Here is a 57,671-nt window from a genome sequence, read left to right as displayed (position 1 = left end):
TAAGCATTTCCGGTATGCACGAAGAGATTGCAGAGACGCCTGCAGTTGAAAGGGACGAGGCAGAAGCGATCGAAGTTGTGACTCCGGGCAGCTATTACTTCAGAAACGAGAAGCATTATATTGTATATGATGAGGCTGTGGAAGGGTCTTCTGAAATGATCAGAAACCGGATCAAGATCACAGGAACTGGATGCGTGGAGATCGTAAAGAGCGGATTGTCAGATTCTCACATGATCTTTGAAAAGAATAAAAAGAACTCGACGTATTACCGGACACCGTATGGACAGATGCTGCTTGATGTGAATACCAGAGAGCTGGAGATTCAGGTGACAGAGGATGAAATTGATGTACGGATCGAGTATGAACTGGATGTAAATCATGAGCCTATGGCGGACTGCAGGATCAAAATGAATATCATGTCCCGCAGCAATGGAAGTTTTTCCGTGTTAGGATGAGTGAATGGCACGGAAAGGATAAGGACAGATGATAACAAAACTGATAGAAATTGTTTATTCATTTTTATGGGGAGACCTGATTCAGATCCCATTACCGGGAGGCAGCAGTGTGGGAATTTCACTGCTTATTATTCTTCTGATCCCGATGGGAATTTATTTTACAGTAAGAACCCGGTTTCTCCCGATCCGGCTTTTCCCTGATATGGTGCGTGCATTGGTGGGGACAAAAGCGAAAAAAGATGCGGACGGTAAAAGTGAAAAAAAGGAAAAGAAAGAAAAGGGCAGCTTGTCCACATTTCAGACGCTGATCGTTTCAACGGCAACGAGAGTCGGGATGGGGAATCTGGTCGGAGTGGTTGCAGCAATTTCAGCAGGTGGTGCCGGAGCTGTATTCTGGATGTGGGTCACGGCACTGATTGGTTCATCGACAGCATTCATTGAGGCAACGCTCGCCCAGCTTTATAAGGAAAAAGATCCCCTGTATGGTGGATACCGGGGTGGTCCGGCTTATTATATGCATCGTTATATGGAGCGGAGGCAGAAAAAGAAAAAGCGTTATTCCCTGATCGCAGTATTATTTGCGATATCGGGACTGATCTGCTGGTGCGGCATCAGTCAGGTGATCAGCAATTCAGTGACTTCTTCTTTAGAAAATGCATTCTCTGTTCCGCCCCTTTATACAACCATCGTGCTTGTAGCACTTGCGGCAGTGATCGTATTGCGGAAGAACGCAACTGTGAAAGTACTGGATCTTTTAGTACCGGTTATGGCGGTATGCTATTTCGTTCTGACGATCGTGATCATTTTCAGGAATATCGGAAGCCTTCCTCAGGTTTTTGAGAGGATCTTTCAGGAGGCGTTCGGGTTCCGGCAGATTGCGGCAGGAGGGTTTGGTGCAGTACTGATGAATGGAATCAAGAGAGGGCTTTTCTCAAATGAAGCAGGATCGGGTTCTGCTCCCTGTGCGGCAGCGGCAGCAGAATGTGAAAATCCGGTTCAGGCAGGACTGGTTCAGGCGTTGGGAGTCTTTATTGATACGATTGTCATCTGTAGCTGTACAGCGATGATCATGCTTCTTGTACCGGAAGACTTGGTGGCGGGACTGTCGGGAATGGAACTTTTGCAGACTGCCATGCGGTATCATCTCGGTGAATTTGGAGTGATTTTTATAGCTGCGACCCTGTTCATGTTCAGCTTTTCAACATTCCTTGGAATCCTCTTTTATGCAAGAAGTAATGTGGCTTATTTGTTCGGGGATAACTGGCTGTCACAGACGGCTTATAAGGTTATGGCACTGGTGATGCTTTTTGCAGGAGGTCTTGCGGCCTATACAGTTGTATGGGATCTTGGTGATGTCGGGATCGGTTTGATGACGATCTTCAATACAGCAATCCTGTATCTCCTTGGCGGAGAAGCGTTAAAGGAGCTTCGGGAGTACGAGGCAGGAAAAGCGTGTAAAAAGAAAAGTTTGGAAGAGTGATCACGGAGGAGTGATCCGGGGAATAGAGAAGATCGGAAAATAAAGAAATTTGGAAATAGGATGAAAAGAATAAAAAAGTTCCGCTCCTGTCTGACTGGCAGGAGCGGAACTTTTTACTTTCAGTTCTTTTCTTTTTTGAATCTTGAGAAAAGTCCTTTTTTCTTTTTCTTTGCAACCTCAGGAATACCACCGCGAACGCTCTTGATTCCTGTGATGTAAATACCACTGAGAACTACCTTGGCTTCCTTCTTTACCGGAAGAACCTCAAATACTTTTTCCTCGCACATCAGTGTCATGATCTTTGGTCCGATCTTGGCTTTGACGATCGGGACTCTGGTACGTCTTAAGTACTTTGGAGTATTCTCAACAACAGCCGCCGGAAGTCCGGCCTCTTTCAGCTTCAACCTCTTTTTATCAATAACGAGCATACTGACGGTCTGTGCAACTGCATCCATCTGCTCTTTTTGCTCTGCCTGCTTTTTCTCTGCTTTCTTACCGAAGAAATATAATCCTACGCATATTCCAATGAGGACTACGAGGACTACGAGAAAGATTATCATTCCTGTACTCAAAATAAAACCCTCCTAAAACGCGGTATTTCCGCTTGATATGTATAAAATATTGTAACATTCTTTAAAAGGAAGTGCAAGTAAAATTCAATTAGGGGTTACTTTTCACCGGAAAAACGAGTATACTGTTTATTGTGACGCATTTTACCCTGCAGACTGGAAAAGTAAGCAGGGGAGTAACTCATTTATTATTTTACGTTTCAGAGAAAAGGAGTAAGAACTGAATGCTTGAAATGCTTGGAACTGGTATATCGACAATGCTTCATTTTATAATGGACAATATTGTCATTATCAATATCATTCTTTCCCTGATTATTGTATTTTTTGAGCGAAGGTCACCACAGGCTGTGTGGACATGGCTGCTGCTGTTGTATTTTATACCGATTGTTGGATTTATCCTGTATCTGGTCATTGGTCAGGATTTCCACAAGAGCAGGATGTTCAAGGCAAAGGAGATTGAGGGAGAAGTCAAATATGCAGTCCGGCGGCAGGAAGAGACGATCTACAAAAAGCAGCTAAAGCTGGCAAATCCGGAACTTGACCGGTTCAGGGATCTGATGTTGTATAATCTGGAGGCCGGAAGTGCTGTGCTTACGGATAATAATGATATCCGTATTTATACAGATGGAAAAGAGAAATTCCGGGCCTTGATCCATGAGATGAAGCAGGCAAAAAAGTACATTCATATGCAGTATTATATTATACGGAGCGATGAGCTGTGGCAGGAGATTGAACCGGTACTGATCCAAAAGGCAAAAGAAGGCGTGGAGGTCAGAGTCTTATTTGACAGTATGGGCTGCAGAACAATGCATAAAAAAGACTGGAACCGGCTGAAGGCGGGCGGTGTACAGATCGCAGAGTTTTTCCCGGCGTTGCTTGGAAAGCTGCAGCTTCGTATGAATTACCGAAACCACAGGAAGATCGTAGTCATAGACGGACGGATCGGATTTGTCGGTGGATTCAATGTAGGCCGTGAATATCTGGGTCTGGATGAGAAGTTTGGCTACTGGCGGGATACGCATCTGTGTATTGAGGGAGCGGCAGTTACGTCACTGGCGGTGCGATTTGTGCTGGACTGGAATTATGCGGCAAAGGAAAACCTCTTTTTAAGAGATTCTCTTTTTGAGATCCCGCAGTATGTACGCGGAGGGCATGACCCGGTGCAGATCATTTCCAGTGGACCGGACTCCCAGTCGAAGGAGATCCATGATAATTATCTCCGGCTGATCCACCATGCAAAGGATCATGTCTATATACAGACACCGTATTTTATTCCGGATGATTCTATTTTAGATGCCCTGAAGATTGCAAGCCAGTCGGGGATTGATGTGCGGATCATGATTCCGTGTAAGCCGGATCATCCATTTGTATACTGGGCAACTTATTCTTACATAGGTGAGATGGTGGCTGCCGGAGCAAAATGCTATGTCTATGATAACGGATTTCTTCATGCGAAGACTTTGTCGGTGGATGGACTGGTGGCGTGCGTTGGGACTGCCAATATGGATATCCGCAGTTTTGCACTGAATTTCGAGGTGAATGCGACGATCTACAGTGAGCGGACAGTCGGAAGGCTGGAGGCAGCATTTGAAAATGATATTACAAAATGTAAGCAGGTTACAAGGAAAGTTTATGATGAACGGAGTTTGCTCATCCGTGCAAAAGAGCAGTTTTCAAGGTTGTTATCCCCACTTTTGTAAGTGGTAAGGGTAATCATAGAATAATTTATACAAGGAGAAGAAAAATGAAAAAAGGATTGATGGTTGCACTTGCTGCAATCGCAGTAACAGTATCCGTTGCCGGTTGCGGTGGGGATGGAAAGCTGTCAAATGATTATGTGACAGTAAACCAGTACAAGGGACTGGAAATAGCAAAAGTGGAGAAGAAAGAAGTCAGTGATGATGATGTGGAACAGACGATCCAGAGCCGTCTTCTTTCTTCAGGAAAAACGGATGGTCTGACAAAGGACGGTGCGGCAGAGGACGGAGACTGGGTAAATATTGATTATTCAGGTTCTGTTGACGGTACAGCTTTTGATGGCGGAACATCCACAGGATATGACCTCCAGCTTGGTTCGGGTACATTTCTTGCTGCGACAGATGACTACAAAGGATTTGAGGAACAGATCGTAGGACATAAGGCAGGAGAAGAATTTGATATCCAGGTACAGTTCCCGGATCCGTATCAGAACAATACAGACCTGTCCGGTAAACCGGCAGATTTCCACATTGTCCTGAATAAGGTTTATGCTCCGGCAGAACTGACAGATGAGTGGGTAGCATCAAACGATGATTCCTATACAACAGTTGATGAGCTTAGAAAAGGTCTGAAGGAGACGATGCAGGAGTACTATGACAGTCAGTATGATTCCCAGGTGAAATCCGAGATTGAGGACAAGCTGCTGGAAACTTCAGAAGTGAAGAAGTACCCGGATGGTGCAGTGGATGATAAAGTTTCTCAGATCAAAGAGAGTTATGAGACGACAGTTAAAAATTACTACGGAATGGAACTCAGCGATTTCATTACGAGTTACCTGAAGACAACAGAGGATGACTTTAATACGAAGATTGAAGAGCAGGCGAAGAAAACGGTTCAGTTAGAGCAGGCACTCAGACTGATCGCCAAGAAAGAGAAGCTGGAGCTTTCTGATAAAGATTATGAGAAAGAAATGAAAACCTATGCTAAAAATGCAGGTGCAGATGATGTGGATTCTTATAAAGAGCAGGTAGGTGAGGATAACCTTAAGACGATGATCTTATGCGATAAAGTGTTGGATTTCCTCGTAGATAACTGCAAGCAGACAAAAGATGCATCCACATCAACAGGTACATCTTCAACAGGTACATCATCTACAGATGATAAATAAGAAATGAGAAATTGGAGGGGTCGATATGAAGCTTGAAAATGAATTTCTCCTTGTGGAGATCGCTGCACAGGGGGCAGAGGTAACAAGAATTTTTAACAAAAAAGATGAGACAGATGTACTGTGGGAAGGAAATCCGGTCTTCTGGTGTCGCCATTCTCCACTGCTTTTCCCGTATGTAGGAAAGACTTATCAGAATAAGTTGTGGATCGATGGAAAGCAGTATGATACAGAAAAGCATGGATTTGCACGTACAAGTTTATTTGATTGTGTGGCGGAAAGCGAAAATTCAGTAACTTATATGCTGAAGGATTCCGAGGAGACAAAGAAAATGTTTCCTTACGCATTTGAACTGTATGTGACGTATACGCTGGAAGAGAACAGACTGAATGTAAAATGGGAAGTAAAGAATCCGGCAGATAAGACGATGTATTTCTGCATCGGGGGACATCCGGCGATCCGTTTTGCGAAACCGGAAGAGAAGAAGACAGATTATGTCCTGAAATTCCCGGGAAAGAAGACGCTGGAGTACATCGGGGTGATCGAATCTGAGGCGGCAGCAGACCCGGATACAATTTATAAGATGGAGCTTGAAAATGAATGTTATCCGTTGACGGAAGAGCTTCTTGCCAATGATGCACTGATTTTTGATCATGAACAGTTTGATGAAGTGTGGGTATGTCATAAGGATGGAAGCCCCTATGTGGGAATGAAATATCAGGGCATCCCGAGTATGGGAATCTGGTCTATGCCGAATGCCCCGTTCGTATGCATGGAGCCATGGATGGGACGGTGTGATAACGTTGGTTTTAACAAGGATATCTCAGAGAAACCATTTATCAATCATGTAGATGCGGGAGAGACTTTTGTGAATGGATATGAGCTGATCGTAGCAGTAAATCATAAAGGATGAGCGTATATGGCTGATAAACATATACAAGAGATAAGCATGCCTGAGTGATAAATATACCGAAAAAAGCGGCCGAACAGTGAAGAATGCTTTTAGATCTTCCGTTCAGCCGCTTCTTTTTATTCTCTTTTTATTATCGTTTTATTCCCGTTTTTTCGGTCTTTTTTACTTCTTTTCTTTCTTTTCCTTCATCTGCTTGATGACTTTCAGTCTTGTAAATTCTTCACGTTCTTTTTCTTCCAGTGCATTGGAAATTGTATAGACCAGATTTTCATACATCGGGATCGTAATATTTTGCAGTGCATTGGCACGCTTCTGCGTCTTTTTAATATTACTTGCCAGCCGGTAAGCGGCATTTTCGATCATGGAAAGCCGGATCGTCAGTTCTTTTACTTTCCGGAAGGCCTCACGGGCCTTGTCGATGGATTCCCTGGTTGTGCTGAAAGAATAAGTCGGCTGCCCGGGATCGGGAACATATTTCACATGAGGAATTTCAGTTCCCATGATACTGCGTGTCTGGATCGTGATGGAATTTTCGATCGGAACCGTATAGGCGAGAAGCTCGACTGTGCTGATTCCGTTCTCGATATTGGCACGCTGAAGGCATTGATAAGCATACATGAAAGTCGAATCAATGTCCTCCTGGATCGTCCGGGCCTCTTCGATCAGATCCATCAGTTCCCGGATGAGGATATTTCTTTTTTTATCCATCAGGTCGTATCCCTGACGGGCCAGGGACAGTGAATTTTTGGCAAGCATCAGGTTTCCCTTGGTGGGGAAGGTACGAGGATCCATAAATTTCCCTCCTTTCAGATCCATTTACAGAGTATTTCTGAATAAAGGTTCCGGTCTATTCTTCCGGTGCAGGTTTGTAGTATTTGTCGAGGATCTTTGTATCTACACGATCCAGTTCCTCTCTTGGAAGTTTTCCTAACAGTTCCCAGCCGAGATCCAGTGTCTCTTCCATACTGCGGTTTTCATCCGGCCGCTGTCCGATATAACGCTCTTCAAATTCTTTTCCGAATGCAAGATACTTTTTATCAATCGGAGAGAGTTCATCTTCACCGATAACAGAAGCGAGGTTTCTTGCATCTCCTACTTTGGCGTAGGCGGAGAAAAGCTGATTGGCAAGATCCTGGTGGTCTTCTCGTGTATAGCCTGCTCCGATTCCGTCCTTCATCAGACGGGAAAGGGAAGGAAGGATATTAATCGGCGGATAAATGGACTGTCCGTGTAACGGGCGGTCAAGTACAATCTGTCCTTCTGTAATATAACCGGTCAGATCCGGGATCGGATGTGTGATATCATCATTTGGCATGGTGAGGATCGGCAGTTGAGTCACAGAGCCATCTACACCGCGGACGATTCCTGCACGTTCGTAGATCGTGGCGAGTTCACTGTAGAGGTATCCCGGAAATCCCTTTCGGCTTGGAATCTCTCCTTTGGAGGAGGAAACCTCACGCATCGCTTCGGCAAAAGAAGTCATATCCGTCAGGATGACAAGAATGTGCATATGCCGTTCAAAAGCCAGATATTCCGCGACAGTCAGGGCAACCTTCGGAGTGATGAGTCGTTCTACGACCGGATCATTTGCAAGGTTCAGGAACATGGCAACATGGTCGGCAACACCGCTTTCTTCAAAAGTATTCCGGAAGAAATCAGCGACATCATGCTTGACGCCCATAGCGGCAAATACAATAGCAAACTGTTCATCGGAATCATCCCCCAGAGAGGCCTGCTTTACGATCTGTGCCGCAAGCTGGTCATGCGGGAGTCCGTTTCCTGAGAAAATCGGAAGTTTCTGTCCGCGGATCAGTGTGGTCAGTCCGTCGATGGCGGAGATACCGGTGTGGATATAGTTCCGGGGGTATTCCCTGCGGATCGGGTTCAGCGGAAGACCGTTGACATCCCGTTTCAGGTTTGAGACCAGTGGTCCGAGATCATCAATGGGCTGTCCGATTCCGTTGAACGTACGACCGAGCATATCCGGTGAAAGTGCAATCTCCATCGGGTGTCCGGTCAGTTTGGTATGCGTATTTTTCAAAGACATATTTTCAGAGCCTTCAAAGACCTGGATGACTGCTTTATCTTCGTAGACCTCTACAATACGTCCAAGCTTGCGTTCTTCTCCGTTTACGACAAATTCTACGATCTCATCATAAAAAGCATCCTGTACGCCCTCCAGTGCGATCAGAGGGCCGTTGATACTGCTTAATCCTAAATATTCTATTGACATTTCTGCTGTCCCTCCTTATGCATTCTTTTCAATGACACGCTGATAAAAGGCATCAATGTCGCGATGGTACTGGGCAAAAAGCTCCAGCCGGTCATTCGGAACATCGTATTTGATGGAAATAATGCGGTCAAAAATATTTTCCGATTTCAGGACGGACATCGGATGTCCCATGGTGACAAGCGTACGTGCCTGCTTATAAAGGTAAAGGATCGTATCCATCATCAGAAACTGCTTTTCCATGGAAACGCAGGTATCATCTTTATGGAATGCATTCTGCTGAAGAAATCCAAGCCGGATCACGCGGGCAATTTCCAGGACGAGCTTCTGATCGTCGGGAAGAACATCACTTCCGATCAGCTTGACAATTTCAAGCAGGCTGCTTTCCTGATTTAAAAGAGCCATCAGACGGTTGCGGTAGTCAACGAATTTCGGGGAAACGTTGTCCTGGTACCAGGGGCTTAAGTCAGTGAGATATTCACTGTAACTGGTCAGCCAGTGGATGGCAGGGAAATGTCTTGCATAGGCAAGACTCTTATCCAGTCCCCAGAAGCAGCGTACAAAACGTTTGGTGTTCTGGGTGACCGGTTCGGAAAAGTCACCGCCCTGTGGGGAAACTGCTCCGATAATGGTGACGGAACCATCTGTTCCGTTTAAATTATGCATCATGCCGGCACGCTCGTAAAAAGCGGAAAGGCGGGATGCAAGGTAAGCCGGGAATCCTTCTTCTGCCGGCATTTCTTCCAGTCGTCCTGAAAGTTCTCGGAGGGCTTCAGCCCAACGGGAGGTGGAATCTGCCATGATCGCTACGTCATAGCCCATGTCCCGGTAATACTCGGCAAGTGTCAGTCCTGTATAAATACTGGCCTCGCGGGCAGCCACTGGCATGTTAGAAGTATTGGCGATCAGAGTAGTACGATCCATCAGTGGTTTTCCGGTACGTGGATCAGTCAGTTCACTAAATTCCTCAAGCACCTGCGTCATTTCATTTCCACGTTCACCACAGCCGATATAAATGATGATATCCGCATCCGCCCACTTGGCGATCTGATGCTGGGTCATGGTCTTTCCGGTTCCGAATCCACCCGGGATTGCGGCAGTACCGCCTTTGGCGATCGGAAACATCGTGTCGATGATCCGCTGTCCGGTGACAAGCGGAACGGATGCCGGAAACCGGTGGTGCGTCGGACGCGGTGTGCGGATCGGCCAGTGCTGGGTCATGGTAAGGTCTTTTGTATCCCCGTCAGGGAGCTGCAGACGGACAAGAAGATCATCAATGGTATACGCTCCGTCTGCCACCGTGACAAGAACGGTTCCTTCGATCCCCGGAGGAACCATACATTTATGGGTGATCGCATGGGTTTCGGGAACCTCTGCGATGATATCCCCGGCATGGAGATAATCTCCCTGCTTTACAGTAATGTGGGTGGGCCATTTTTTTGTACGATCCAGTGAATCCACGCTTACTCCACGGGTGATGAATGCACCTGCAGATTCTGCGATCCGTTCCAGCGGACGCTCGATTCCATCGAAAATATTATTCAGGATACCGGGAGCAAGGGTCACAGATACCGGATTGCCGGTGGCAATGACCTCCTCTCCGGGATACAGTCCGGTGGTTTCTTCATAAACCTGAACCGTGGTCAGGTCTTTGTCCAGTGCAATGACTTCTCCAACCAGCTTCTGCTTTCCGACATAAACCATTTCTGACATACAGAAACCGGTATTTCCTTTGAGGTAAATGACGGGACCGTTGATTCCGTAAATAGTTGCTGTCTTAACCAATGCCGTCTCCTCCTTCAAATATAAATTTATCATACTGATCCTTTAACTGAGTCTGAAAAGAATTATCGATCAGGATGTTGCGTGACCGGATGACCGAGCGGACACCACCGATAAAATCTTCTGCACTGACACTCAGATGAACCTGGGTTGCATCTTCCAGCGCTGTCTTTTTCTTTTCATCAGACAGGTTGATATAGACTGTAACCGGGTCAGTTCCTGCAAAACGGACGGCACTGCGGATGCAGCGTATAAGAAAGTCGTCATACGCTTCTGTCTTCATAAAGGCATGGATCAGATCCTGTGCTTCTTCAAAAATTTTATCTTTCAGCTCCTGCTGGATCTTACCCTGCTTTCTTTTGATCTCAAGCTGGGATTTCGCAAGAGCCTGGTTCAGAGCCAGTTTTGCATTCGTGGTTTCTGCCTTGATCCGGGTTTCGGACTGGCGTAATGCCTCTGCTTTATGGTCTTCAAAGACTTTGTCAAGAGCTTCCCGGTGAGAGTCGATGATCGCATTCCCTTCAGCCCGGGCCTGCTCCATGGAAGTCGTCTTTAAATGCGTGATCTTTTCTTCTAAAGTCAAGAGGAATCCCTCCTTCTGTATTTGTTGATATTGTACGGATACCGGCCGTAACTAAAGTTTTAAGCCAATGGCTTCGGTGATATAGGAAGTGATAAAATCTTTTTTCCGCCCTGTTCCGTGACGGTCGGGGATTTCTACCAGAAGCGGCATCTTCCGCTCTAAGCGGAATGTGTCGATCAGATCAGGAAATTCCCGCCCCAGCTTTTCAGTCAGAAGTACGATGCCAACGGTCTTGTCTGCAAGGACATCTTCCAGTGCCGTACGGAGCTCTTCCCTTTCATGGATGACGATGCCGTCCACACCTGCCAGCCGCATTCCGGTATACGTGTCAACGTTATCACTGATGAGATACATTTTCATAAAAACCGCTCCTTAGAGATTTCCCAGGATCATGAAGGAAATAATCAGTCCGTAAAGGCATACACCTTCTGCAAGTCCTACGAAGATCAGAGATTTACCAAGTACACTGGAATCTTCACTGATAGCACCTAACGCTGCACTTGCCGCACTTGCAACGGCGATACCACCACCGATACAGGAAAGTCCGGTTACGAGTGCTGCTGCAAGGTAGCCCATGCCTGTGGCGAGAGTCGCACCATTGGCTGCGGCTGTGGCTGCATGGACGCTGTCAGGACCTGCCAGCATGGCAACAGAAGCAATGGCAAAAGCACCGAAGAAGAAAAATGCATTGATACCGATCGTGCGTTTGTACCGCTTTTTGTTCTTTTCACCGATCAGGTAATAGCCGAACGGGATGATAATGCTTAAGATAAGTGCTGCGATAAAAATAATTTTTGTTGCGATAGTCATAGTGGAATCCTCCTGCTTTTTATTAATTTCAGGCTGTTGTTATGCCTGTTTGTTCTTTTTCTTTTTTGTGTACGGGTTAAATGCACGGCCGCTGCCACTGTAGAAACGGCTGAACATTTCATAATATTCCAGACGGAGTACCTGGATGCCGACGATCAGTCCTTCAAATCCGCAGACGAACAGATTGCCGAAAATAACACCGATCCAGTTCGGATGTCCGCTCTCTGCACCTGCCAGCTGCAGTACCACTTCCATGATGGCTGCATGGCTGACGGCAAATGCTCCGATACGGATAAAGGAAATCGTATTGGAAAAATAACTCAATAAAGTTTCAAACATCTCAAAAAATCCCTGAACCACGTACATTCCCGGTCCGGTCTCCATCTTGTCAGCACGCTTTTCAATCCTGCGGGCGAGCGGCTCTTTCAGGAAAATAAGAAGAAGCGGTACTCCGAACATCACGCCCATGACGATTCCGCCCGGAAGCGGATTGCCGGTCATGAAGAGTACAATGGTGACAACCACTGCGAGATAGAAAACCAGTCCTGCCACACCATTTGCATCAAACCAGGTTCCCTCGACATCTTTGCTTTTTGCTGCATTAATAATATGCAGGATCATGGCCACGATGATAAGGAACATACCAAAGGCAACTGCTACGATAAAGACGGTATTCAGTTTCCCCAGGAACGGTAATGTGGTCATATGGTCGATGGGCCGTATCCACAAAGGCTTCAGCACATCTTCAAATCCGAAGATACTTCCGAACATAAATCCGAAGATTGTGGAGAAGAATCCGGCTGTGGAGATAATCCCCGCCAGAGGGATCTTCTTAAAGTGATAGATCAATGCCCCACCGATGAGAAGGAGAAGTCCCTGTCCGACATCTCCGAACATGACTCCGAAAATAAAGGAGTAGGTCAGTCCGACAAATACAGTCGGGTCCATCTCATTGTGGGCGGGAAGTCCATACATCTGAATGAACATTTCAAAAGGCTTGAAAAGCTTTGGATTCTCAAGCTTGGTCGGAGGCTCACCGAAGTAAGCATCATGGTCATCTTCAACGACAACGAAGACTTTGTCATCATCTTTGATCTCTTCAAGAAAACGATCCACATCATCCTCTGCCATCCAGCCGCAGAGAATATAGTAATCTTCCTGATTCTCATCCATACGGGCCGCCATTTTGCGGACATCAAAATTATTGGACAATTCTTCTAAACGGTTCTTTGCGGCAACCAGTTGTGCGGCACGGTCGGAGAGCATTTCCCCGGCTTCTTTGTCGAGGTCGTTCATCTCCACATTTACCCGGGCAATCTCCCTCTCCAGTTCCTGATAAGCATAAGCCGGAGTTCCCTCAAATTCATCTTTCAGCTCGATCCGTTCAAAATGAAGAGAGCGGAAGACGGCATCTACTTTTTTCGCTTCTCCCGGAGAAACAAAATAAGCACCATAGACAAAGCTTTCATCCCGTTCGCCCTCTACAAAGATCGCACCCAGGTCATCCATGAGATATTTCAGCATTTTATGATAATGCTCTACTGCGATCCGTCCGAAGCGGTAAGTGATGAACCGGTAGCTGAGTACCTGATGCAGATCACATTCCAGTGGGCGGAACGGTGCAATGATCTGTTGCTTTGTACGGAGCTGTTCAATCTTATTTTTGCATTTTTCCTTTTTCTGTTGCAGATCTTCATAATCTGCACTTGCATTTCGCACAAGTTCAAACATATCGTCCAGACCGAGAGATGAATCGGGAGTGACCGTATCCGCATTTGGAAGGTAACTGACGAACTGAGTCGCCTTTGCAAGAACATCCCGGTATGGATTGATCTCAACAAAAGGACGGAGGTTCTCGACTGTCTTCAGCTCGGAGAGAGCGGATTCCAACTGGATCTCATAGCGTGAGAGATACTGGTCAGTGACCCGGTCGATATCGTTTCTCGGGCCGGATATGTTGATAAATTTCATTTTTACAATCATTGGGTTCTACCTCCAACGTAAGTCATCGTCTCACCCGGTGAGAGTCCGTAACGGATACACTCAAGGGTGGTGGTGAGCTTTTTGATTTCTTCTTCCTTGAGGAAGAGATAGGTGTTGACAGCAGCGATCGAATAGGGATTCCGTCTTCTGTCGATCAGATAAAGGTGATGCAGACACTCGGAATACATCTGTTCCATGTCCGGATTTTTCTGAAAATGATACTGTCTTCCGTAGCGGGTCCGGCTCACCAGTGTCTGTAGTTCTTCGATCCCCGCAGCCTCAACCATTTCCTTGATCTGAGCGGTTGATAATTTATAGTGGATCGGAATGATCAGAAGATAAATATCCGCGGGCTTCATATTATAATATTTCTTTGCACGTAAGATCCACTGCATATTGAGCAGATCGATCTGCGAACCACAATTCCTTTCGTAGAGTTCCAGATCCTCTTTTTTTAACATTTTTTTACGGGCTTTCCACAAAGTAGTGAAAAAGTAAAGTTCCAGTGCAAGGTCATAATCATACAGGGTGACTTTCTGTGCATCCTGCAATTTCTTCAGCGGATCATAGTATTCTGTCCCTTTGAGATTGTCCACCAGTTCATCTGTCGTTCTGGAAGTGATGAGCCGGTCGATGGAAAGCTGGGAATGACGGTCAAAGAACTCCTTTTTATAATGAAGATCAAAAGGTCTCTTATAATGATTGATGACGATCCTCAGACAATAATCAATCAGGTCAATCTCGTAGGATTTGAGCCGCAGTTCCATGAACTTCCGCTGCTTTTGTCCGCAGAAACGGTAGAGCTTGGTATAATCCCGGTAAAGTGACTGAGTCAGCAGCTTTTCGATATTTCCACGGTGAAGCTGCGTCGGCTCAAGGGATTCAAGGGTTTCTGCATAAGCAGTATTCTTTTTCAGATATTCCACTGCCTCCGGTATGGTATGCAGGGATGCAAGCTCCTGAAACTGTCCGGGGCTGAGAAGTCTGGATTCCATGGCACGCGTCTTTGTTACGATCCCGCTGTATTCAAGCAGATGTCCCATAGGCTACACCTCTGTGATCTTTCGGAGAATCTTCTGTGCATACAGAGTATGATTCTCTTCATATTCTTTTTGCAGTGCGTTGATCTGTGCCAGACTTTCATCGCTTTGAGATGAAAGGATCTGAGAAGTCTTTTTTTGCAGATCATCCTGTATCGCCTGAATCTGCTTTTTGGTCTCTGCCTCAAGCTCCAGGTCGAATTGCCTGCGTTTCTCGTCATATTTCTCATCGAGAATGGACTTTTCAGCTTCTGCATGCTGCACAATGCTGACGGCAGCAGATTCTATTTCCGTCAATTTGTTTAGAATAGAGTCCATAATAAGCCTCCTTTTTGTGAGAAAATTATAATATCTACTATAATACACCTTTTCACAAAAAAATCAACCCGTCAGCTTTGACCGGAAAGTGGTTGCGTGTTATGATGTATAGAGAATCTCTGAGGAGGAATCATACATGAGACTTAGAAATATCCCGCATGCAGAGGGCGTGATCCAGATGCACCGTACAGTGATTAAAAGACCGGAAGATCAGCGAGGATGCTGGCATCAGGTGTTTGGAGACCGGCATCCTATCTATATAGAAATCGGAATGGGTAAGGGGCAGTTTATTCTGAATATGGCAAAGGCTCATCCCGATGTGAACTTTATCGGAATCGAGCGTTATTCCAGTGTGCTTTTGAGAGCGTTGGAAAAGTTTGATACAGAGGAATATGAAGCTCTGACCAATATCCGGTTTGTCTGCATGGACGCAAGAAATGTGGAAGAGGTGTTCGCACCGGAGGAAGTGGATAAGATTTTCCTGAATTTTTCAGATCCGTGGCCGAAAGCACGCCATGCAAAGAGAAGACTGACTTCAACGGAATTTTTAGAACGGTATGAAAAGATCCTGGCGCAGGGCGGAAGGGTTGAGTTTAAGACGGATAATACCGAGTTGTTTAACTTTTCACTGGAGCAGGTGAAAGAGGCCGGCTGGTATCTGGAGAAATACACGTATGACCTGCATCACCAGGAAGAGATGAATGCAGGAAATATCATGACAGAATATGAAGAAAAGTTTTCCCTGAAAGGAAATCCGATCAATAAACTGATCGCGAGAAGGAAAGACTGAAAAAAGAAAGCATACATTATTATAAGAAGAATGATTAAAAAGAATGGATGTGTGCAGAGTGAAAAGATGTGGATTCAGGAGAAGATGCTGCTGTACGTTTTATTGTCACAGGAGACTGAACCGATGCCTGCATACGATCTGCTGTTCACTGGAGGAAGTATGCAGGATCCTGAATGAGCGGTGCGGCGGAAAATAGTAAAATACATTGTAAAAAGAAAAGAGGCTTGACTTCCTGTAGTGCGTTATGATACAATGTCATGGCGAATGGAAGTAGGCCTTTTTTTTATGCCTAAAATCAGATGGTTCGCAACCATCAGTAACACGTAGGTGAATATATTAAAAGCGAGGTGGAAGTTGTGCGCACAAGAATTACTCTGGAGTGTACGGAATGCAAGAACCGTAACTACAACATGACGAAGGATAAGAAGACTCATCCGGATCGTATGGAAACCAAGAAGTATTGCAGATTCTGCAAATCACACACACTGCACAAAGAGACAAAATAGTCGTTGTCGAAAGGATGTGGACATATGAGTGAGAATACGAAGACTCAGAAAAAGAGCTGGTTTAAAGGGCTTCAGGCGGAGTTCAAGAAGGTTATCTGGCCAGACAAGAACACTCTTACAAAGCAGACGACGGCAGTTGTTGCTGTTTCCGTAATTTTGGGAGCGTTGATCGCAGTAATCGACGCAGCACTGAAATACGGAATTGACTTTTTAGTAAAATAGTTGACCGCAGCAGAAAGGTGATTTTATGTCAGAGGCAAAATGGTATGTCGTTCATACCTATTCAGGGTATGAGAACAAAGTAAAAGCGAACATTGATAAGACGATTGAGAATCGTCACCTGGAAGATCAGATTCTGGAAGTCAGAGTTCCTCTCGAGGAAGTCACAGAACTCCGCAACGGAGTTGAAAAGGCAGTGCAGAGAAAGATGTTTCCGGGATATGTGATGATCCATATGATCATGAACGATGACACCTGGTATGTCGTAAGAAATACAAGAGGTGTTACCGGTTTTGTCGGACCTGGATCCAAGCCGGTTCCGCTTGATGAGAGCGAGATGGAGAATCTTGGAATCAACAAAGAAGATGTGATCATGGATCTGGCAGTCGGAGATGTTGTTACCGTTCTCAGCGGAGCATGGGAAGGGACTGTCGGAGCTGTTCAGACAATCAATGAACAGAAGAAGAGTCTGACAATCAATGTCGAACTGTTTGGCCGAGAGACTCCGGTTGAACTTGGATTTTCAGAAGTGAAGAAAATGGATTAAAATTGCGTGGGAGGGATGGAAGTCCCGCCAATACCACAAGGAGGTAATTTAAAATGGCAAAAAAAGTAGAAGGATATATCAAATTACAGATTCCTGCTGGAAAGGCAACTCCGGCACCACCGGTTGGTCCTGCACTTGGACAGCACGGTGTAAATATCGTTGAATTTACAAAGCAGTTTAATGCTAGAACAGCAGATCAGGGAGATCTTATCATTCCTGTAGTGATCACTGTTTATAATGACAGAAGCTTCAGCTTCATCACAAAGACACCACCGGCAGCAGTTCTTATTAAGAAGGCCTGCAAGATCCAGTCCGGTTCAGGTGTACCGAACAAGACAAAAGTAGCTACAATCACAAAAGCTCAGGTTAAAGAAATCGCTGAACTGAAGATGCCAGACCTGAACGCAGCATCTCTTGAGACTGCTGAGAGCATGATCGCAGGAACATGCCGTTCCATGGGTGTAGTTGTAGAGGAGTAGAATACAGGAGAAGATGCCTGCGGGCATTGAATCAGATGTAACTACCTTATTGCAGGATTCTTCCAGCCGACCTTTTCCGGTGTCCTCGGGGGAGAGAGTGCTGAAGAATCGATTGTTTAGTAAATTCATGTAAAGTGGGAGGGGCAAGTTCCCGCCAATACCACAAGGAGGTTATTATAAAATGAAACGAGGAAAAAAATATATCGAAGCTGCGAAACTGATCGAAAGAGGAAATCTCTATGATCCTGCAGAAGCAGTAGCATTAGTTAAAAAATCAGCAACAGCAAAATTTGATGAGACAATCGAAGCTCATATCAGAACAGGTTGTGACGGACGTCACGCAGATCAGCAGATCCGTGGTGCTGTAGTTCTTCCGCACGGAACAGGAAAGAAAGTTCGTATCCTTGTATTCGCAAAGGATGCAAAGGCAGAAGAAGCAAAAGCAGCAGGAGCTGATTTTGTAGGCGGAGACGAGCTTATCCCGAAGATCCAGAATGAAGGATGGCTTGACTTTGATGTTGTAGTTGCTACACCGGACATGATGGGTGTTGTTGGACGTCTCGGACGTGTACTCGGACCTAAGGGCCTTATGCCAAACCCGAAGGCTGGTACAGTAACAATGGACGTTACAAAAGCAATCAACGATATCAAGGCTGGTAAGATTGAGTACAGATTGGACAAGACAAATATTATCCACGTTCCGGTTGGAAAAGCATCCTTTACAGAGGAGCAGTTAGCGGACAACTTCCAGACGCTTATCGATGCAATCAACAAAGTAAGACCTGCAGCCGTTAAAGGTCAGTACCTGAAGAGTGTAACTCTTACATCTACAATGGGACCTGGCGTAAAGGTTAATCCAATGAAGCTTGCATAATAAAATAACGGTCTTCAAAGACAGTTTATAAGAAAGAGGCTGTATGCCGGAGATTCTCCGACGTACAGTCTCTTTTTTGCTCCCGGATAAAGATAGTTTCCTTATCCGGTAAATGGAAGAATGAATATTCCACTGAATCCTTGTCTCCTGCTATATTGTACGGAAGGACAATATAGCGGAACATCATGAAAAACAAAAAGAAAACAACAAAAAATAACAGAAAACAAGAAAAAATGCTTGACAGCCAGGGAACCATGTGTTAATATACACTAGCAACTGCCGAAGACAGTAGGTGCTGAAAAGCGTAAGTAGTGAACGCCTACCGAGGAAGAATGAATTTTTACATCTGTATGAATTTATGTGCTTTCGTGTCTTTGGATACGAAAGCTTTTTAAGTTTCAGCAGAATTTCTGCTGAGAACTTTGGCAGTACACGAATAAAATAAGGAGGTGTACCCAAAAGTGGCAAAAGTTGAATTAAAGCAGCCGATCGTAGATCAGATCGCAGAAGAAATCAAAGACGCCCAGTCAGTAGTTCTTGTTGACCACCGTGGACTTACAGTTGCTCAGGATACAGAGCTTCGTAAGCAGCTCAGAGAAGCAGGTGTAGTTTATAAAGTATACAAGAATACAATGATGAAGAGAGCTTTCGAGGGAACTGATTTTGCAGCCCTTGATGGATGTTTGGAAGGACCTAGTGCTATCGCAATCTCAAAAGATGACGCTACAGCACCGGCAAGAATCCTTTACAAATTTGCTCAGGATGCTCCGGCACTTGAACTTAAAGGCGGTGTAGTTGAAGGAACAGCATATGATGTTGCAGGAATCTCTGAACTTGCTAAGATCCCTTCAAGAGACGAACTCCTTTCCAAGTTGCTTGGAAGCCTGCAGTCACCTATTACAAACTTTGCTCGTGTTATCAATCAGATCGCAGAGCAGGGTGGAGAAGCCGCTCCTGCAGAGGAAGCAGCAGCCGAGGAGACAGCAGAGACACCTGCAGAGTAATCTGCATGGAAAGCTGCACTGGAGACAGGCAGCAGGATGAGCGGAAGCTCACTAAGATCAAAAAGATTAAATTAAGAAAATATGGAGGATATTTAAAATGGCTAAATTGACAACAGCTGAAATGATCGAAGCGATCAAAGAGTTATCAGTATTAGAGTTAAACGAGCTTGTAAAAGCATGTGAAGAAGAATTCGGCGTATCTGCAGCAGCAGGCGTTGTAGTTGCAGCAGCAGCAGACGGAGCTGGAGCAGCAGAGAAAGATGAGTTCGACGTAGAGCTTACATCTGCAGGAGCTTCTAAGGTTAAAGTTATCAAGGTTGTTCGTGAAGTAACAGGTCTTGGACTGAAAGAAGCAAAAGAGCTTGTTGACGGAGCACCGAAGGTAATCAAGGAAGCTGTTTCTAAGGCAGAGGCTGAGGAACTTAAGGCTAAACTTGAGGAGCAGGGAGCAGAAGTTACTCTGAAATAATTATTTCGGGAACTGAATGCAGTGGACCGCAGAAGATAAAATGCTTCTGCGGTCTTTTAGATTAAAAACCATACTTTTCATCATTTGAAAAAGATCGGCATGATATCATATCTGTCGAAAAAAGTCAAGAAAAAGTGTAAAAAAGTATGAATATCTTGTTGACAATGAAAAGAGCTGTGTGATATAGTAGAAAATGCGCTATTGTGGAAAGGTATGCCATATAGTACAGGTTTTTACTGTCGCATGGCTCTTTCTGCTTATAAAATACTGGAACTCGACAAAGGCAGATAATTGCCTGCAAAATCAATATATGTATGAGGAGTGAAACGTCAATGGAGAAAAACAGAATTCGTCCCATCAAAACCGGAAAAAGCTTCCGCATGAGCTATTCCAGGCAGGAAGAAGTATTGGAGATGCCCAACCTCATTGAAGTTCAGAAGGATTCCTACAAGTGGTTTCTGGATGAAGGCCTCAAAGAGGTATTCGACGATATTTCCCCGATCGCTGACTACAGTGGTCATCTGAGTCTGGAGTTTGTGGATTTTACACTCTGCGAAGATGATGTAAAGTACACGATCGATGAGTGTAAGGAGAGAGATGCAACTTATGCGGCACCTCTGAAGGTCAGAGTAAGGCTTTATAATAAGGAAAATGATGAGATCAACGAGCATGAGATCTTTATGGGAGATCTTCCGCTGATGACAAAGACAGGTACATTTGTTATCAATGGTGCAGAGCGAGTTATCGTCAGCCAGCTCGTGCGTTCCCCTGGTATCTACTATGGAATCGCACATGATAAGTTTGGTAAAAAGCTTTATTCCGCAACCGTGATTCCGAACCGTGGTGCATGGCTTGAGTATGAGACAGACTCCAATGACGTGTTCTATGTACGTGTTGACCGTACGAGAAAAGTGCCGATCACAGTTCTGATCCGTGCACTTGGAATCGGTACCAATGCAGAGATCATCGATTTATTCGGTGAAGAGCCAAAGATCCTTGCCAGTTTCACAAAGGATACTTCCGAGAGTTATCAGGAAGGTCTGTTAGAGCTGTATAAGAAGATCCGTCCGGGTGAGCCGCTTGCAGTGGACAGTGCAGAGAGCCTGATCACGAGTATGTTCTTTGATCCGAGACGTTATGATCTCGCAAAGGTCGGACGTTATAAATTCAATAAAAAACTGAACCTGAAGAACCGTGTAACAGGTCAGGTACTCGCTGAAGATGTGGTCAGTGCCGTGACAGGTGAAGTAGTTGCGGAAAAAGGCACAAAGATCACCCGTGAGCTTGCCGGTATGATTCAGAACAGTGCAGCTCCGTATATCTGGGTAGAGGGAGAAGACGAATCCAGAAATATTAAAGTATTATCAAATCTGATGGTAGATCTTCAGTCTGTTGTCGATATTGATCCGGCAGAGGTTGGAGTGACAGAGCAGGTTTATTACCCGGTACTTGCAGGTATCATCGAAGAGTCCGCAGGAGATGTGGATGAGATGAAAAGGATGATCAAGAGAGATCTCCATGACCTGATCCCGAAGCACATTACAAAAGAAGATATTCTTGCATCCATCAATTACAATATGCATCTTGAGTATGGCATGGGTAATGATGATGATATCGACCATCTGGGTAACAGACGTATCCGTGCGGTAGGAGAGCTTCTTCAGAACCAGTACAGAATCGGTCTTTCCAGAATGGAGAGAGTTGTCCGCGAAAGAATGACAACGCAGGATCAGGATGGTATTTCACCACAGTCCCTGATCAATATCAAGCCGGTAACTGCAGCGGTGAAAGAGTTCTTTGGATCTTCCCAGTTGTCCCAGTTCATGGATCAGAACAACCCGCTTGGTGAGCTGACTCATAAGAGACGTCTGTCAGCACTTGGTCCTGGAGGACTTTCCAGAGACCGTGCCGGATTCGAGGTTCGTGACGTTCACTACTCCCATTATGGAAGAATGTGTCCGATCGAGACTCCTGAGGGTCCTAACATCGGTCTGATCAACTCTCTTGCATGTTACGCAAGAATCAATGAATATGGATTTATTGAGGCTCCATACCGTAAGGTTGACAAGTCTGACCCGATGAATCCGGTCGTTACAGATGAAGTTGTATACATGACTGCTGATGAAGAGGATAATTACCATGTAGCACAGGCAAATACTCCTCTTGATGAAGAAGGCCATTTCATTAATAAGAACGTATCCGGTCGTTACCGTGAGGAGACACAGGATTACGAAAGAAATAAATTTGATTATATGGACGTATCACCTAAGCAGGTGTTCTCCGTGGCTACTGCACTGATTCCGTTCCTTCAGAATGACGATGCGAACCGTGCATTGATGGGATCCAACATGCAGCGTCAGGCAGTACCGCTTCTTACGACAGAAGCTCCGGTAGTCGGAACAGGTATGGAAGTGAAATCTGCGGTTGACTCAGGTGTTGCTGAAGTTGCAGAGCAGGCCGGTGTCGTTGAAAGTTCTACATCCACAAGCATCACGATCCGCCATGATGACGGAACAAAGAAGACATACAAACTGACAAAATTCCAGAGAAGTAACCAGAGTAACTGCTACAACCAGAGACCGATCGTCGATAAGGGTGAGCGTGTGGAAGCAGGACAGGTTATCGCTGACGGACCGTCAACATCCGGCGGAGAGATGGCTCTTGGTAAGAACCCGTTGATCGGATTCATGACCTGGGAAGGTTATAACTACGAGGATGCCGTTCTTTTAAGTGAAAGACTGGTTCAGGAAGATGTTTATACATCCGTTCATATTGAAGAGTATGAAGCAGAAGCAAGAGATACAAAGCTCGGACCTGAAGAGATCACGAGAGATATTCCGGGTGTCGGTGATGATGCACTGAAAGATCTGGATGAAAGAGGAATTATCCGTATCGGTGCAGAGGTACGTGCCGGAGATATCCTTGTCGGAAAGGTAACTCCAAAGGGAGAGACAGAGCTGACTGCCGAGGAGAGACTGCTTCGTGCAATCTTCGGTGAGAAAGCACGTGAGGTAAGAGATACATCTCTGAAAGTACCTCATGGAGAATATGGTATTGTAGTGGATGCCAAAGTATTTACCAGAGAGAATGGTGATGAGCTGTCTCCGGGAGTAAATCAGGCAGTCCGTATCTATATTGCACAGAAGAGAAAGATTTCTGTTGGTGATAAGATGGCCGGACGACATGGTAACAAGGGTGTCGTTTCCCGTGTCCTTCCTGTAGAAGATATGCCGTTCCTTCCGAACGGACGCCCGCTGGACATCGTGCTGAACCCGCTGGGTGTGCCTTCACGTATGAACATCGGACAGGTGCTGGAGATCCACTTAAGTCTTGCAGCAAAAGCACTGGGATTCAATGTATCAACTCCTGTATTCGCAGGTGCGAACGAGAATGACATCATGGATACACTGGATCTGGCAAATGATTATGTAAACCTTGAATGGGAAGAGTTTGAAAAGAAGCATGGTGAGGAGCTTCGTCCGGAAGTACTGCAGTTCCTTTCAGAGAATAGAGCCCACAGAGAGCTTTGGAAAGGTGTGCCGCTTTCAAGAGACGGAAAGGTTCGTCTGCGTGACGGACGTACCGGAGAGTACTTCGACAGTCCGGTAACGATTGGACATATGCATTACCTGAAGCTGCATCACCTGGTAGATGATAAGATCCATGCACGTTCTACAGGTCCTTACTCTCTTGTAACGCAGCAGCCGCTGGGAGGAAAAGCCCAGTTCGGTGGACAGCGTTTCGGAGAGATGGAGGTATGGGCATTGGAGGCTTATGGTGCATCTTATACACTGCAGGAGATCCTGACAGTGAAGTCGGACGACGTTGTAGGACGTGTGAAGACTTACGAGGCAATCATCAAAGGAGAAAATATTCCTGAACCGGGTGTTCCTGAATCCTTCAAGGTTCTCCTGAAAGAACTTCAGTCTCTTGCACTGGATGTCCGCGTATTACGTGATGACAATACAGAGGTCAAGATCATGGAGAGTGTTGATTATGGCGAGACAGATCTGCGTCATATCATCGAGGGAGACAGAAGATACCGTGATGAAAATGAATCGTTCAGAGATCATGGATTTACGGAGCAGGAATTTGTTGGTGAGGAACTTGAGAACGTAGAGCCGGAAGAGGAAGACCCGGACGACAGCGATCTTGAGAACTTAAGTTTTGATGATGACTACCTGGGTGAGGAATAATAAGGAGGAGCCGTTTTTATGCCAAATAACAATGAACAACAATACGAACCGTTAACATTTGATGCGATAAAGATCGGCCTGGCTTCACCTGAAAAGATCATGGAATGGTCAAAAGGTGAGGTTACGAAGCCGGAGACAATCAACTACAGAACACTGAAACCGGAAAAAGACGGACTTTTCTGTGAGAGAATCTTCGGACCAAGTAAAGACTGGGAGTGCCACTGTGGAAAGTACAAAAAGATCCGTTATAAAGGTGTCGTGTGCGACCGCTGTGGTGTTGAGGTAACAAAGGCAAGTGTCCGCCGTGAGCGTATGGGTCATATCGCTCTGGCGGCACCGGTATCGCATATCTGGTATTTCAAGGGCATCCCGAGCCGTATGGGTCTGATCCTTGATATCTCTCCGAGAACTCTGGAGAGAGTCCTGTATTTCGCTTCTTATATTGTGCTTGACAAAGGCGAGACAAATCTTGCCTACAAGCAGGTGCTTTCTGAAGCAGAATACCAGGAAGCAAAAGAAAAATATGGAAGAAATGCATTCCGTGTAGGGATGGGTGCAGAATCCATTAAGGAACTTCTTGAGTCCATCGACCTTGAGAAGGAATATGCAGAACTTCAGGCAGGACTGGAGAATGCGACAGGACAGAAACGTGCGAGAATCGTAAAGCGTCTGGAAGTTGTAGAAGCATTCCGCGAGTCCGGCAACAGACCGGAGTGGATGATCCTTACAGCAATCCCGGTTATCCCACCGGATCTGCGTCCTATGGTACAGCTTGATGGTGGACGTTTCGCTACATCTGACCTGAATGATCTGTACAGAAGGATCATCAACAGAAATAACCGTCTGAAGAGACTCCTTGAGCTGGGAGCACCGGACATTATCGTAAGAAACGAGAAGCGTATGCTTCAGGAAGCTGTTGACGCACTGATCGACAACGGCCGTCGTGGACGCCCGGTAACAGGACCTGGTAACAGAGCATTGAAGTCTCTGTCTGATATGCTGAAAGGTAAGTCCGGACGTTTCCGTCAGAACCTGCTTGGTAAGCGTGTTGACTATTCAGGACGTTCTGTTATCGTCGTTGGACCGGAACTGAAGATCTATCAGTGTGGTCTGCCGAAAGAGATGGCAATCGAGCTGTTCAAACCATTTGTTATGAAAGAACTTGTAGCAAACGGAACAGCACATAATATTAAAAATGCAAAGAAGATGGTTGAGAGACTTCAGCCGGAGGTATGGGATGTGCTTGAAGATGTGATCAAGGAGCATCCGGTTATGCTGAACCGTGCCCCCACACTGCACAGACTTGGTATCCAGGCATTTGAGCCGATCCTTGTAGAAGGTAAGGCGATCAAGCTTCATCCGCTGGTATGTACGGCTTACAATGCCGACTTCGATGGAGACCAGATGGCTGTCCATGTACCACTGTCACAGGAAGCACAGGCAGAGTGCCGTTTCCTGCTCCTTTCACCGAACAACCTGCTGAAGCCGTCTGATGGTGGTCCGGTAGCTGTTCCTTCACAGGATATGGTACTTGGTATTTACTATCTGACTCAGTTAAGACCGGGATCAAAGGGCGAGGGCATGTTCTTCAAGAGCGTGAACGAGGCAATTCTTGCTTATGAGAATGGATATATCACACTGCACTCACAGATCAAGGTGCGTGTGGCAAAGACTCTTCCAAATGGAGAAGAGATGACCGGAATTATTGATGCAACACTGGGACGTCTTCTCTTTAATGAGATCATTCCTCAGGATCTTGGTTTCGTAGACCGTGAGGTTGAGGGAAATGAACTGAAGATGGAGATCGACTTCCATGTTGGTAAGAAGCAGCTCAAGCAGATCCTTGAGAAAGTAATCAATACACATGGGGCTACAGCAACTGCAGAAGTACTGGATGATGTAAAAGCCATCGGATATAAGTTCTCTACAAGAGCGGCAATGACTGTATCGATTTCCGATATGACTGTACCACCGCAGAAGCCTGAGATGATCGCAAAAGCTCAGGAAACTGTAGACCGTATTACAAAGAACTACAAGCGTGGTCTTATCACAGAGGAAGAGCGTTATAAAGAAGTTGTTGAGACATGGAAAGCAACCGATGATATGCTGACAGAGGCACTGCTGACAGGTCTTGATAAGTATAATAATATCTTCATGATGGCAGACTCAGGAGCCCGTGGATCTGATAAGCAGATCAAGCAGCTTGCCGGTATGCGTGGACTGATGGCTGATACAACCGGTCGTACGATCGAGCTGCCTATCAAGTCAAACTTCCGTGAAGGTCTTGACGTACTGGAGTATTTCATGTCTGCCCACGGAGCCAGAAAGGGAATGGCAGATACTGCTCTTCGTACAGCCGATTCAGGATACCTGACAAGACGTCTTGTAGACGTATCACAGGAACTGATCATTCACGATACAGACTGCGTAAAACCGGGTCAGCCGATTCCGGGAATGTATGTATCTGCATTCATGGATGGAAATGAAGAGATCGAAAGTCTTCAGGAACGTATTACAGGACGTTTCTCTGCAGAAGACATTAAAGATAAAGATGGTAATGTCATTGTAAAGGCAAACCATATGATTACTCCACGCCGTGCTGAGCGTGTGATGAAGAAGGGCGTTGACGAGAACGGAAATGCACTTGAGCAGGTTAAGATCCGTACAATCCTTACCTGTAAGTGTAAGAGTGGTGTATGCTCCAGATGTTATGGTGCGAACATGGCAACAGGAGAAGCCGTACAGGTTGGTGAGGCAGTCGGAATTATGGCAGCACAGTCCATCGGAGAGCCAGGTACACAGCTTACCATGCGTACATTCCATAACGGTGGAGTTGCCGGAGACGATATCACTCAGGGTCTTCCTCGTGTCGAGGAGCTTTTTGAGGCAAGAAAGCCGAAGGGACTTGCAATCATCACAGAGTTTGCCGGACGTGCAACGATCAGTGATACAAAGAAAAAGCGTGAAGTTATTGTTACAAATGAAGAGACAGGCGAATCAAAAGCTTACCTTATCCCTTATGGATCTCGTATTAAGATCCAGGACGGAGCAATGCTCGGTGCCGGAGATGAGCTTACAGAAGGTAGTGTAAATCCACATGACATCCTGAAGATCAAAGGCCTTCGTGCAGCACAGGACTACATGCTTCAGGAAGTACAGCGTGTATACCGTCTGCAGGGTGTTGAGATCAATGATAAGCATATCGAGGTCATCGTTCGTCAGATGCTGAAGAAGATCCGAATCGAGGAGAAGGGTGATACAGAGTTCCTGCCGGGAACAATGGTAGACGTCCTTGAATTCGAGGAAGTCAACGAGCAGCTTGTTGCAGAAGGAAAAGAGCCGGCTACCGGTGAGCAGATCATGCTTGGTATCACCAAGGCATCTCTTGCTACAGAATCCTTCCTTTCAGCCGCTTCTTTCCAGGAGACAACAAAGGTTCTGACAGAGGCAGCAATCAAGGGTAAAGTTGACCACCTTGTAGGTCTGAAGGAGAACGTTATCATCGGTAAGCATATTCCTGCCGGAACAGGTATGAAGAAGTACCGTGATGTAAAATTAAATACAGATCTTCAGATGGAAGATGAACTGGATCTTGATGATGAGATCAGCCTGGAAGATTTAGATGCAGATCTGGATCTGAACGAAGAGATTGATCTTGAAAATACAGAAGAGACAGCCGGAGAAAGTGATGCCGCAGAGGAAGTATCAGAAAAAGCAGATACGACTGAAGAATAAGCATTACAGGAAACTCTCTGAATAAAAATTATAAGGAACCTGTTGTTCCCCTGCTTTCGGGCAGAGGAGCAGCAGGTTTTTTCGTTGAGGGGAATACGAAGTGTTTTTCTGACAGGTGAATCGCTGGAAGGGAAATGTGCAAAATTGGCAGAAAAATGTCGAATATCAGAAAGAAAATATCGGAAAGATACATAAAACCACTTCCTGAATCTAAAAAATATTAATAATACTGTTAAATATATATATAAAAAATCAATGAATCATAAAAATTTTAATAAAAAATCCAAAAATATTCTATTCTTTCAAAGGAAAGAGATGCTTATAATAAGCTTAGTCAATGAAGCAAGACGAAAATCTAAAAATAGGAGGACATGTAATTATGAATAAGAAAAGATTTTTAGCTGCATTAGCTGTGGCAACACTTGCTTTCTCAATGGTCGGATGTGGTTCATCAGGTGGTGGAGATTCAAAAGGATCAGACAGTGGCGTAGCAAATAAAGACAAGCCGCTTTGCTGGTTCAACCGTCAGCCATCCAACAGCTCAACAGGAGAGCTTGACAAAGAAGCACTCAGCTTCAACGATGATACATATTATGTAGGATTCGATGCTAATCAGGGTGCTGAACTTCAGGGCGAGATGGTACTTGATTATATCAAAGAGAACGCAGCTAAGATGGACCGTAACGGAGACGGTGTGATCGGATACGTTCTTGCAATTGGAGATATCGGACATAACGATTCTATCGCACGTACACGTGGTGTCCGTTCCGCTCTTGGAACAGGCGTAGAGGCAAGCGGAACTGTTGATTCTACACCGGCAGGAACAAACGTAGATGGATCATCCAAGGTTGTACAGGATGCAACGATCGAAGTTGACGGAAAGAAATATACAATCCGTGAGCTTGCTTCTCAGGAGATGAAGAACTCCGCAGGAGCTACATGGGATGCTGCTACAGCAGGTAACGCAATCGGAACATGGACAGCTTCCTTTGGAGATCAGATTGATGTAGTTGTTTCTAATAATGATGGTATGGGAATGTCAATGTTCAATGCATGGGCAAAAGACAACAAAGTTCCTACATTCGGATATGATGCAAATAGTGATGCAGTTGCAGCAATCGCAGAAGGATACGGCGGAACAATTTCCCAGCATGCAGACGTACAGGCTTACCTGACACTGAGAGTACTTCGTAATGCACTGGATGGTGTAGATGTTGATACAGGTATCGGAACTCCTGATGATGCAGGAAACTGCCTGACAGAGGGTGAAGATTACAGATACAGTGAGGAAGAGAGATCCTACTACGCATTGAACGTAGCTGTAACAGCAGATAACTATCAGGACTTCACAGATTCCACAAAGGTTTACGACAAAGTTTCTAACCAGTTGGATGAGAGCAAGAGTCCATCTAAGAAAGTATGGCTTGATATCTACAATGCTTCAGATAACTTCTTAAGTTCTACATATCAGCCACTGCTGCAGAACTATGATGACCTCCTGAACCTGAAAGTAGATTACATCGGTGGTGATGGACAGACAGAGTCCAACATTACAAATCGTCTTGGAAACCCAGGAGAGTATGATGCATTTGCAATCAACATGGTTAAGACAGATAACGCATCATCTTACACATCAATTCTCTCAAAGTAAACTAATTGTTTTAAAGTAAAATGATTTAACTCAGAGGGGTGTCAGATAAAAATGATACCCTTCTTTTACTAAGAAAAGGAAGTAGAGATATGGCAGAGGATAAGAACAAATATATCTTATCGATCAATGGCATGAGCAAATCCTTCGGTAGAAATAAGGTGCTGAAGCATATCGACCTGAATGTGAAGCCCGGAACGATCATGGGACTGATGGGTGAGAATGGTGCCGGAAAATCGACGATGATGAAATGTCTCTTCGGAACGTATCAGAAAGACGAAGGGGTTATAATATTAGACGGCAAAGAGGTAAATTTCTCTGGCCCTAAGGAAGCACTTGAAAATGGTGTTGCAATGGTTCATCAGGAGCTGAACCAGTGTCTGGAAAGAAGTGTTATAGACAATTTGTTCCTTGGTCGTTACCCGAAAAATTCACTGGGGGTTGTCGATGAAGGAAGAATGAAAAAGGAAGCATCTGACTTATTCAGAAAGCTTGGAATTACTGTCAACCTGACGCAGCCAATGAAGAGAATGTCAGTATCAAAGCGTCAGATGTGTGAGATCGCAAAAGCAATCTCTTATAATTCCAAGATCATTGTACTGGATGAGCCAACCTCATCACTGACAGCACCGGAAGTTGCCAAGCTTTTCAAGATGATGAGACAACTGAAGGCACAGGGTATTTCCCTGATCTATATCTCACATAAGATGGACGAGATTTTTGAGATCTGTGATGAGATCTCAGTTCTCCGTGATGGTAGTCTGGTTATGACGAAGGAAAGTAAAGACACCAATATGAATGAGTTGATTTCAGCCATGGTTGGTCGTTCTCTTGATAACCGGTTCCCTCCGGTAGACAATACACCTGGAGAGACGGTTCTTTCCGTACAGAACCTTTCTACAAAATATGCACCGAAATTACAGAATATTTCCTTTGATATCAGAAAAGGTGAAATTTTCGGACTGTATGGTCTGGTTGGTGCAGGACGTACCGAGCTGCTTGAGACGATCTTCGGAATGCGTACAAGAGCGGCAGGAAATGTAATCTATAATGGAAAGACGATGAATTTCTCGTCACCAAAAGATGCCATGGATCATGGATTTGCATTGATCACTGAGGAACGAAAAGCGAATGGACTGTTCCTCAAGGCAGATATTACATTTAATACGACAATCGCAAATATGAATCATTATAAAAGTGGAATTGCTCTGTCTCATGACAGTATGGTTCGTGCAACTGCTGAGGAGATCAAGGTCATGCATACAAAATGTATGGGACCGGATGATATGATCTCGAGCCTGTCAGGTGGTAACCAGCAGAAAGCAATTTTTGGAAAATGGCTGGAACGTTCTCCAAATATCTTCATGATGGATGATCCTACCCGAGGTATCGACGTAGGTGCAAAATATGAGATTTACGAACTGATCATCAATATGGCAAAGCAGGGAAAGACGATCATCGTAGTTTCATCTGAGATGCCTGAGATCCTTGGAATTACAAACCGTATCGGTGTTATGTCGAATGGACACCTTGCGGGAATTGTAAATACAAAAGAAACGAATCAGGAAGAATTATTGAGACTTAGTGCGAAATATTTGTAAGAGAGAGGAGCATTGGATATGGCAGACAGAAGTACTATCCTTTCGGCTGATGCAGAAGAAAAGCTTTTACAGCCGATTGAAGAATATGTTGGAAAGATACAGGCACAGATTGATGAACTTCGTGTAGAAGGATCTGACAAAGTCCGCAGCCTGAAAAATCATATTGCCATCGCAAAAGAAGACAAAAATCTGTCAAAAGACGAAAGAGACAGAATGATTGCAAAGGATAAGGCAGACCTTGAAAAGGCAAAAGCCGTAGAAGCATCAAATAAAGATAAAGTTGCCAAATTAGTAAAAGAGGCAGAAGATTATCTCGCACAGCATTATGATAAAGATTACTATGACAAAGTAGCTGCAAGCTGTGCGGCAGAAAAAGCGATTGAAAATGAAGAGTACGAAAAGGTACGTGCCACGATCAAGACAGAGCATGAGCAGAACCTGAAAAAGCTTTCTGCTGCTGAAGATATCAAAGATGAAAAGTATGTATATAAGAACAAGCTTTTCGATGCTGAGATGGCTCACGAGTCAAAACTGCAGGAGATCAAGGACAGAAGACATGATGCATTTGCTCATAAATATCACCTGATCGATCTGCTCCGTATGTCAAAATATACATTCGGACAGAAAATGGCACAGAGATTTGAGAACTACAAATACACATTCAATACAGCACAGTTCCTGTATAAGAATGGTCTGTATATTGTAATTATCCTGATCTTTATTGCATTATGTATCATTACACCAATCGTTAAGAATACGCAGCTGTTCACATACACGAATATCCTGAACATCCTGCAGCAGGCTTCACCTCGAATGTTCCTGGCACTTGGTGTTGCAGGTCTGATCCTCTTAACTGGTACTGACCTTTCCGTAGGACGTATGGTTGGTATGGGTATGGTTACAGCAACGATTATCATGCACAATGGAATTAATACAGGTAGTGTGTTCGGACATATTTTTGATTTCTCTAATATGCCGGCAGCAACCAGAGCAATTCTTGCTTTGCTTGTATGTATTTTATTTACGACTGTATTCTCCTGTATCGCAGGATTTTTCATGGCAAGATTTAAGATGCATCCGTTCATCTCCACAATGGCGAACATGCTGATCATCTTCGGTCTTGTAACTTATGCAACAAAGGGTGTATCTTTCGGTGCGATCGATGCAGCGATCCCGAATATGTTTATTCCACAGATTGGTAGTTTCCCGACGATCATTCTTTGGGCAGTTGTAGCAATTGTAGTTGTATGGTTTATCTGGAACAAGACAACATTTGGTAAGAATCTGTACGCTGTAGGTGGAAACCCGGAGGCAGCAGCAGTTTCAGGTATTTCAGTATTTAAAGTAACTCTTGGAGCATTTATCCTTGCTGGTATCCTTTATGGATTTGGTTCATGGCTTGAGTGTAACAGAATGGTTGGTTCTGGTAGTGCTGCTTATGGACAGGGCTGGGATATGGATGCCATTGCAGCCTGCGTAGTTGGTGGTGTATCATTTACAGGTGGTATTGGTAAGATCTCAGGTGTTGTAACCGGTGTATTGATCTTTACATCCCTTACATACTCTCTTACAATTCTTGGTATTGATACAAACCTTCAGTTCATCTTTGAAGGTATCATCATTCTTGCCGCTGTAACTCTTGACTGTCTGAAATATGTACAGAAGAAATAAGCAACGGTAGCAGAGAGGACGATCATGTAAAAATGAAACTGGCAGAGAATATCTGACCAGTGAGCCGTTCCGGTCAGATGAAAATTGACCGGGGCGGCTTTTTTAATCCCGGAACGGGCAGGGATAAATTCTTTTTAATCAGGGGATTCAGTATGGAACGGTTCTTTGCTATAATAAGAGGCAGTTAGGGAAAGGAAGAAAGGAACTGAAAATGGATAAGTATAAAGTACTTCTTGTTGATGATGAAGAAGAAGCAATAGAGGCGATCAGACTCAAACTGGAATGGGAAACGCTTGGATTTGAAGTGATCGGCAGTGCGAATAACGGGGTAAAAGCACTGGAACTTGTGGAGCGGCTACAGCCGGATGTAGTGATCACAGATATAAAAATGCCTTATATGGACGGACTGGAACTGGCGAGAGCCCTGAATGAGGACTATCAGAATATTCATATTATTATTTTTACCGGATTTGATGAATTTGAATATGCCAAAGAAGCCGTTCATCTGGAGATTGAAGAGTATATGCTCAAGCCGATCAATTCCCAGGAATTGTCGGAGTGCCTGAAAAGGCTGAAAAAGACGCTGGATAATGAACGGGAAGAAAAGTTGAATGTAAAAAAGCTGGAGCATTATTTTAATGCATCACTGCCGATGTTTCAGACCAATTTATTTATCTCATTGATCGAAGGACGGATTACGGAGGCAGATTGTGAAAAATTTCTTGCAGCATATCAGATCCATATGACAGGGCCACTTTTTGGATGTGCTGTCTTTCATACTTCCGAACATCATGTGCCGGAAGGGATGAATGCATTGCTGTTATCCATGTCGGTAGAGCAGGAGATCCGGGAAAGGATCGCAGAGAAATGGAAAAGCCAGATGTTTACTTATCTTGGAAATACAGTGCTTGTGATGGAATTAAATTCAGAAGAGGAAGCGGTTGCGTTTACGGATGATTGCGACAGATTTTGCAGATGGGCGTACAGAGTGATGGGAGCGGTTGTGACAGCCGGGATCGGAAGAGCCTGCGACAGTTTGTTTACGATCAACCAGTCGTATGCAGGAGCGAGAGAAGCGGTGTCTTACCGGGTGCTGTACGGGACACAGAGGGCGATCAACATTGGTGAGATCGCTCCGACAGAGCAGGAGATCTCGGTTCAGTCCGAGGATACCAAGATGCATGCTTTATTCAAGACGATCAACCTTGGAAGCAGGGAAGAGATCGAGAAGGCAGCTCAGAGTGAGATCGAAAAGCTGCACCGGAATGCGAAGACAGTGAGCCAGTACAAGCTGGCAACGATGGAGATGGTTGGGGCATTTTATCGTTTCTGTGCAAATAATTTTATTGACTTTAAAGATTATTGTGCAGAGGTAGAAAATCCTTATGAAAAAGTGCCGGAGATGGATGAAAGTACCCTAAAGGGCTGGCTTGTAAATTCAGCAGTGGCGATCAGTGAAGAACTGAAAAATGCAAGAAATACGACTTCAAGACGTATCGTGGAAGAGGCAAAAGGAATTGTGAGAGACCGGTATATGCAGCCAGATCTTTCCCTGGATACAGTATGTTCGGAGCTGGGAGTATCAAATTCGTATTTTTCATCACTTTTTAAAAAGGAAACGGGAAAGACATTTATTTCCTGGCTGACAGATTACAGAATGGATCATGCAGCAGATCTTATGCTTGAAACCAATGAGAAGAGCTATAAAATTGCGGAACGTGTGGGATATCAGGATGCAAACTATTTCAGTTATGTCTTTAAGAAACGGTTTGGGATGTCACCATCCAAGTATCGGACGGAGCATTAAAGTCGGGGGCTTTTGACCCCGACATCACATAAGAAATGAGATAAGAAAAAGCAGAATGAAGTGGTAAAAGGGGATCGAAGTGAAGAGAAACGATACGAAGAGAAAGGAAAATTATGGATATTCAATAAAATTGCGGATGCAGAGATGGTTTTGTCGGGGAAGGTTTATCAGTTGGGATATTCAGTCAATTATTATGGCTGTACTTACTGCACTGACGATCGTAACCACGGTTCTGATGGGATTCCTGATCTACAGCAGATTTAAAATGGCAATCCGGCAGACAGCGGTTGCGAACACGGAAAGTGTTGTGGAGAGTGCGGTGGACAGGCTGGAGGCAGATTTATTGAACGTCAGACAGATTTCCAATGCAGTCAATTATAATATCATTCAGGAATATGATATATCCAGTCAGGAATTTGAACGTCAGTTCAGTCTGCTTTATGAGATTAATACAGACAAGATCCAGAGCATGGCACTGTATGATAATGAAGGCAATCTGGTGGCGGCAGAACCACTTGTCAACGAGAAAGCGGATGCCGGGGCAGCACAGCAGGACTGGTATCGGAATGCAGCGGATGAGATTGAAAATATTCATTTTTCCTCCCCACATATCCAGAATCTGTTCGAGGATGGAACGTATCGGTATTACTGGGTCATTTCTCTGAGCAGATCGGTGGATATTAACGATAGGGAGAAGCCGGTAAGCGGTGTGTTACTGGTGGATATGAAATATTCCATGATCCGTGAAATTCTGGAACGTATCAACCAGTCTTCGGATGAAGTCTATTATTATCTCTGCAACCGGGATGGCGAAATGATTTATCATCCAAGACAGGCAGAAATTGACAGAGGACTTCTGACAGAGGAAAGTGGACAGATCAAAGAATATGAGGATGGGACGTATGAACTGCCGGTCAATGGGCGGAATGGCTCGGTTGTAGTTGGAAGTATTTCTTATACGGGCTGGCGACTGGTAGGAGTAGTTCCTGACAGTGTTCAGACATCCAAAATTCAGCAGTTCCGGTATTATATTGTCGTGACGACTCTCATTTTCTTCATGATGCTTCTGGGAGTGAACCGCATTGTAGCAAGGAAAATATCAAATCCGATTTTTAAACTGAATGAATCTGTAAAAGCTTACGAGACGGGAAAGACAAAAGATATTTATATTGGAGGATTCTCTGAGATCAGACACCTTGGGTATTCTGTGAAAAAATCCTATGAGCAGATAGAAGTCCTGATGGAAGAAATCATCCGGCAGCAGAATGAAAAGCGGAAAAGTGAGATGGATGCCCTGCAGAGTCAGATCAATCCACATTTCCTGTATAATACGCTGGAATCAATCACATGGATGGTAGAGGCTAACAAAAATGAAGAAGCAGTCTTTATGATATCAGAGCTTGCGAAGCTGCTCAGGATTAGTCTGTCGAAGGGAAGAACCGTCATCAGAATCGCAGATGAGCTGCAACATAGCACAAGTTACATGAATATTCAGAAAGTTCGTTACAAAGACCGTTTTGAGACAGAGTTCCTTATAGAGGAAGAGATAAAAGAATATTGTACGATTAAGCTGATCATCCAGCCAATTCTGGAAAATGCCATTTATTACGGAGTAGGAAATATGGACGAAGATGACGGCGGAAAGATCACAGTCAAAGGAAAAAAGGACGGAAATGATATTTATATTTCTGTTATTGATAATGGAATGGGAATGAGTGAGGAGATTGTAGAGAATCTTCTTTTGGATAATGGAAAGGTACCAAAGCATGGTTCGGGCGTGGGACTGATCAATGTACATACAAGAATCCAGCTTATGTATGGAAAAGAATATGGTTTGAAAATATACAGTGAGCCAGACGAGGGAACGGAAGTTGTAATCCATATTCCTGCAATCCCATTTTCAGAAGAGAACAGAAAAAAACTGGAGGAACAGACTTACAGGAAAGGAGAAGCATATGACGAAAAGAAATAAAATAACTTTCCTGATAGCAGAAGCGTTGCTTGCGGTTCTTGCAGCCTATTTTTTCTACAGTATCTTTCATGGAGATGTGCCACCTAAAAAAGTGGCGGTGATCGTAGAAAATTCAGGAGACAAGAGATGGGACAGCCTGCTTAACGGAATGAAGCAGGCGGCCAAAGTCCAGAATCTGTCGCTGATTATCTGTAATACGGACGAACAGGAAAGCTCTGAGGATGAGCAGGAGATGATCCGGGAGCAGTTGGAGAATGACGTAGATGCATTTATTATCAACCCTGCTCCGGGACAGGATACGAAGCAGGTTTTAGAGCAGTTGCAGGGAACGAAACCGTTTGTGCTGATCACGCAGGATATTTACAGTTATGAAGCGGATGCCGCCTCTTCATTTGTAACAGTCAAGCCGGATAACTATAAAATGGGGCAGGAACTGGCAGAGCAGATGTTGAAAAATACATCCGGTCTTATGAATGGAAAGCGAATCGGAGTTGTAGCAGGAAATGCAAGGACTGAAGAAAGCAGGAACCGTGTCAGAGGATTCTGTGAGGTGATGGAAGCCGGAGGTGGCAGGATCATATGGAAGTATAATCAGGAGAGCAAGGAAGATGCCGGTGAAATATTGAAAGCGAAAGAAAAAGTAGATTATCTGGCAGTCCTCGATCCATATATTCTGGATGAAGTAGGAGAAAAGGCAGAAAATGGGTTCTATAGCGGAGCAGAAATTTACGGGATTGGGACAAGTATCAAAGCCTTTTCGCTGTTGGATGCAGGAAAGATACAATGCCTGATCGTGCCGGATCTGTATGAGGTCGGATATGAAAGCATGAATGAGATTGCCAGTAAGTTAAAAAATTCCTGGTATCAGATGGAAAGTCATGAAACAGAAATACAGGTAGTTTACAAAAAAGATTTATTTTCGGAAGATATAGAAAGGTTTTTGTATTCTTATGAGTAGAAAAAAGAGAAGAAAAGCAATGATATTTCTGACGGTGTCCGTTCTTGCTCTGTCATTTCCGGGGTGTGGAAAAAAAGAAAATACCTCAGACCGGACACTGAGGGTAGGCATTGTGACGTATACACAGGACGATCCTTTTATCAATACCATGACAGAGCAGATCCGGGAGGATCTCAAATTAAAAGAGTCAAAAGATATGAAGATTCTTGTTTCTGTAAAGAATGGTGATAATGATCAGAGAGACCAAGATGAACTGGTGGAAGAAATGATTGCAGCAGGGTGTGATGTGCTGTGCGTGAATCTAGTTGACAGAACCGCACCGTCAGATATCATCAAAGCAGCAAGACAGGAAAAGATTCCGGTGATCTTTTTTAACAGAGAACCTGTAAAAGAAGATCTGATGCAGTGGGATCAACTGTACTATGTAGGGTGCGATGCAAAGCAGTCGGGAGAAATGCAGGGAGAAATTGCAGCAGATTATCTGAAAGCTCATCCGGGAGCAGATAAGAATCAGGATGGCAAGATCCAGTATGTACTCTTAGAGGGAGAAGCGGGACACCAGGATGCTATCAGCCGGACGGACTGCTCGGTAAAAACGCTGATTGAGAATGGCATAGAGCTTGAAAAATTAAGTTATCAGTTCGCAGACTGGAACAGGGGGCAGGCAGAGAATCGTATGAGCCAGTTGATCGACCATTATGGGACCGAGATCGAATTGGTTATATCCAATAACGATGAGATGGCACTTGGTGCAGTAGAGGCATATAAAAATGCAGGATACAGTCAGGAACAAAGACCGGTTATTTTCGGAATAGACGGACTGGAGGATGCACTGGAGGCAGTAAAAGAAGGAACAATGCAGGGAACAGTATACAACGATAATGTAGACCAGGCAGGAGAGATAGCCCGGCTTGCTGTTGATCTTTTTAAAGGAAATGATATCAGTAAGCATAAACTGAAAGATGGAAGATACTATATGTCTTTATATCAGAAAGTAGAAACCGGGAATGTAGATGAATTTTTAGAGAAATAGATCTTTTTAGGAAAACAGAAATATAAGTAGAAGACGGAGAAGAAAATGCAGGACAGAGAAAAGAAAGAAGAACACAGAGAAAAGAATATCGGGCAGGAAGGAAGAAATGGGCAGGAAGGAAGAAATGGTCTGGAAAGAAGAACCGGACTGGAAACTGACAGACAGGAAGACCGAGAAGAGAAATTGTGGAGAGAGGCATTTTATCAGGAGCTGGATGCAGTAAAAAGGCAGCAGATGCTCAAAGAGAGGGAAGAAGTAAGAAACATTGGTGAAAATGCAGATAGAACTACCGCGGAAATCCGGTTTATGGAAAAGCTGTGGATTGCAAGATACGGGAAGAGAAGACCAAAAAAAGATGCATTTGTAGGAAGTCTTATGGAATTAAAATATATTGCAGAAGGAGGCTCTGTAGATCTTGGCGGGCAAAAGAGAAAGCTTGCAATAGAAATTATTACGAAGCTTTGCTTATTTGATGCAGAGAAGCGAAATGTATGGGAACAGGAACTGTTACTGCAGGAACTGAAAAATGCTTTTCTAAAGCTGATTGATGTAAGCCGGAAAGGAAGAGGATTCACTTCAATCGTATTTGGAATGGGACAGTTATCAGAAGAAAGTGTGGCAAAGAAAATTGCCGATCAGATCAGTATGATCGCATTTGCCGCTCCACATATGCTGCATATGGATAAGGAGTTTGAACTGCTTCAAAAAGCAGCTCTTGCTGCCTTCAGACAGGAATATCCCCAGAGAGAACATTTTCTGAAAAAATAATCCGTCATGGAAATGAGTTTCTTGCGAAATAAAGTTATTTATGAACCCAAGTCCATTATGAAACCGTTTTTCTCGTGAAAATGAATTGCTCCGGGGAAATAGGAAAGAGGTATCTGGTATTGTTAATTAATATAAGCTGTTTACATCATCAGTGGCGTACCATGACTCACCTTGCGGATTATCTTAAAGATGATGGTCGCAGGTAAAGAAACCAGGATGTAAAGTGTAGAGAAGACACCGACAGCCCCACCGATAATCATAAGTAAAATTAAGCCGATATTCATAATGTTGCACACTCCTTTTTGTATTCTGAACAGTGTCTATTTTAGAAAAAAAGAATGTGAAAAGGAATAAAAAGAAAGTCTTTTTAGCATAATTTTAGCAGGCCTGATATCAGACCTGCCCGTCATCTTCTGCCATGCGGTAGCCGACACCGACTTCTGTAAAGATATAATGTGGCTGGGCAGGATCAAGCTCAATTTTGCGACGGATATTCGCCATATTTACACGCAGGATTTTATTGTCATCATCTGCATAAGGTCCCCAGACATTGGAAAGGATCGAGGCATAAGTAACAACCTTTCCAGAATTTTGTGCCAGATAGGCAACAATCTTATACTCAACAGGTGTCAGATGAACGGGTTCATCCTCCAGGGTGAGCAGCCTTTTGGAAAAATCCAGTGTCATTTTGTCATGTCTGTAGGCTTTGATATATAACTCCTGATCAGTATGCATCCGGTTGCTGTGCCGCAGGGAGGTACGGATCCTGGCAAGCAGTTCGGAAGTACCGAAAGGTTTGGTTATGTAATCATCAGCACCAAGGTCAAGAGCCTGCACCTTTTCGCGTTCCGCACTTCTGGCGGAGATCACGATGATGGGGATACTCGACCATGTCCGCACATCCCGGATGATCTGATTTCCGTTCATATCGGGAAGTCCGAGATCAAGAAGGACAAGATCAGGACATTGAGAACGGATGAGACTTAACCCTTCCGTACCGGTATCGGCACAAAGGACCCGGTAGTCATGACGGATCAGGATTTTACGCATAAAAGTCTGGATATTTTTTTCATCTTCAATAATCAGTATCGAAAATTTAGGCATTGTCAGCTCTCCTTTTCTTTTGGAAGTGTAAAAGTAAATTCAGCCCCCTTTGTATGATCACCGGTATGGTTGGCAGCGGTAATCTGCCCGCCGTGTGCCTGTATGATCGTCTGGCAGATGGAAAGTCCGATTCCCATCCCTCTGTGGCTGTCACTGGAGCCGGACGAAACTTGTCCGCCTTCAAAAATATGAGGCAGAAGATCCTCGGAAAGTCCACGGCCGTAATCCCGGACTGAAAATGAAATGGCATCATCCAGTTCTCGGATGATCAGATCCACTGGTTCTGTGCTTCCTGAATGAATCAGGGCATTTTCCATCAGATTGATCAGCACTTGTTCGATCAGGGTAGGATCCATAGGGATCATGAGAAAATTATTTGGCATTGATACATGGATCACAGCATCAGGGATTCGTTTCTGAAGCCTCAGGATCGCCTCAGAGACCACTTCTTCTACAACCTCGGCAGATTTCTTTACCTTGTCAGCAGAACTGCTGTTAATACGGGTAACGGTCAACAGATTTTCCACCATATTTAAAAGCCATTCTGAATCCTCCCGGATATTGGAAACCAGCTCTGTACATTCGGTTTCGGAAAGCTCTTCCCGGTTCTCAAGGTAGGAGTCGGCGGAACCGATAATGCTGGTAAGAGGTGTCCTGAGGTCATGGGAGACGGCTCGGAGGAGGTTGGCACGCAGTTTTTCCTTATCTGCTTCAGCAAGCTGCTTTTCACGTTCGGAGATAGCCTGCTGCTGTTGCTTGAGTGAGGTGGTTACTGCACCGGTGATCAGTGCAATCGTAAGCATTCCGGCAAAAGTGACAGGATATCCGTCCAATGTAAAATTTAATCGGAAATAAGGGTATGAAAAAAAGTAATTTACTGCGAATACACAGAAAATCGAAGCGATGATCCCATAAATATAACCACTTGTCTTTAATGCGATCAGGATCAGTGCCAGTGTATAGAGGACTGTGATATTGGCAGTATATTTATTTCCAAAATGAAAGAAGCAAAAAGAAATAATGGTCGTTACAGCCAGAAGCAGGACCGTGATTGCCAGGTTCCATCGTATTTTTTTCATAAAGAATCACTCCTCTTAAAAATGAATCATCCTGATTGAAAAATTAGCACAGCCATAGGCTGTGCTAAAATAATCTTTCAGAGATCCTGCGGGAATCAGAAGATCAGATCAATCAGAAGATCAGATCTTCTCTCCATTTTTGTATTTGCGAAGAACATTCTGGATTCTTTCATTCGGACTTAAAATCTGACTCAAAGAACCGTCATGGTTCAGAGTGTCGATAATCAGTGCAATATACTTGCTCATATCGCAGTTGATATAATATGGTTTGGAGAGCAGCTCCGGTGTCTGATAGATCAGGTTTGTAGTCAGAACACCTGTCAGAACACCCTCTTCATAAGCCTTATCAAACTTCTCAAGTCCATTTGTGAAGAGTCCGAATGTAGCAGCGGCAAAAATGCGGTTCGCTTTTCGGCGTTTCAGTTCGGTTGCAACTTCAATGATACTTTCTCCTGAAGAAATCATATCATCAATAATGATCACATCTTTTCCTTCTACGGAAGAACCGAGAAATTCATGAGCAACAATTGGATTACGTCCGTCTACAACCTGTGTATAATCACGGCGTTTATAGAACATACCCATGTCAAGACCGAGGACATTTGCAAGGTATACGGCACGGTTTGTTCCGCCCTCATCCGGGCTGATTGCCATCATATGGTCACTGTCGATCTGAAGATCTTTATAAGTACGAAGCAGTCCCTTGATAAACTGATAAGTAGGGGAAACTGTCTCAAATCCGCTCAGCGGAATCGCATTCTGTACACGAGGGTCATGAGCATCAAATGTAATAATATTGTCAACACCCATCCGCACAAGCTCCTGAAGTGCAAGGGCACAGTCCAGAGACTCACGGGAAGTTCTCTTATGCTGGCGGCTCTCATAGAGGAACGGCATGATTACGTTGATACGGCGTCCTTTTCCTCCGATTGCAGCAATGATACGCTTCAGGTTCTGATAATGATCGTCCGGTGACATATGGTTTGTATTGCCGGTAAGAGAATACGTGACGTTGTAGTTGCAGACATCCACCATCAGGTACAGATCCTTACCACGTACAGATTCTTCGATGATGCCCTTAGCTTCACCGGATCCAAAACGCGGAACACTGGCTCCGACAAGGAAAGTATCTTTCTCATAGCCGGAAAAGGCAGCATCACCTTTAAACTGATGAGCACTTTCATGACGCCATTTTACGAGATAATCATCCACTTTCTGTCCCAGCTCTTCACAGCCTCTAAGGGAAATAATTCCAAGACTTCCAACAGGGATATTTTCTAAGGTTCTTTCTGATCGAGTTAACATGAGTATCCTCCTAATGTTCTAACTTCTTTTTGATTCGTATATCATCACCGATGATCTTCAACAGACTGTAACTGCTTGTAATCCTGGAAAAAGAGCGTTCTGTATACAGATCCGCAAGAGATTCCAGAGAAAGGTTTGTTGAGATGATCGTTGATTTCCTGTGTAACAGTCTTTCATTGATACAGGTAAAAAACTGGGATGCAATGAAAGAATTTGTATATTCTGTGCCCAGATCGTCGATGATCAGCAGATCACACTCAAAGATGTATTCACTCATATTGCGGGCATCCACATCTTTTTTATCGAAGGTATTCTGAGCCAGCGTATTGAACAACTGCGGAGCAGAAAAATAGATCACTGAAAATTCACGGTTGATGATCTCTTTGGCAATGCAGGTGGAAAGATAAGTCTTTCCGACACCTACATCCCCATAAAGGAAGAGATTGTGAAATTCTGTTCCAAAGCTGTCAACAAAATGACGACAGATCTCTAAAGTATTTTCCATCGCCTCCCGGGCAGAACGTCCGGTTTTTTTATCGTAATGTGAACGAGAGTAATAGTCAAGCCTGAAATTTGAAAAATCTGCATCTTCAGGGATTTTTTTTATGTTCGACTGCTCATAAAGCAGTTCTATGATGGCTTTTTTAAAGCAATGACATTTTTCATTACCGATATAACCGGTATCCTTGCAGTCGGGACATTCATAAACCGGTTCAAGGTAATTTTCCGGATAGCCGGCAGATGTCAGAAGCTTTTTTTTACTTGCACGAAGAAGGGCAAGTTCTTCTTTCAGGGAAGAAAGGGCAGTGGGATCTCCGTTGAGGAGCTTCTTTCCGTACTGGACAGAAAGAATGGAAATAGAGTCATCCAGTGACTTGAACTCAGGAAGCTTTGTATAGACTTCCTCATAGCGTGCAGTCTGGATGTCGTGGCTCTTCAACTGTCTTTTTTCATATTCACGCATGATGGCATGATACTGTGCATTTCTTAATCCCATGGGATGTCTCCTTTTAAATTGCTTTTGGTTCCTGGTACCGGGTTGAAGGTTTCAAAACCAGGTGGTATTTCCAATCTTTAATTACTTTTCAGCAACTGGGCTTCTAAAGAGTCCATATCATAACTCCGGCGTTCAAAGTTATTCAGGTTCTTTGTATTTGGCTGCCTTGGGGCAGCAGCTCTGCGGCTGCTGCGTTCCTTCTGATACTGCTCGTCCAAAGCGGCAATATCCTGAAGATGGCGGACACCCTGCTCATACCAGCGGGTCAGGATACGGTCTGCATATTCAAAACTTGGCTGATGCGTTGCAGAAATCGTCCGGCGGCAGGCCTCCTGGATGATGTCGGCTTCAAAGCAGTACTGCTCTGCCCATTTATTAATGAAAGCAAGCTCAGAAGTTGCCGGTCCGCGGTTCTTGATTCCGAAGGCATTCAGGACAGTATAGCAGTTGCGGTTATAAACGGCAGACTGTTCCTTTGCCTGTGAGACCGTGCTGATCCCGTCCTTTGCCCATGCAATGGCAACCTTCTGTATATAGTGCATACTTTTATGCCCGCTTTCCACGCACGTCTCAAGCAGATATTCAATCAGGGAAGAGGACATATGAAGTTCATTGTAAAAATATGTAATCATATCGACATCCGTATGCGAAAGCGTCTTTCCGAGGTATTGCTCTGCAATAAAGAACAGAGATTTTAATTCTTTCTGTGAACGGAACGCATCCATGGCGATCGGTTCAGAGGAAGTACCGGAGAAAGAAGAATCCGGGGAAGACTCGAAAGTTCCGGAAGATTCATCAGGTACTGTTCCGAAAACGTTCATAACAGAAGCAGGCTCTTCCATACTGTCTGTCAGTTCCTGTGAAGAGGAACCCGGAGAAAACGCTGATGCATCTTCTGTATCAGAGGACAAAAGCTCGATTCCTGAAATACTTCCATCCGCATCTTTCGTGAGACGGAGCAGTCCGGTGGACTCCCAGTAACGGAAAGCACGAAGGACGTCATTCTCCGTATTGTTCAGGCAGTCAGCGATCATGGAAACCGTCAGGACAGAACCCGGCTCGTTCAGATAACGAAGAAGCAGCAAATATACTTTTACAAATTCCCCGTTGGCACTGACCATATAATGATCTATAAATTCATTCGGCAAGATGGTTGCATTTGCCTGAAACCGATTCTTTAACTTCAATCTCTTCATGACGTTATCCCACTTTCTATTTTATCTCTTTTGTCAAACTGCTCCGACATCTTATAGGTGTGATTATTATAGCATTTTCCGAAACTGTTAAAAAGGACTTTTAAGTGGGTAAATCCCCCTTTTTTGTAGATAACTATGTGGAAAACCGGGGGAAAACTCGTAGAAAATGTGAATATCTCTGATCAAAAGTCAGTGTGGCAGGTGCAAAATGCGGACATTTCCGGTTGAAAGCCAGTGGGACAAGCAAAACCCGGCAGAAGCTACAGTCCGAAGATCCTGTACTCTGCCGGGGAATATCCGCCTGGGCGGGATTATTTTAAGATGTCTTCACCAATCTTCACTACATCTCCGGCACCCATGGTGATCAGCAGATCACCGGACTTGCAGTTCTCTTTCAGAAATGCCTCGATCTCTGCAAAGCTTGGATAGTAGTGTGTGTCCGTTCCGAGTTTTGCGGCTTCTTTGGCAAGGTCGGAAGAGGAAATACCAAGGGTATCCGTCTCACGGGCAGCATAGATATCTGCGAGGACCAGATGGTCGGTATGAGAGAGGGCTTCTGCAAATTCATGGAAGAAAGCCTTGGTACGAGTGTAAGTATGCGGCTGGAATACGCACCATATTTCGTTGTGTGGATAATGCTGTGCAGCCTTGAGGGTAGCAGCAATCTCCGTCGGATGATGTGCATAATCGTCCACAACGGTCACACCGTTAAAAGTTCCCTTGTATTCAAATCTGCGGTCTGTTCCGCTGAAGGATAAAAGTCCTTTTCTGATCGTATCCATCGGAATACCGAGCAGCTCTGCTGTTGCAATGGCAGCCAGGGCATTGGATACATTATGGTCACCGGTCACGGAAAGCTGAACGCGTCCACAGGAAGTATTGTGCTTTAATAACTCAAAGGAAACAAATCCTTTTTCATCATACTGGATCTCAGTTGCACTGTAATCAAATTCTGCAGAAGAACCGTAAGTGATAACATTGCAGTCCAGTCCTTCATAGATCTCCTGGTAATCCTTGATGTCTCCGTTGATGATCAGAGTTCCATCAGAAGGAAGTAAGGCACTGAACTGGTGGAACGAATGACGGATATCCTCCAGATCCTTGAAGAAATCAAGATGATCCTCTTCAATATTAAGGATGACACTGATCTTCGGATAAAAATGAAGGAAACTGTTCGTATATTCGCAGGCTTCTGTGATAAAATTCCCGGACTTTCCTACCCGGATATTTCCACCGATCGTCTTCAGGATGCCGCCTACAGAAATGGTCGGGTCCATATCTGCTGCAAGAAGTACCTCGGAGATCATGGAAGTAGTTGTGGTCTTTCCGTGAGTACCGGATACGGCAATCGGAGTATCATAATTTTTCATAAGCTGCCCTAAAAGCTCCGCACGGGTCAGCATCGGAATCTTCTTGCCGACAGCTTCCATCAGTTCCGGGTTACTCTTGTTGATCGCTGCTGTATAAACGACGCAATTAATATCATCTGTAATATTTTCGGCACACTGTCCATAATGAATCACTGCACCTTCAGATTCCAGCTTTTTCGTCAGAGGTGATTCTTTTGCATCGGATCCTGATACAGTGAAGCCTTCTTCAAGAAGAATCTCTGCCAGCCCGCTCATGCTGATACCGCCAATGCCGATAAAATGAATGTGGATCGGTTTTTGAAAATTGATCTTATACATAGATATTCCCTTCTTTTCATAAACTTAGTAGTATAAAAAATTCTGCAAAAGCACTCAGAACAGATGGTACTTTTGCGGATTCAGGCAAAAAAATGCCTTTTTTAGTCATAAAATAGCGTTGTCTTCTATATTATACTATATATACAAAAAAATTAAAGGAGATATTTTTGGTGGAAATTGATAAAAAAAGAAAAAAAGAAAGAAAAAAATTGTAAAAAATGTTTGCGTAGCAAGAAATTATGCTATAATAGGTATAACTTACTAGAAATGAGGTGACAGAATGTATAAGAAAGAAATGATTGCCATGTTGCTTGCGGGAGGACAGGGCAGTCGGCTTGGTGTACTTACGTCGAAGGTCGCAAAACCTGCTGTAGCTTTTGGCGGAAAGTACCGTATTATTGATTTCCCGTTGAGTAACTGCATTAATTCGGGAATTGACACTGTCGGAGTACTGACCCAGTACCAGCCCCTGCGTCTGAATACGCATATCGGGATCGGAATCCCGTGGGATCTGGACCGGAATGTAGGAGGAGTATCCATTCTCCCACCGTATGAGAAGAGTTCCAACAGTGAGTGGTATACAGGAACAGCGAATGCAATTTATCAGAATCTGAACTATATGGAGACTTATAATCCGGATTATGTACTGATCTTATCAGGTGACCATATTTATAAGATGGATTATGAAGTGATGCTGGATTTCCACAAGGCAAATCATGCAGATGTAACGATTGCAGCCATGCCGGTACCAATCGAAGAGGCAAGCCGTTTCGGAATCGTGGTGACGGATAAAGAGAACCGGATCAAAGAGTTTGAGGAAAAGCCGGAGAAGCCCAGCAGTAATCTTGCATCCATGGGAATCTACATATTCAGTTGGCCGGTTTTACGGGATGCACTGATCAAGCTGAAGGATCAGCCAAACTGCGATTTCGGAAAGCACGTGATTCCGTATTGCCACAGCAAGGGGGACAGGCTTTTTGCATATGAGTATAACGGCTATTGGAAAGATGTGGGAACCTTAAGTTCTTACTGGGAAGCAAATATGGAACTGATCGATATCATTCCGGAGTTTAATCTTTATGAAGAATACTGGAAAATCTATACGAACAGTGCGAACCTGCCGCCACAGTATATTTCAGAACAGGGGGTAGTGGACAAGTGTCTGATTGGTAATGGTTCTGAAATCTATGGTGAAATACACAGTTGTGTGGTCGGAGGAAGTGTGACTATTGGAAAGGGAACGGTGATCCGGGATTCGATCATCATGCAGGGTGTTACGATCGGTGAAAACTGCGTGATCGATAAAGCAATCATAGCAGAGGATACGGTGATCGGAGACGAAGTTTCCATTGGAATCGGCAGTGAAGCACCGAATAAACTGAAGCCGAATATTTACAGTGGCGGACTGGCAACGATCGGTGAGAAATCCGTGATACCATCCGGTGTGCAGATCGGAAAAAATACAGCCATCAGCGGTGTTACATCAGCGGAGGATTATGTTGGCGGAGTACTTGAGAGCGGAGAGACATTGATAAAGGCAGGTGAAAGAGTATGAGAGCAGTAGGAATTATTCTGGCAGGCGGGAATAGCAGGAAGATGCGGGAACTGACTTCCAAGCGTGCGGCAGCCGCCATGCCGATTGCAGGCAGTTATCGTGCCATTGATTTTACGCTGAGCAATATGACAAATTCTCATATTCAGAAAGTTGCAGTGCTTACTCAGTATAATGCAAGATCCCTGAATGAACATCTCAATTCTTCCAAGTGGTGGGATTTTGGCAGAAAGCAGGGAGGCCTGTATGTATTTACGCCAACGATCACGGACGATAATGGATACTGGTACCGCGGAACGGCAGACGCGATTTATCAGAATCTTGATTTCCTCAGGAAATGCCATGAGCCATACGTGATCATCACTTCAGGGGATGCAGTCTATAAGATGGATTATAATAAAGTCCTGGAATATCATATTGCAAAGAAAGCGGATATTACAGTGGTCTGCAAAGAACTTGCACCGGATGAGGATGCGACCCGGTTCGGAACCGTAAAGATGAATGAGTCCTGCAGGATCGAAGAATTTGAGGAAAAACCGGTAGTTGCAAGATCACAGACTGTTTCAACCGGGATTTATGTGATTCGCAGAAGACTGCTGATCGATCTGGTAGAGCAGTGTGCAGAAGAGGAACGGCATGATTTTGTAACAGATATCCTGATTCGTTACAGGAATGTAAAGAAGATTTATGGTTATAAAATGGGAACTTACTGGAGTAATATCTCAACAGTAGATGCTTATTATAAGACGAATATGGACTTCCTGAAGCCAGAGGTAAGAAAGTATTTCTTCAAGGAATTACCGGCAGTTTATTCAAAAGTGAGCGATCAGCCGCCGGCAAAATATAATCCGGGTGCTGTGGTAAAGAACAGCCTGGTCGGAAGTGGAAGTATCATCAACGGCACAGTGGAAAATTCCGTGATATTTAAGAAAGTATTTGTGGGAAATAACTGTGTGATCAAAAATTCGATCATTCTCAATGATGTGTATCTTGGGGATAATACCTATATTGAGAACTGCATCGTGGAAAGCAGGGATACGATCCGTGCAAATACAAGGCACGTCGGAGAAAACGGGGTCAAAGTTGTCGTAGAAAAGAATGAGAGATATGCATTATAGTTCAGAAAATGCTTATGAGAAAAGGAGAACGTAACTATGCAGATTACAGATGTACGTGTGCGGAGAGTAGCAAAAGAGGGGAAACTGAAAGCTGTAGTTTCTATTACGATCGATGATGAATTTGTAGTTCATGATATCAAGGTCATCGAAGGTGAAAAGGGCTTGTTCATTGCGATGCCGAGTAAGAAGGCAATGGATGGAGAGTACCGGGATATTGCACACCCGATCAATTCGGGAACAAGGGAAAAAATCCAGTCAACGATCCTCGGAAGATATGAAGAAGCTCTGGAAAAGGAACCTGAAGAGGAAGTACAAGAGGCATAATGCATAACGGTTGATCAGAAGAACGGAAATAAATGTGGTGTGTAAATGAAGTGAAAGCCGGAGAACAGAAGCAGTCAGGTTCTCCGGCTTTTATCTTTATGTTAATAGAAGTTTAATACGGACTATTTGGGCTGAAAATATGGTACTGATTTTAAAGGACTTTCCCCGCAGACAGCGGATATTCTTCCGGAACCGGCAGTGTAAATTCCATTTTTTTACCTGTTACAGGATGGCGGAAACTGAGCCGGAATGCACAGAGGAGCAGCTTCGGGGAGGAAGTTCCTGTCAGGTTATATTTCCGGTCACCGATCAACGGATGTCCCATATGTGCCATTTGAACACGGATCTGATGATGCCTGCCGGTATCCAGATGAATTTTAAGCAAGGAACAGGAACTGCCGTCAGCAGTCGTTCCGGCTGCAAGTACCTTATAATGAAGTTTTGCAATCTTTGCCTGCGGTGTATCTTTGGAGCAGATGTGAGAGGTATTTGAGCGTGCATCTTTTACAAGATAATCGGTCAGATCCGCTTCTGCTTCAGAAGGAACTCCCTCTGCCACTGCAAGGTAATATTTGCCGAAACCGGAAGTTGTCAACTGTCGGGAAAGCTCTTTGGCGGACCGGGGAGTCTTGGCAAAAACCATCAGTCCCTCTACAGGCTGATCCAGCCGGTGAATCAGGGCGAGATAAGGTGAACGGGATTCTTTCCTGAGATGATTTTTTAAAATACTGACCAGGTCAGGCGTTCCGATTCGGTTCGTCTGTGCAGGAACACCGGAAGGCTTATGGCAGACCAGAATTTCCTGATCTTCAAAAAGAATCCGGGGAATTTTAGATAATGACATAGAAATACGTCCTTTCTTTGTTGTTTCTTGACAATTTTCGTGGCAGCGTCTAAACTGAATTATGATATAAATGAAAGAACAGGTCAAGCCTTTAAGGAGGAAATACCCTATTATGGATTATAAATGGGAACAATTTGGGGACGAAATAAAGCAATCAGTTCAGGATGCAGTGGAACGCGGCGATTTCAGCCGGCTGAATCAGACGGTAAATGACTCTGTGAGCAGAGCGGCAGATGCAATCTCACGGGGAATGAAAAATGGGGGCTGGTATCGTGATCCAAAAGCCAATGGTGGCCGGAATCCAGATCCAAAAATGAATAGCGGCCGGAATCCAGATCCCGGAATGGCAGGCAGCAGGAACAGGGCAGATGCCCCATGGAACAGAGGCGGACAGCAGAATGTCAGACCACAGTATCCGGCACAAAGTCAGGTGCGTTATCTGAAAGGAACATCAGAAAAGATCGGAGGCGTCTTCCTTGCGGTGACAGGTGGAGTCTTTGGAACCGTGACACTTGCAGCAACGATCATCATGCTCGTAATGCTGGCGGTTACCACTGCCGAGGCAGCAACGATTGCCGGTACGCTGATCTGCGTATTTTTCTTTCTGATCTTTGCAGGAATGTTCGGGAAGGGAATCGGGATGGTAAGCCTGGTGAGCCGTTTCAGAAGTTATGTGAAAGTGATCGGTGAACGGGAGTTCTGTGATCTGGGAGAACTGGCAACAAGAACCGGACGGGATTTGAAAAAGATCCTCAAAGATGTGAAAAAAATGATTGGCAAAGGATGGTTCAGGCAAGGGCATCTGGATGAAAATGAGAAGTGTCTCATCGTCAGTGAGGATGCATGGAATCAGTACCGCAGCACGATGGAAAATATTCACAGGCAGCAGGCAGAAAAAGAAGCGGCCGAAGAAAGAATGAGGCAGGAATATGACAGCCTGACGCCGGAAATAAAAAAAGTAATCCAGACAGGAGACGAATTTGTAAAGCAGATCCGGGAGGCAAATAAAGCGATCCCCGGTGAAGAGATTTCAGCAAAGATTTCTCATATGGAAATGCTGGTGGATAAGATTTTTGACCGTGTAGAGCAGAATCCGGCATCAGTGGGAGATATCAGAAAGCTGATGGAGTATTATCTTCCGACTACGATCAAATTACTCCAGGCATATCAGGATCTGGATGCACAGCCGGTGCAGGGGGAAAATATCATTTCTTCTAAAAAGGAGATTGAGAAGACGCTGGATACTCTGAACAGGGCATTTGAAAAATTACTGGATGATTTATTTCAGGAAACTGCATGGGATGTATCTACGGATATTTCCGTACTGCATACCATGTTGGCACAAGAAGGACTGACAGAGGATGGTCTGAAAAAATAAAGAGCAGATGGAGGACGAAAAGATGAGTGATGAGTTTAAGGATGTGAGCACAGTTCCAACTCTGACGCTGGAGCCGTTCCAGCCGGAAGCGGAAAAGCAGGCTGTTGTAAAGACAGAGGAACCGCCGATGGATGAGACGATCCTGACCGAAGAAGAACGGAAGATGGTGGATGAATTTGCAAAGCAGATCGATCTGACCAATTCGGGTCTGGTACTTCAATATGGAGCTGGTACGCAGAAGAAGATGGCAGATTTCTCAGAGTCAGCACTGGAAAATGTAAAATCAAAAGATCTCGGTGAGGTGGGAGAACTTTTATCCGGTGTTGTAAAAGAACTGAAATCCTTTGATGAAGAGGAAGAAAAAGGGTTCTTTGGAATCTTTAAAAAAGCTTCCAACAAGATCGAATCCATGAAGGTGAAATATGCCAAGGCAGAGACGAATGTCAACGAGATCGTGAAAGTACTTGAATCCCATCAGGTGCAGATGCTGAAGGATGTTGCTCTGCTGGATAAGATGTATGAACTGAATCTGACCTATTTTAAAGAATTATCCATGTATATCCTGGCCGGAAAGAAGAAACTGGAAGAGGCGAGAAGTACCCAACTGGCAGAACTGATGGCGAAGGCAGAGCAGACCGGACTGCCCGAAGATGCCCAGGCTGCAAAAGATTTTGACGCAATGTGCAATCGCTTTGAAAAGAAACTGCATGACCTTGAGCTGACCCGTATGATCTCGATTCAGACAGCACCGCAGATCCGTCTTGTTCAGAATAATGATACACTGATGGTTGAAAAGATTCAGTCTACGATTGTAAATACGATTCCGCTCTGGAAGAGTCAGATGGTGCTTGCTCTTGGAGTGGAACATTCCACGCAGGCAGCCGCAGCACAGCGTCAGGTGACGGATATGACGAACGAACTGCTCAGGAAGAACGCAGAGAAACTGAAAATAGCAACCACAGAAACGGCGAAAGAATCAGAACGTGGTATTGTTGATATTGAGACACTGAAGGCAACAAATGAAACTCTGATCTCTACTTTGGATGAAGTGATGGCAATCCAGAAAGAGGGAAGAGAGAAACGTCAGGCAGCAGAGGCTGAACTGAAAGTGATGGAGCAGGATCTGAAGACAAAGCTGCTTGAGATCCACAGTTGATGACGGAACATTGGAGACACGCTTCGGATCCGCAGTTGGCAGGATCAGCAATTTCATGATGGAAAAGATAAGATTCTTGACACGTTCGGATTTATCAGTTAGAATCATCAATGACAGAAAGCGAAGAACGGGATTAGTAGATAGAATGAGTGCTTCAGAGAGGAGACGGTTGGTGTGAGTCTCCGCAGGAATCTATAGAACCGGCCCGGGAGCTGCTGTATGAAAATACAGCGTAGAGCCTGCGTTAAAGGCGAAGTGAGTGGATGATGTATGACAGATACATTATTAATTAGGGTGGTACCGCCGAGACATTCGGTCCCTATCGTGGGGCTGCGTGTCCCGGCGTTTTTCGTTTACGTGAGTAATGAGTAAAAAGGACAGAGAAGGAGAAGTACGATGGCAAAGAAATTAGTACAGAATATCACTGCCAGGGAAGAAGATTTCGCACAGTGGTATACAGATGTAGTGCGTGAGGCAAAATTATGTGATTATTCAGGCGTAAAAGGTTGCATGAATTATCTCCCGAATGGGTATGCATTATGGGAGAATATCCAGAAGGAACTGGATGCACGTTTTAAAGAGACAGGTGTAGAAAATGTATATCTTCCGGTTATGATCCCGGAAAGTCTTCTTCAGAAAGAAAAGGATCATATTGAAGGATTTGCACCGGAAGTTGCATGGGTGACTCATGGAGGAACAGAACCGTTACAGGAAAGATTCTGTATCCGCCCGACATCTGAGACACTGTTCTGCGATGTGTGGAGCAAGACGGTACAGTCTTACCGTGATCTGCCAAAAGTATGGAATCAGTGGTGTTCTGTTCTGCGTTGGGAGAAGACAACAAGACCGTTCCTGCGTTCCAGAGAATTTTTATGGCAGGAAGGACATACGATCCATGCCACATATGAGGAGGCAGAAGAGCGTACAAAGCAGATGTGGAGAGTCTACAGAGACTTCGTACAGGATGTACTTGCAATCCCGGTAGTATCAGGACGCAAGACAGAGAGTGAAAAATTTGCGGGAGCTCAGGATACTTACACGATCGAAGCACTGATGCATGACGGAAAAGCTCTTCAGTCAGGAACCAGCCATTTCTTCGGAAGTGCATTCCCGAACGCATTCGGTATCCAGTATTCAGATAAAAATAATGAACTGCATGAAGTTTACGAGACATCCTGGGGAATGTCCACAAGAGTAATCGGAGCATTGATCATGGTACACGGAGATGACAGCGGTCTTGTGATTCCACCGAGAGTTGCACCGGTTCAGACGATGGTGATCCCGATCGCCCAGCATAAGGAAGGCGTACTTGATAAGGCAAATGAACTTCTTGATACATTGAAGGCAGCAGGATACAAAGCGAAGATCGATGATTCAGACAAAGCACCGGGATGGAAGTTCAGCGGACAGGAGATTCTCGGAATCCCGACACGTATTGAGATCGGACCGAAGGATATTGAGAATAATCAGGCGGTTATCGTTCGTCGTGATACAAGAGAAAAGATCGTAGTTTCTCTCGATGAGATTACAACAAAGCTGGCAGAGGTTCTTGAGACGATGCAGAAGGACATGTTCGAGAAAGCAAAGACATTCCTTGAGGCACATATCAATACAGCGACTACCATGGACGAGATGAACGAGAAATTCAATGAAAATCTTGGATTTATCAAGGCAATGTGGTGCGGTGATGAAGCGTGTGAAGAAGAGATCAAAGCACAGACAGGCGGAGCAACTTCCAGATGTATCCCGGAGGAAGAAGAACAGCTTTCCGATGTATGTATCTGCTGTGGCAAGCCTGCAAAGCACATGGTATACTGGGGCAAAGCATATTAAAATAAAATCGCTTGAGGCAGAAAAGAGTGGAAATTATTTCTGCCGGAAAAGGATTGTCAGAAGGACATGACGGAAAGTGGATTTTGCTCAGGAAAATAACAGAGGACATTTTCTGAAGAGAAGAGAGTGTACTCTGTTATTTTTTATGCCAAAAATGCGAAAAAGCCTTGACTTTCGGCGATAAACGTAATAAACTGAACGAGCGTGCGAAAAAAGGCAATGTTCTTTTGATGCACAAAAAAGGATAATGATTTGATTATCCGCAGCCCCTTGAGGCATAAGCCCAAGGTAACGAATAATTCATAGGAGGTGAAAAGAATGCCAACATTTAACCAGTTAGTTAGAAAAGGACGTCAGACTTCTGAGAAGAAATCTACAGCACCGGCACTTCAGAAAGGATATAACTCACTGAAGAAGCGTGCAACTAATGTATCTGCACCACAGAAGAGAGGTGTGTGTACAGCAGTTAAGACAGCTACACCTAAGAAGCCTAACTCAGCTCTGAGAAAGATCGCCAGAGTTCGTCTGTCAAACGGAATCGAAGTAACAAGCTACATCCCAGGAGAAGGACACAACCTTCAGGAGCATAGCGTAGTTATGATCCGTGGAGGAAGAGTTAAGGACCTGCCAGGTACAAGATACCACATCATCCGTGGAACACTTGATACAGCAGGTGTTGCTAAGAGAAGACAGGCTCGTTCTAAATACGGTGCTAAGAGACCGAAAGACGCTAAGAAATAAGTCGCGGATCGCAGTATAGTATTTCAGATTAAGTGTAACTAATAGTTAAATCGTATCACAAACAGAACTATGATTAGTCGTAGGTTGCGGATGCTATATAGATTTCGCGGCTGCGAGCACATGGAATGTGATCTCATAGAAAGACACATGTGAGTACCGATGAATTAATCCCGGTGAAACCGGAAAATATGATTAAGGAGGGAAGGACCGTGCCACGTAAAGGACATACTCAGAAGAGAGATGTATTAGCGGATCCAATATACAACAATAAAGTTGTTACCAAACTTATCAACAACATCATGCTGGATGGTAAGAAAGGCGTAGCACAGAAGATTGTATACGGAGCATTTGAAAGAGTAGAAGCTAAGGCTGAGAAGCCGGCTATTGAAGTGTTTGAAGAGGCTATGAACAACATGATGCCAGTTCTTGAAGTTAAAGCAAGACGTATCGGTGGAGCAACATACCAGGTACCGATCGAAGTAAGAGCTGACAGAAGACAGGCACTTGCACTTCGCTGGTTGACTATGTATTCACGTCAGAGAGGCGAGAAGACACAGGAAGAAAGACTGGCAAATGAAATTCTTGATGCAGCTAACAATACAGGTGGAGCTGTAAAGAGAAAAGAAGATATGCACAAGATGGCAGAAGCAAACAAAGCGTTTGCTCACTATCGTTTCTAATTATTTTAGGAGGAAAAAATCTTGGCTGGAAGAGAATATCCATTAGAGAGAACCAGAAATATCGGTATTATGGCTCATATTGATGCTGGTAAGACTACACTGACAGAGCGTATTCTTTACTATACCGGTGTTAACTATAAGATTGGTGATACTCATGAAGGTACTGCTACCATGGACTGGATGGAACAGGAGCAGGAAAGAGGTATCACAATTACTTCAGCCGCTACAACATGTCACTGGACATTGGAAGAGAAGACAAAAGTGAAACCGGGTGCGTTAGAGCATCGTATCAATATCATTGATACTCCGGGACACGTTGACTTCACTGTAGAGGTTGAGCGTTCACTCCGTGTACTTGATGGAGCTGTCGGCGTATTCTGTGCTAAGGGTGGTGTTGAGCCTCAGTCAGAAAACGTATGGCGTCAGGCAGACACATACAACGTACCGCGTATGGCATTCATCAATAAGATGGACATCCTTGGTGCTGATTTCTACAACGCTGTAGAGCAGATCAAGACAAGACTTGGAAAGAACGCAATCTGTCTTCAGCTTCCAATTGGAAAAGAAGACGAATTCAAGGGAATCATCGACCTGTTCGAGATGCAGGCCTACATCTACAATGATGAAAAGGGTGATGACATCTCTGTAACAGACATTCCGGAAGAAATGAAGGATGAAGCAGAGCTTTATCATACAGAGCTCGTTGAGAAGATCTGCGAGCTGGATGATGACCTTATGATGGAATACCTTGAAGGTGAAGAGCCTTCAATCGATGCAATGAAAGCAGTTCTGAGAAAAGCTACATGTGAGTGTACAGCTGTTCCGGTATGCTGCGGTACTGCATACAGAAATAAAGGTGTTCAGAAACTCCTTGATGCAATCATCGAGTTTATGCCGGCTCCAACAGACATCCCGGCAATCGAGGGTGTTGATGAAGACGGAAACGAAGTAGTAAGACACTCTTCTGATGAAGAGCCGTTCTCTGCTCTCGTATTTAAGATTATGACAGACCCATTCGTAGGTAAGCTTGCTTACTTCCGTGTATATTCAGGTGTTATGAACTCCGGTTCTTATGTACTGAATGCTACAAAGCAGAAAAAAGAGCGTGTTGGACGTATCCTTCAGATGCATGCCAACAAGCGTGAAGAGCTGGATAAAGTATATTCAGGAGATATCGCTGCAGCAATCGGATTCAAGTTCTCTACAACAGGAGATACAATCTGTGATGAGCAGCATCCTGTAATTCTTGAGTCCATGGAATTCCCGGAGCCGGTTATCGAGCTTGCTATCGAGCCTAAGACAAAGGCTTCTCAGGGAAAACTTGGAGAATCTCTTGCAAAACTTGCAGAAGAAGACCCGACATTCCGTGCTCA

Annotated in this window: 51 protein-coding genes and 2 other annotated features (2 of these 53 only partly in view); of the genes, 33 read left to right on the top strand and 18 right to left on the bottom strand. The window is 44.5% G+C overall.

The features are described from left to right. Together NQ541_RS10975 and NQ541_RS10970 are read left to right on the top strand one after the other, a co-directional pair. A protein-coding gene (locus NQ541_RS10975; protein WP_005609065.1) for a YwiB family protein crosses the window boundary here: on the top strand, window positions 1-455 show its 3' portion. It extends 19 nt beyond the left edge of the window; the window shows 455 of its 474 coding nt (coding positions 20-474); its start codon lies off the left edge, out of view; its stop codon occupies window positions 453-455. 28 nt (window positions 456-483) lie between these two features. Continuing rightward, complete coding sequence (locus NQ541_RS10970; protein WP_005609064.1) at window positions 484-1,935, top strand: alanine/glycine:cation symporter family protein; 1,452 nt, start codon at window positions 484-486, stop codon at window positions 1,933-1,935. A gap of 119 nt (window positions 1,936-2,054) precedes the next feature. Here the strand turns inward: NQ541_RS10970 and NQ541_RS10965 are convergent, their stop codons facing one another. Beyond that, on the bottom strand, window positions 2,055-2,507 hold the full coding sequence (locus tag NQ541_RS10965) for a hypothetical protein (RefSeq protein ID WP_023920755.1): 453 nt from the start codon (window positions 2,505-2,507) through the stop codon (window positions 2,055-2,057). Between the two features lie 221 nt (window positions 2,508-2,728). Between NQ541_RS10965 and cls the strand changes: the two genes are divergently transcribed. From cls to NQ541_RS10950, 3 genes are read left to right on the top strand one after another with little or no spacing between them, the layout of a single operon-like run. Continuing rightward, complete coding sequence (gene cls, locus NQ541_RS10960; RefSeq protein ID WP_005609060.1) at window positions 2,729-4,204, top strand: cardiolipin synthase; 1,476 nt, start codon at window positions 2,729-2,731, stop codon at window positions 4,202-4,204. A gap of 44 nt (window positions 4,205-4,248) precedes the next feature. Next, on the top strand, window positions 4,249-5,370 hold the full coding sequence (tig, locus tag NQ541_RS10955; protein ID WP_005609058.1) for a trigger factor: 1,122 nt from the start codon (window positions 4,249-4,251) through the stop codon (window positions 5,368-5,370). 25 nt (window positions 5,371-5,395) lie between these two features. Further along, a complete protein-coding gene (locus tag NQ541_RS10950) occupies window positions 5,396-6,280 on the top strand; it encodes an aldose 1-epimerase family protein (protein ID WP_005609056.1) in 885 nt (294 codons plus the stop codon). Between the two features lie 162 nt (window positions 6,281-6,442). Here the strand turns inward: NQ541_RS10950 and NQ541_RS10945 are convergent, their stop codons facing one another. Genes NQ541_RS10945 through NQ541_RS10905 form a run of 9 tightly spaced genes read right to left on the bottom strand, consistent with a single transcriptional unit; the run spans window position 6,443 to window position 15,026 of the window. Further along, entirely contained in the window at window positions 6,443-7,072 is a 630-nt protein-coding gene (locus NQ541_RS10945; RefSeq protein WP_023920761.1) for a V-type ATP synthase subunit D, read from the bottom strand. 55 nt (window positions 7,073-7,127) lie between these two features. Continuing rightward, window positions 7,128-8,513, bottom strand: coding sequence for a V-type ATP synthase subunit B (locus NQ541_RS10940; protein WP_005609053.1), 1,386 nt, complete (start codon window positions 8,511-8,513; stop codon window positions 7,128-7,130). Window positions 8,514-8,528: 15 nt separating this feature from the next. Then, window positions 8,529-10,328, bottom strand: coding sequence for a V-type ATP synthase subunit A (locus NQ541_RS10935; protein ID WP_005609051.1), 1,800 nt, complete (start codon window positions 10,326-10,328; stop codon window positions 8,529-8,531). Beyond that, window positions 10,288-10,875 carry a V-type ATP synthase subunit E gene (locus NQ541_RS10930; protein ID WP_182435246.1) on the bottom strand — a complete coding sequence of 196 codons (588 nt, stop codon included), beginning with the start codon at window positions 10,873-10,875 and terminating at the stop codon, window positions 10,288-10,290. The genes NQ541_RS10935 and NQ541_RS10930 overlap by 41 nt, the downstream gene beginning before the upstream one ends. 51 nt (window positions 10,876-10,926) lie before the next feature. Next, complete coding sequence (locus NQ541_RS10925) at window positions 10,927-11,235, bottom strand: V-type ATP synthase subunit F (protein WP_005609049.1); 309 nt, start codon at window positions 11,233-11,235, stop codon at window positions 10,927-10,929. Window positions 11,236-11,247: 12 nt separating this feature from the next. Beyond that, the gene (locus NQ541_RS10920) at window positions 11,248-11,685 is read right to left on the bottom strand and encodes an ATP synthase subunit C (RefSeq protein WP_005609047.1); all 438 of its coding nucleotides are present in this window, start codon (window positions 11,683-11,685) and stop codon (window positions 11,248-11,250) included. A gap of 39 nt (window positions 11,686-11,724) precedes the next feature. After that, entirely contained in the window at window positions 11,725-13,668 is a 1,944-nt protein-coding gene (locus NQ541_RS10915) for a V-type ATP synthase subunit I (protein ID WP_005609045.1), read from the bottom strand. After that, complete coding sequence (locus NQ541_RS10910) at window positions 13,665-14,711, bottom strand: V0D/AC39 family V-type ATPase subunit (RefSeq protein ID WP_005609044.1); 1,047 nt, start codon at window positions 14,709-14,711, stop codon at window positions 13,665-13,667. The genes NQ541_RS10915 and NQ541_RS10910 overlap by 4 nt, the downstream gene beginning before the upstream one ends. A 3-nt stretch (window positions 14,712-14,714) precedes the next feature. After that, entirely contained in the window at window positions 14,715-15,026 is a 312-nt protein-coding gene (locus tag NQ541_RS10905) for a hypothetical protein (protein WP_005609043.1), read from the bottom strand. Between the two features lie 136 nt (window positions 15,027-15,162). Here NQ541_RS10905 and trmB point away from each other — a divergent pair, with 136 nt between their 5' ends. The 19 genes from trmB to NQ541_RS10810 all read left to right on the top strand — a co-directional run bounded on the left by trmB (window position 15,163) and on the right by NQ541_RS10810 (window position 39,303). After that, the gene (gene trmB, locus NQ541_RS10900; protein WP_005609042.1) at window positions 15,163-15,816 is read left to right on the top strand and encodes a tRNA (guanosine(46)-N7)-methyltransferase TrmB; all 654 of its coding nucleotides are present in this window, start codon (window positions 15,163-15,165) and stop codon (window positions 15,814-15,816) included. Window positions 15,817-15,846: 30 nt separating this feature from the next. Then, entirely contained in the window at window positions 15,847-15,993 is a 147-nt protein-coding gene (locus NQ541_RS10895; protein WP_005609041.1) for a hypothetical protein, read from the top strand. A gap of 179 nt (window positions 15,994-16,172) precedes the next feature. Further along, window positions 16,173-16,322, top strand: coding sequence for a 50S ribosomal protein L33 (gene rpmG / locus NQ541_RS10890; protein WP_005609040.1), 150 nt, complete (start codon window positions 16,173-16,175; stop codon window positions 16,320-16,322). Window positions 16,323-16,346: 24 nt separating this feature from the next. Then, a complete protein-coding gene (gene secE / locus NQ541_RS10885) occupies window positions 16,347-16,544 on the top strand; it encodes a preprotein translocase subunit SecE (RefSeq protein ID WP_005609039.1) in 198 nt (65 codons plus the stop codon). A 25-nt stretch (window positions 16,545-16,569) separates the two neighbouring features. After that, window positions 16,570-17,088: a transcription termination/antitermination protein NusG gene (gene nusG / locus NQ541_RS10880; RefSeq protein WP_005609038.1), complete on the top strand. Its 519-nt coding sequence runs from the start codon at window positions 16,570-16,572 to the stop codon at window positions 17,086-17,088. A gap of 53 nt (window positions 17,089-17,141) precedes the next feature. Next, entirely contained in the window at window positions 17,142-17,567 is a 426-nt protein-coding gene (rplK, locus tag NQ541_RS10875; RefSeq protein WP_005609037.1) for a 50S ribosomal protein L11, read from the top strand. A 181-nt stretch (window positions 17,568-17,748) separates the two neighbouring features. After that, complete coding sequence (gene rplA, locus NQ541_RS10870; protein WP_005609036.1) at window positions 17,749-18,441, top strand: 50S ribosomal protein L1; 693 nt, start codon at window positions 17,749-17,751, stop codon at window positions 18,439-18,441. Window positions 18,442-18,702: 261 nt separating this feature from the next. Continuing rightward, window positions 18,703-18,844, top strand: a sequence feature (ribosomal protein L10 leader region). 58 nt (window positions 18,845-18,902) lie between these two features. Then, window positions 18,903-19,445 carry a 50S ribosomal protein L10 gene (rplJ, locus tag NQ541_RS10865; protein WP_023920775.1) on the top strand — a complete coding sequence of 181 codons (543 nt, stop codon included), beginning with the start codon at window positions 18,903-18,905 and terminating at the stop codon, window positions 19,443-19,445. Between the two features lie 97 nt (window positions 19,446-19,542). Continuing rightward, window positions 19,543-19,914, top strand: coding sequence for a 50S ribosomal protein L7/L12 (gene rplL / locus NQ541_RS10860; protein ID WP_005609034.1), 372 nt, complete (start codon window positions 19,543-19,545; stop codon window positions 19,912-19,914). Window positions 19,915-20,246: 332 nt separating this feature from the next. After that, on the top strand, window positions 20,247-24,110 hold the full coding sequence (gene rpoB, locus NQ541_RS10855) for a DNA-directed RNA polymerase subunit beta (protein WP_005609031.1): 3,864 nt from the start codon (window positions 20,247-20,249) through the stop codon (window positions 24,108-24,110). Window positions 24,111-24,128: 18 nt separating this feature from the next. After that, window positions 24,129-27,845, top strand: coding sequence for a DNA-directed RNA polymerase subunit beta' (rpoC, locus tag NQ541_RS10850; protein ID WP_005609029.1), 3,717 nt, complete (start codon window positions 24,129-24,131; stop codon window positions 27,843-27,845). A 379-nt stretch (window positions 27,846-28,224) separates the two neighbouring features. Beyond that, on the top strand, window positions 28,225-29,496 hold the full coding sequence (locus NQ541_RS10845) for a substrate-binding domain-containing protein (RefSeq protein ID WP_023920780.1): 1,272 nt from the start codon (window positions 28,225-28,227) through the stop codon (window positions 29,494-29,496). Window positions 29,497-29,585: 89 nt separating this feature from the next. After that, entirely contained in the window at window positions 29,586-31,094 is a 1,509-nt protein-coding gene (locus NQ541_RS10840; RefSeq protein WP_023920782.1) for a sugar ABC transporter ATP-binding protein, read from the top strand. Between the two features lie 18 nt (window positions 31,095-31,112). Then, the gene (locus tag NQ541_RS10835) at window positions 31,113-32,765 is read left to right on the top strand and encodes a galactose/methyl galactoside ABC transporter permease MglC (RefSeq protein WP_005609026.1); all 1,653 of its coding nucleotides are present in this window, start codon (window positions 31,113-31,115) and stop codon (window positions 32,763-32,765) included. Between the two features lie 211 nt (window positions 32,766-32,976). Next, a complete protein-coding gene (locus NQ541_RS10830; RefSeq protein ID WP_005609024.1) occupies window positions 32,977-34,572 on the top strand; it encodes a response regulator in 1,596 nt (531 codons plus the stop codon). A gap of 136 nt (window positions 34,573-34,708) precedes the next feature. Further along, complete coding sequence (locus NQ541_RS10825) at window positions 34,709-36,544, top strand: cache domain-containing sensor histidine kinase (protein ID WP_044940014.1); 1,836 nt, start codon at window positions 34,709-34,711, stop codon at window positions 36,542-36,544. Continuing rightward, complete coding sequence (locus tag NQ541_RS10820) at window positions 36,528-37,502, top strand: sugar ABC transporter substrate-binding protein (RefSeq protein WP_005609022.1); 975 nt, start codon at window positions 36,528-36,530, stop codon at window positions 37,500-37,502. Before NQ541_RS10825 ends, NQ541_RS10820 begins: the two co-directional genes overlap by 17 nt. 19 nt (window positions 37,503-37,521) lie before the next feature. Further along, window positions 37,522-38,535, top strand: a complete 1,014-nt coding sequence (locus NQ541_RS10815) for a galactose ABC transporter substrate-binding protein (RefSeq protein WP_023920786.1) — start codon at window positions 37,522-37,524, stop codon at window positions 38,533-38,535. Between the two features lie 45 nt (window positions 38,536-38,580). Then, on the top strand, window positions 38,581-39,303 hold the full coding sequence (locus NQ541_RS10810) for a DUF6553 family protein (RefSeq protein ID WP_005609017.1): 723 nt from the start codon (window positions 38,581-38,583) through the stop codon (window positions 39,301-39,303). Between the two features lie 140 nt (window positions 39,304-39,443). Here the strand turns inward: NQ541_RS10810 and NQ541_RS10805 are convergent, their stop codons facing one another. The 7 genes from NQ541_RS10805 to murC form a co-directional block, all read right to left on the bottom strand. Continuing rightward, window positions 39,444-39,587, bottom strand: a complete 144-nt coding sequence (locus NQ541_RS10805) for a hypothetical protein (protein WP_005609015.1) — start codon at window positions 39,585-39,587, stop codon at window positions 39,444-39,446. A 109-nt stretch (window positions 39,588-39,696) separates the two neighbouring features. Next, window positions 39,697-40,407, bottom strand: a complete 711-nt coding sequence (locus NQ541_RS10800) for a response regulator (protein ID WP_005609013.1) — start codon at window positions 40,405-40,407, stop codon at window positions 39,697-39,699. 2 nt (window positions 40,408-40,409) lie between these two features. Further along, window positions 40,410-41,486, bottom strand: coding sequence for a sensor histidine kinase (locus NQ541_RS10795; RefSeq protein ID WP_005609011.1), 1,077 nt, complete (start codon window positions 41,484-41,486; stop codon window positions 40,410-40,412). A gap of 120 nt (window positions 41,487-41,606) precedes the next feature. Then, a complete protein-coding gene (locus tag NQ541_RS10790) occupies window positions 41,607-42,791 on the bottom strand; it encodes a ribose-phosphate pyrophosphokinase (RefSeq protein ID WP_005609010.1) in 1,185 nt (394 codons plus the stop codon). 10 nt (window positions 42,792-42,801) lie between these two features. After that, window positions 42,802-43,788 (bottom strand): ATP-binding protein, encoded by a 987-nt coding sequence (locus tag NQ541_RS10785; RefSeq protein WP_005609007.1) that lies wholly within the window; start codon window positions 43,786-43,788, stop codon window positions 42,802-42,804. Between the two features lie 77 nt (window positions 43,789-43,865). Next, window positions 43,866-44,984 (bottom strand): DnaD domain protein, encoded by a 1,119-nt coding sequence (locus NQ541_RS10780; protein WP_005609005.1) that lies wholly within the window; start codon window positions 44,982-44,984, stop codon window positions 43,866-43,868. A 311-nt stretch (window positions 44,985-45,295) separates the two neighbouring features. Continuing rightward, on the bottom strand, window positions 45,296-46,672 hold the full coding sequence (gene murC, locus NQ541_RS10775) for a UDP-N-acetylmuramate--L-alanine ligase (RefSeq protein WP_005609003.1): 1,377 nt from the start codon (window positions 46,670-46,672) through the stop codon (window positions 45,296-45,298). Between the two features lie 280 nt (window positions 46,673-46,952). Here murC and NQ541_RS10770 point away from each other — a divergent pair, with 280 nt between their 5' ends. From NQ541_RS10770 to spoVG, 3 genes are read left to right on the top strand one after another with little or no spacing between them, the layout of a single operon-like run. Further along, entirely contained in the window at window positions 46,953-48,227 is a 1,275-nt protein-coding gene (locus tag NQ541_RS10770) for a glucose-1-phosphate adenylyltransferase (protein WP_005609001.1), read from the top strand. Continuing rightward, window positions 48,224-49,342: a glucose-1-phosphate adenylyltransferase subunit GlgD gene (gene glgD / locus NQ541_RS10765; RefSeq protein ID WP_005609000.1), complete on the top strand. Its 1,119-nt coding sequence runs from the start codon at window positions 48,224-48,226 to the stop codon at window positions 49,340-49,342. The genes NQ541_RS10770 and glgD overlap by 4 nt, the downstream gene beginning before the upstream one ends. A 36-nt stretch (window positions 49,343-49,378) precedes the next feature. After that, window positions 49,379-49,666 carry a septation regulator SpoVG gene (spoVG, locus tag NQ541_RS10760; protein WP_005608998.1) on the top strand — a complete coding sequence of 96 codons (288 nt, stop codon included), beginning with the start codon at window positions 49,379-49,381 and terminating at the stop codon, window positions 49,664-49,666. Between the two features lie 151 nt (window positions 49,667-49,817). Here the strand turns inward: spoVG and NQ541_RS10755 are convergent, their stop codons facing one another. Next, window positions 49,818-50,510 carry an RluA family pseudouridine synthase gene (locus tag NQ541_RS10755; protein ID WP_005608996.1) on the bottom strand — a complete coding sequence of 231 codons (693 nt, stop codon included), beginning with the start codon at window positions 50,508-50,510 and terminating at the stop codon, window positions 49,818-49,820. Between the two features lie 112 nt (window positions 50,511-50,622). Here NQ541_RS10755 and NQ541_RS10750 point away from each other — a divergent pair, with 112 nt between their 5' ends. The 6 genes from NQ541_RS10750 to fusA form a co-directional block, all read left to right on the top strand. Then, on the top strand, window positions 50,623-51,888 hold the full coding sequence (locus tag NQ541_RS10750) for a 5-bromo-4-chloroindolyl phosphate hydrolysis family protein (RefSeq protein ID WP_044939980.1): 1,266 nt from the start codon (window positions 50,623-50,625) through the stop codon (window positions 51,886-51,888). 22 nt (window positions 51,889-51,910) lie between these two features. Beyond that, a complete protein-coding gene (locus NQ541_RS10745) occupies window positions 51,911-53,044 on the top strand; it encodes a toxic anion resistance protein (RefSeq protein ID WP_044939977.1) in 1,134 nt (377 codons plus the stop codon). Between the two features lie 114 nt (window positions 53,045-53,158). Next, window positions 53,159-53,368 (top strand) — a binding site (T-box leader). A 72-nt stretch (window positions 53,369-53,440) separates the two neighbouring features. Continuing rightward, on the top strand, window positions 53,441-54,877 hold the full coding sequence (proS, locus tag NQ541_RS10740; RefSeq protein WP_005608991.1) for a proline--tRNA ligase: 1,437 nt from the start codon (window positions 53,441-53,443) through the stop codon (window positions 54,875-54,877). A 318-nt stretch (window positions 54,878-55,195) separates the two neighbouring features. After that, entirely contained in the window at window positions 55,196-55,618 is a 423-nt protein-coding gene (gene rpsL / locus NQ541_RS10735; protein ID WP_005608989.1) for a 30S ribosomal protein S12, read from the top strand. Between the two features lie 209 nt (window positions 55,619-55,827). Next, the gene (rpsG, locus tag NQ541_RS10730; RefSeq protein WP_020437196.1) at window positions 55,828-56,298 is read left to right on the top strand and encodes a 30S ribosomal protein S7; all 471 of its coding nucleotides are present in this window, start codon (window positions 55,828-55,830) and stop codon (window positions 56,296-56,298) included. 21 nt (window positions 56,299-56,319) lie between these two features. Continuing rightward, window positions 56,320-57,671: the 5' portion of an elongation factor G gene (fusA, locus tag NQ541_RS10725; RefSeq protein ID WP_023920805.1), read on the top strand. Its footprint extends 766 nt past the window's final position; the window shows 1,352 of its 2,118 coding nt (coding positions 1-1,352); the start codon lies at window positions 56,320-56,322; the stop codon falls past the right edge of the window.

The organism is [Ruminococcus] lactaris ATCC 29176 (assembly GCF_025152405.1).
Classification (GTDB): domain Bacteria; phylum Bacillota; class Clostridia; order Lachnospirales; family Lachnospiraceae; genus Mediterraneibacter; species Mediterraneibacter lactaris.
The sequence above is the reverse complement of the archived record's forward strand: the minus strand, read 5'-3'. Positions and strand labels throughout refer to the sequence as shown.

Bases quoted from the DNA above. Each gene is read 5' to 3' on its own strand.
- NQ541_RS10970 (WP_005609064.1), top strand. From the start codon at position 484: ATGATAACAAAACTGATAGAAATTGTTTATTCATTTTTATGGGGAGAC.
- cls (WP_005609060.1), top strand. From the start codon at position 2,729: ATGCTTGAAATGCTTGGAACTGGTATATCGACAATGCTTCATTTTATA.
- tig (WP_005609058.1), top strand. From the start codon at position 4,249: ATGAAAAAAGGATTGATGGTTGCACTTGCTGCAATCGCAGTAACAGTA.
- NQ541_RS10950 (WP_005609056.1), top strand. From the start codon at position 5,396: ATGAAGCTTGAAAATGAATTTCTCCTTGTGGAGATCGCTGCACAGGGG.
- NQ541_RS10945 (WP_023920761.1), bottom strand. From the start codon at position 7,072: ATGGATCCTCGTACCTTCCCCACCAAGGGAAACCTGATGCTTGCCAAA.
- NQ541_RS10940 (WP_005609053.1), bottom strand. From the start codon at position 8,513: ATGTCAATAGAATATTTAGGATTAAGCAGTATCAACGGCCCTCTGATC.
- NQ541_RS10935 (WP_005609051.1), bottom strand. From the start codon at position 10,328: ATGATAAATTTATATTTGAAGGAGGAGACGGCATTGGTTAAGACAGCA.
- NQ541_RS10925 (WP_005609049.1), bottom strand. From the start codon at position 11,235: ATGAAAATGTATCTCATCAGTGATAACGTTGACACGTATACCGGAATG.
- NQ541_RS10920 (WP_005609047.1), bottom strand. From the start codon at position 11,685: ATGACTATCGCAACAAAAATTATTTTTATCGCAGCACTTATCTTAAGC.
- NQ541_RS10915 (WP_005609045.1), bottom strand. From the start codon at position 13,668: ATGATTGTAAAAATGAAATTTATCAACATATCCGGCCCGAGAAACGAT.
- NQ541_RS10910 (WP_005609044.1), bottom strand. From the start codon at position 14,711: ATGGGACATCTGCTTGAATACAGCGGGATCGTAACAAAGACGCGTGCC.
- NQ541_RS10905 (WP_005609043.1), bottom strand. From the start codon at position 15,026: ATGGACTCTATTCTAAACAAATTGACGGAAATAGAATCTGCTGCCGTC.
- trmB (WP_005609042.1), top strand. From the start codon at position 15,163: ATGAGACTTAGAAATATCCCGCATGCAGAGGGCGTGATCCAGATGCAC.
- NQ541_RS10895 (WP_005609041.1), top strand. From the start codon at position 15,847: ATGATTAAAAAGAATGGATGTGTGCAGAGTGAAAAGATGTGGATTCAG.
- secE (WP_005609039.1), top strand. From the start codon at position 16,347: ATGAGTGAGAATACGAAGACTCAGAAAAAGAGCTGGTTTAAAGGGCTT.
- nusG (WP_005609038.1), top strand. From the start codon at position 16,570: ATGTCAGAGGCAAAATGGTATGTCGTTCATACCTATTCAGGGTATGAG.
- rplK (WP_005609037.1), top strand. From the start codon at position 17,142: ATGGCAAAAAAAGTAGAAGGATATATCAAATTACAGATTCCTGCTGGA.
- rplA (WP_005609036.1), top strand. From the start codon at position 17,749: ATGAAACGAGGAAAAAAATATATCGAAGCTGCGAAACTGATCGAAAGA.
- rplL (WP_005609034.1), top strand. From the start codon at position 19,543: ATGGCTAAATTGACAACAGCTGAAATGATCGAAGCGATCAAAGAGTTA.
- rpoB (WP_005609031.1), top strand. From the start codon at position 20,247: ATGGAGAAAAACAGAATTCGTCCCATCAAAACCGGAAAAAGCTTCCGC.
- rpoC (WP_005609029.1), top strand. From the start codon at position 24,129: ATGCCAAATAACAATGAACAACAATACGAACCGTTAACATTTGATGCG.
- NQ541_RS10845 (WP_023920780.1), top strand. From the start codon at position 28,225: ATGAATAAGAAAAGATTTTTAGCTGCATTAGCTGTGGCAACACTTGCT.
- NQ541_RS10840 (WP_023920782.1), top strand. From the start codon at position 29,586: ATGGCAGAGGATAAGAACAAATATATCTTATCGATCAATGGCATGAGC.
- NQ541_RS10835 (WP_005609026.1), top strand. From the start codon at position 31,113: ATGGCAGACAGAAGTACTATCCTTTCGGCTGATGCAGAAGAAAAGCTT.
- NQ541_RS10830 (WP_005609024.1), top strand. From the start codon at position 32,977: ATGGATAAGTATAAAGTACTTCTTGTTGATGATGAAGAAGAAGCAATA.
- NQ541_RS10825 (WP_044940014.1), top strand. From the start codon at position 34,709: ATGCAGAGATGGTTTTGTCGGGGAAGGTTTATCAGTTGGGATATTCAG.
- NQ541_RS10820 (WP_005609022.1), top strand. From the start codon at position 36,528: ATGACGAAAAGAAATAAAATAACTTTCCTGATAGCAGAAGCGTTGCTT.
- NQ541_RS10815 (WP_023920786.1), top strand. From the start codon at position 37,522: ATGATATTTCTGACGGTGTCCGTTCTTGCTCTGTCATTTCCGGGGTGT.
- NQ541_RS10810 (WP_005609017.1), top strand. From the start codon at position 38,581: ATGCAGGACAGAGAAAAGAAAGAAGAACACAGAGAAAAGAATATCGGG.
- NQ541_RS10805 (WP_005609015.1), bottom strand. From the start codon at position 39,587: ATGAATATCGGCTTAATTTTACTTATGATTATCGGTGGGGCTGTCGGT.
- NQ541_RS10800 (WP_005609013.1), bottom strand. From the start codon at position 40,407: ATGCCTAAATTTTCGATACTGATTATTGAAGATGAAAAAAATATCCAG.
- NQ541_RS10795 (WP_005609011.1), bottom strand. From the start codon at position 41,486: ATGAAAAAAATACGATGGAACCTGGCAATCACGGTCCTGCTTCTGGCT.
- NQ541_RS10790 (WP_005609010.1), bottom strand. From the start codon at position 42,791: ATGTTAACTCGATCAGAAAGAACCTTAGAAAATATCCCTGTTGGAAGT.
- NQ541_RS10785 (WP_005609007.1), bottom strand. From the start codon at position 43,788: ATGGGATTAAGAAATGCACAGTATCATGCCATCATGCGTGAATATGAA.
- NQ541_RS10780 (WP_005609005.1), bottom strand. From the start codon at position 44,984: ATGAAGAGATTGAAGTTAAAGAATCGGTTTCAGGCAAATGCAACCATC.
- murC (WP_005609003.1), bottom strand. From the start codon at position 46,672: ATGTATAAGATCAATTTTCAAAAACCGATCCACATTCATTTTATCGGC.
- NQ541_RS10770 (WP_005609001.1), top strand. From the start codon at position 46,953: ATGTATAAGAAAGAAATGATTGCCATGTTGCTTGCGGGAGGACAGGGC.
- glgD (WP_005609000.1), top strand. From the start codon at position 48,224: ATGAGAGCAGTAGGAATTATTCTGGCAGGCGGGAATAGCAGGAAGATG.
- spoVG (WP_005608998.1), top strand. From the start codon at position 49,379: ATGCAGATTACAGATGTACGTGTGCGGAGAGTAGCAAAAGAGGGGAAA.
- NQ541_RS10755 (WP_005608996.1), bottom strand. From the start codon at position 50,510: ATGTCATTATCTAAAATTCCCCGGATTCTTTTTGAAGATCAGGAAATT.
- NQ541_RS10750 (WP_044939980.1), top strand. From the start codon at position 50,623: ATGGATTATAAATGGGAACAATTTGGGGACGAAATAAAGCAATCAGTT.
- NQ541_RS10745 (WP_044939977.1), top strand. From the start codon at position 51,911: ATGAGTGATGAGTTTAAGGATGTGAGCACAGTTCCAACTCTGACGCTG.
- proS (WP_005608991.1), top strand. From the start codon at position 53,441: ATGGCAAAGAAATTAGTACAGAATATCACTGCCAGGGAAGAAGATTTC.
- rpsL (WP_005608989.1), top strand. From the start codon at position 55,196: ATGCCAACATTTAACCAGTTAGTTAGAAAAGGACGTCAGACTTCTGAG.